We start from the raw sequence: 43,676 nt of genomic DNA, 5'->3' as shown, positions 1-43,676 counted from the left end.
CCATGGTTGAGCGCCGCGTTGTTTGCGAGGTGGATTGCTTCGCTGCGCTCGCAAAGACGGGGTGGTGCTCGCAAAGACGGAGTGGCGTTCGCAAAGACTGGGGAATGGGCGCAAAGGTTGTGAGGCGTCTTGCCTGTGTGCGGCTCCCAGCGCTATGCTGTGGTTGTCACTGGAGGAAAAACATGAAATACACCAAAACTCAACTATTGGCGTTCAAGGTTCGTCAGGCTGTTGGCTCTATGGCCATTGAGGGGATACAGGTGTCGAAGCAATCAGAAGCTACAATGCTGGAAGTGGCTGCTGGTCGTGTGTCAGGGAAATCTGTAAGAGAGCAACTGGTAGCAAAATACAAGCAAGCTTCTTCGGCCTCTTGATGTGATGCAAGGCTATGAGAACTATGATCTTCAGGAAGAAGATCCTTATCTGCTGAGTGGTTCTACATGTCTGATAAATCGTTTGGGCATTACGGATACCCAAGCGCTGAATGAGGCTGAAGCCGCTATCAGCGAAGTGGCTTTTGCGGAGTTGATAGCGAACCCGATAGAGCCGACCTTCAATCTTGAACACCTGTGCCGCATTCACCACTATCTTTTCAGGGATATCTACGAGTGGGCTGGTCAGCTACGACAAACTGAAATCTCTAAAGGTGGTCAGCTTTTTTTGCCTTATCGAAATATCGAGGATGTGGCTGCTGAGGTATTTTATCAGCTGCAGAAAGATAGCTTCCTTCGTGAGTTGGATGAAACAGAATTTGCATATAAAGCCGCATATTACTTGGGTCGGGTGAATATGATTCATCCTTTTCGAGAGGGTAACGGCCGTGTGCAGAGGATATTTTTGGACCAGTTGGCAGAGCTTTCTGGTTATGCTTTCCAGTGGAGCGGGGTGTCTGGAGAACGGATGGCCGCTGCATGTAGGGAAGCGCGTCAACAGAAGCCGGCTTACACGAAGTTAGAGCGGCTTCTGGCGACAAGTATTATCCGGTTGTAGCCGTAGCGTCGGTGTCCCGTCTCTGTGAGTCTTACAGTACCGTCTCTGCGAGGAGCGAAGCGACGCGGCAGTCTATGCCGTGCTGTCTCTGCGAGGCCGAAGGCCGTGGCAGTCTATGCCGTGCTGTCTCTGCGAGGAGCGTAGCGACGTGGCAGCCCATGGTTGAGCACTGTGGGGTCTGTGAGGTGGATTGCTTCACTGCGTTCGCAATGACGGGCTTCTGTCTCTGCGAGGCCGAAGGCCGTGGCAGTCTATGCAGTACCGTCTCTGCGAGGAGCGTAGCGACGTGGCAGTCTATTAGATTGTTGTGAATATGCTGAGTGTGCTACTCAGTCGATGCATTACATGAGAGTGTTTAAGTCGCGTTGCAATATTGGATAGAAGGGTCATGTAACGGCCGCAAGGAAGTGTATTAATGGTAAGATGCGTCAGCATTTAATTGAGAGTCCTTCTCTAGAACTGCAACAATGGATTGCTTGAGGTTCACTTAAAAGTTAATATGACCATTCACTTGCTGGAGATCACCGAAACCACTATAGGGAAGCCGTTTCCTGACATAGTACCTCGTCTCGACCGCTGGAAACTGATGGCACGGTGTGCTTCTCAAGATCCCAATACATGCTATTTTTTAAAGCAAATTGCCGATTTAGGTAAAAGCAATCGAGTTGACGGTAAAGCTGCGTTGTCGGCTTTAGCTAAATTGCTTCAGGTTGCTCAAACTGGCCAGCCGTTAGAGAGTTTTTACGATAAGAAGCAAAGTCATCAGCTGCATGAGTTTGACTATAAAGGTATTACACATGTTGTTTGGCGATTGCGTAAAGGCGATATACGGCTCGTTTTTTATTATGCTGAAGGTAAGGTTGTTTTTCTTGCTGATGCATTGGCGAAGCGCCAGGATAAGTTGTCTGCAGGTGAAAAAATAAAGCTTGAAAACGAAATAAAAACCTATATTGACGCTGAGCAAGCAAATGAGATTTGTGTGATTCAGCCGGAGGTTGGACATGTTAAGTAATCAATTGGCCGAATTGTGGCAAGAATCCCTAGAAGATCAGGATTTTCGCTTTGAACTAAAAGCACAAGAGGTCGCTGTTAGTTTGGCAAGTGCTGTTGTAGATAGTGGAATAACTCAAAAAGCGCTTGCTGATAAGTTAGGCTGGAAAACGAGTCGTGTAAGTAAGGTGTTGCATGGAGGCTCTAATCTGACACTGAAAACTTTGTTTGATGTTTGTGAAGCATTAAATATTGAGTTTGATATTGCTTTTGATCGAGTTGGCGCGCGTCAAAAAGAAGTTGCCGTTACTAAGCTAAAACACCTTGAAGTTGAGGCAATGCTGCAGACTGCCCAAGACCTAAATAGAGCCAATTGGAAACAGTTCAGTCAGCCAGCGGTTAGGTGGCAAACATACAGTTCGTCTGATGAGTTGCAAGGAATACAAGCATGAAGCTCTCAGCGTTACAGTTGAAGCATTACCACTATAGTCATTTGCAACTTGAGTCTGTTGACAGTGAGCAGTTGGTAGGAAAAGAGCCGTCATCGCCTTACTGGGTTCCGTCTGCTAATAAAATTCAAACAACGATCACTGTGGGGGAGCCAGAAACTCAAGAAGTAGCGTCTCAATATGCTTTTGTTATGAGTCTACAGTTGAGTTACCAAGAAAAGGACTTCCCTTATAAGTTCGTTGTTGCTCTGGATGGCGTTTTTGTTTGTAACGAGAAGGAAGAGCTAACAGATAGTTTCCAGCATGAGCTTGTAGTTAATGCAACCTCAATATTGTATTCTACGGTGCGCGAGCAACTTTTAACATTATCGTCTCGACAGAAATTTGGGCCTTTGATGCTGCCTAGCCTCGATTTTAAAAGTCTGCAAAGAGCCGATTCGGATAAAGAATCTTAAAAAGGTTACATAGTTTGAAACGTCTTTTCGATATTGTTGCATCATTTTTCGGCTTACTAATCCTCAGCCCCGTTATCGCCATCGTCGCCTGGCAAATCAGCCGCAAGCTCGGCTCACCGGTCTTGTTCCGCCAGATCCGCCCAGGTAAAGACGGTAAACCCTTTGAAATGATCAAGTTTCGCACTATGCGCGATGCGCTGGATGCCAATGGCAATCCACTACCCGATTCTGAGCGCATGACACCTTTCGGTAGTTTTTTGCGCTCCAGTAGTTTGGATGAGTTACCCGAGCTGTGGAATGTCTTGAAAGGTGAGATGAGTCTAGTCGGCCCGCGTCCATTGTTGATGGAATATTTACCTTTATATTCAGCTGAACAATATCGCCGTCATGAAGCGCGTCCTGGGGTGACAGGTTGGGCGCAGATTAATGGCCGTAATGCCATCAGCTGGGACGATAAGTTTAAGCTGGATGTCTGGTATGTGGATAATCGCTCATTTTGGTTGGATCTTAAGATTGTGCTTTTGACAGTGAAAAAGGTTTTAGTAAAAGATGGAATAACAGCTGAAGGCGAAGCTACAACTTATCCTTTTAGAGGCAGTGAAAATGAAAGCTAAAATTTACGAGCAAGCTAAAATAATTAATAAAGAAAATTTAACAGTTGGTGATTACTCACAGATTGATGACTTTGTTTTTCTTAATGCTGGTGAAAAAACTGTAATAGGAAAATTTGTTCATATAGCCTCTTTCTGCAGCGTTATTGGTGGCGGTGAGTTTGTCATGGAGGATTTTTCTGGATTGAGTGCTGGCTGTCGAATAGTAACCGGTAGTGACGACTTTTTAGGCGGAGGGCTTACCAATCCAACAGTTCCAAGTAAATATACTAATGTTAAAAAGTCAAAGATTCACATTGGTAAACATGTGATTATTGGTACTAATGTAACTATTTTACCAGGAGTTACTATCGGTGAAGGTGCGGCAGTGGGTGCTGGTGTAATCGTAAGAAAAGACTTAGAACCTTGGACAATCTATGCTGGTGTAGATTGTAAAGCTATTAAAAAAAGACCAAGTGATAAGATTTTAAGCTTTGAAAAAGAACTTTTGGCTGAAATTGGACTTTAGTTGTTTTATTTTTATAGGTGATTAGTGTGCTAAATACCCCTTTCTCCCCTTGGCCCTCCTTTTCTGAAGAAGAGGCCAATGCTGTACGTGATGTGGTTTTATCCAACAAAGTCAATTACTGGACGGGCCAAGAAGGCCGCGAGTTTGAGAATGAGTTCGCTGCTTGGTCGGGTACGCAGCATGCTATCGCTTTGATGAATGGCACTGTCGCGCTGGATGTGGCTTTGCAGGCGTTAGGCGTCGGTAAAGGCGATGAGGTGATTGTTACTTCGCGTACCTTTTTAGCCTCGGTGTCCAGTATCGTCAATGCCGGTGCTGTGCCGGTGTTTGCTGAGGTCGATGTTGATTCTCAAAATATTACTGCGGCAACGATTGAAGCGGTATTAACCCCACGTACCCGTGCGATTATCTGTGTGCACTTGGCCGGTTGGCCCTGTGATATGGATCCGATTATGCAGTTGGCTGAACAGCATAATTTGTTTGTCATCGAAGATTGTGCGCAAGCGCATGGCGCGACTTATAAAGGCAAGCCGGTTGGCTCGATTGGCCATGTCGGTGCTTGGTCGTTCTGCCAAGATAAAATCATGACCACCGGTGGCGAAGGCGGTATGGTCACTACTAACGATACTGATCTGTGGAAAACCATGTGGGCGCTGAAGGATCATGGCAAAAGCTATGAGGCCGTCTATGAGCGTGAACATGCACCGGGTTTTCGTTGGTTGCATGAGAGCTTTGGTACCAACTGGCGTATGACTGAGATGCAAGCAGTGTTGGGCCGTATTCAGCTGACGCGTATGCCGCAGTGGCAAGCGCAGCGTTTAAATTATGCTGAAGCGATTTGGGCGGCGGCGCGTGAGTGTTCGGCATTGCGTGTGCCTGCCGTACCCGAAGGGACTGTGCATGCGGCCTATAAGTGTTATGTGTTTGTTAAGCCTGAAGCGCTGAAAGACGGTTGGGATCGTGATCGTATTTTATCCGAGATCGCCGAACGCGGCGTGCCAAGCTTTAGTGGTTCATGTTCAGAAGTGTATTTAGAAAAAGCGTTTGATGGCACCGATTACCGTCCAGCTCAGCCGTTGTTAGTGGCGCGTGAGTTGGGTGAGACGAGCTTGATGTTTTTAGTGCACCCAACCTTGACCGCTGCAGAAATTGAAAAAACCTGTGCAGTGCTGCAAGACGTGATGGGCCTCGCTACAGCGCTCTAACACTTCGATGTTGATGGCGGTTTGCCGTGAATTTTTTAAATCTAATAGGACATAGATGATGTTAAAAGCCTGGCTACTGGCTTTACCCAGCCGTTATAAACGTTTTTTACAGGTCACTACTGATATTGTTTTAGTGTGGCTTGCGCTATGGCTGGCGTATGTTGTGCGTTTAGGCTTTGAGCATCCTGTGCAGCCGTTCGGCGCGCATGGTTGGTTGTTTTTGTTGGCCCCTGTGATTGCGATTCCTGCCTTTTATTACTTTGGTTTGTATCGCACAGTGATGCGCTATGCCGGTAAGGAAGTGTTAGTCGCCATTCTTAAAGCAGTGACCTTGTCGGCGTTGGTCTTTGCCCTAGCGATTTACTGGTTTCAGGCCGACAACCTCTTAGTGCCACGCTCGTTAGTGTTGAGCTACTGGTGGTTGAGTATCTTTATTCTGGGTGGCTTGCGTTTGCTGCTGCGTGAGTATTTCCTCGGCGAGTGGTTGGAGACGGTTGGCCATTTGCCGTTTACCAAACACACCAATAGCTTGCCGCGCGTGGCTATTTATGGGGCTGGCTCAGCGGGGAATCAATTGGCGACGGCGTTGCGCATGGGTAAATCGATGCGCCCGGTGGCCTTTATTGATGATGACGATACCATTGCTACGCGCACCATTGCTGGGCTGAAAGTCTATAAACCCCAGCACATACAGGAAATGATTGCCGCCACCGGTGCCACCGAAGTGCTGTTGGCAATGCCGTCGGCGACACGCGCGCGGCGGCGTGAGGTGTTGGCCTTTTTAGAGCCGTTCTCTTTGCATGTGCGTACCATTCCGGGCTTTATGGATTTGGCCAGTGGCCGAGTGAAGGTGCAGGATCTGCAGGAAGTCGATATTGCTGACTTGTTAGGCCGTGATGCCGTCGAGCCGCACATGGCGTTGTTTGAGCGTTGTATTAAGCAGCAAGTGGTGATGGTGACCGGTGCTGGCGGTTCGATTGGTTCGGAGTTGTGCCGACAGATTTTAGCCAGTGGCGCGACGGTGTTGATTTTATTTGAGCACAGTGAGTTTAATCTCTACAACATCCAAACCGAGTTGGATGAGCGGATCTGCAAAGAAGGTTTAAGTGTGCAATTGATCCCGATTTTGGGTTCGATTCGTAACCTTAAGCGCTTGCGTGAAGTGATGGAGGCGTGGAAGGTCAATACCCTCTACCACGCGGCCGCTTATAAGCATGTGCCGATGGTCGAGCACAATACCGCTGAAGGTATTCTGAATAATGTAATTGGTACTCTCAATACCGCGCAGGCGGCGATTGCCGCGCAGGTTGAACACTTTGTCCTGATCTCGACCGACAAAGCGGTGCGCCCGACTAATATTATGGGCAGCACTAAGCGCTTGGCTGAGATGGTTTTGCAGGCGCTGAGTAAAGAAGCGTCGTCTGGCTTATTCAGAGATGAGCGTAATCAGCAGAGTTTTCCGAATAATACCCGCTTTACCATGGTGCGCTTTGGTAATGTGCTGGGCTCGTCGGGTTCGGTGATTCCATTGTTTCGTGGACAAATTAAGCGTGGCGGCCCAGTGACGGTAACCCATCCAAAGATGACCCGTTACTTTATGACCATTCCGGAAGCGTCACAGCTGGTGATTCAAGCCGGTGCCATGGGCCAGGGCGGTGATGTGTTTGTCTTGGACATGGGCGATCCGGTGAAGATTGTTGAGCTGGCCGAGAAGATGATTAATCTAACCGGTTTAACTGTACGCAGTGAGAGCAATCCTTCCGGCGAAATTGCTATCGAATTTAGCGGCCTGCGTCCGGGTGAAAAACTCTATGAAGAGTTGCTGATTGGCGACAATGTCTCGCCGACCGAGCACAGCATGATTATGCGCGCCGATGAAGCGTTTTTGCCTTGGGATGAGCTGGTAGTTGTTCTGCAGGAGTTGATGAATGCGGCGGCGAGCGGCGATTGTGTGTTGATTCGTCAGCTGTTGCGTCAGACTGTGGATGGCTATGCACCGCAGGGTGAATTGGTGGATTTGGTTTATCATCAGAAGAAGTTGAGTGTGCCGGTGGTGGATGTTTTGTAAGTTGGTTTTTTGTAGGCGTGGTGCTTGCTGATAACCTATGGTTTGGATTAACGCTGTCGCAGGCATGGCCAGCTCCTACAGGAGGGCGCCGTGCTTGCTGGGATTGTATGGGGTTGGGTTAACGCTGTCGCAAGTATGGCCAGTTCCTACAGTGGATGTGTATGTGTAGGGTGGTTGTAGTGTTTTTGGCGCTGGGTCTGTTAAACTAGCGCCTTTTTACTATACCCAAGCGTGGCCACTCTGTGCTATGTCGCTTGGCATAGCCTGACGGAATCCCATGCCTGCTGAATCTTCTCGACTCGATCGTATCCTTCTTGTACTGACTCTAATTATTTTGGTGGGTTTGCCGTTACCGGTGGGCACTAATCGTGACTGGGCAATCGGTCTGTTTAGTCTGTTTATTGGTCTGGCGGCTGTGCTGTGGGCGATCGGTCAATGGCGCGGGGTATTTAAACAAAGTAAAGCCCTCAAGCCTGCTTTGCCGATGTTGGCGATGTTGCTGCTGAGCCAGGTTTGGGTAGCGGTGCAGTGGTTGACGGGTCTCTCGATGGACAGTGGTGCTTCGGCGCAAGCATTGCTTCTTGGCGTGGGTTATACGCTGCTGTTTCTGGTTATTATCAATATTTTCCATACTCGTAAACGCGTGAGTTTATTGCTTGGCACCTTGGTGGTGAGTGGTACGTTACAGGCGTTTTATGGCACCTTTATGTCACTGACTGGCATGGAAAGTTTTCTCGGCTATGTCAATCGCGATGCCACCGGTACGTTTATTAACCGTAATAGCATGGCCGGTTATTTAGAGTTGTGTCTGGCGGCGGGAATTGGCTTGCTGTTGGCGTTGCGCGATACCCGTCCTTTTAGTTGGTCGCAGTTGATTGAATTGCTGATGGGCCCGAAAGCGCGTTTGCGTTTGGCTTTGGTGATCATGGTGATTGCCTTGGTGATGACGCATTCACGCGGTGGTAATGCGTCGTTTTTTGTTGGGCTGGCGATTGTGGGTGGCTTTTTTATTCTGAGAAATAAACAGAACCGTCTGCGTAATAGTTTGATCTTGGCCAGTTTGGTGTTGATTGATGTGATGGTGATCAGTCAGTATTTTGGTTTGGAGCGTTTGAAAGATCGCGTGATGAGTACGCGCTTGACCGATACCGTGGTCAATGGCGAAATTGTGCAGCATGCCAATGAGATTCGTGGTGATGTGTTTTTATATGCGTTGCCGTTGGCGAAGGATAAGCCGATTACGGGGCAGGGTGCGGGTAGTTTTGAAGCGGTGTTCCCGCAATATGCCGGTGAAGATATCCGTTTGCACTTTGATCTAGCCCACAATGATTATATTCAGTTTGCGATTGAGTACGGGGCGTTGGGTTTTGTGCCTTTAATTGTGTTTGTGTTGATGGCCTTGTATTGGGCGTTTAAAGCGCTTTGGCAGCAGAAGTCGTTGTATCGGGGCGGGGTTGGTTTTGGTGCGGCGATGGGGATTATTGCTTTGTTGGCGCATGCAACGGTGGATTTTAATCTGCAAATCCCCGCCAATGCCGCAACCTTTGTGGTGATGTGCGCCCTGGCTGTGCTGGCGAATAACCACAGTAAAGATCGGCGCAAGAAGGTTGAGGTTTAGAAGCGCGCTGTAGGTGGGCTGTGCTCTTGCTGGCATGATGTGTTCTGGCTGACAGGGTGTGTTTTTGCTGGCGGGGGTGTGCTCTTGTAGGAGCTGACCATGCCTGCGACTGCCGCATACCCGCACTGCTGACATCGATAGGCTTTCGCCCAGGAACATTACGATTAGCTCAGCATTGGGTCGCTCTAGCTGCTGATCTGAGTTGTGCTTGGTGTGGTTGTTGTTACGTGTACCAGTTGTCGATATTGCTGTGGGGACATATTCGTCCAATATTTGAATGCTCGAGAAAATGCTGACAGCTCTGAGTAACCTAATGCAAAGGCGACTTCGGTTAATTTTATATCTGTTTCGCCAATGTATTTTAAGGCAAGCTCTTTGCGAGTATTTTTCAAAATATCATTAAAAGAAGAACCTTTGTTTTTCAATTCACGTTGAAAATCAGCAGGAGAAAGACAAAAGTTTTTTGCCGTACTGGCCAGAGTAGGCACCGATTCGCCAATATTTGTTTTGACAAAGTGCTTAATTTCCATAAAAAGGTCATCAGGCGAAGATCGTGCATGCCTGCGCTTGGATAGATCTGGCTCAAGCACTGCGAAAAGAAAAGGGTCGTTATTAGGCATGATGGCATTGAATTCTGAATGCCGAAATAAGATTGAATTTATACTTTGATTGAAAAGAACAGGGCAGCCAAATACTTTTTCATAGATTGCTACGCTGTCATCAATTTTATGGTGTGAAAAGTGAATTTCTATGGGGGTCCATCGATCGCCAAGACAGTGCTTAAATATATTGCAAAACATGCCTATTGATACTTCGGCATCTTGGCGTCGATTTAACACTCTAGGATCGGTAATCTCATAATTAAGTTGATAGATCCCTCGATTTTGAGTGAGCGATACAATGCTGTTGTCTTGATGCGCAGGGAAGTAACTGACCAGGTTGTTCAGTGCTGCTGAAAGAGTCGGAGAGTTAATGATTAAATAACCAATTGCACCAAGCTTGCTAGGTTTGAAGGATGACCCAAATGATAAACCGAAGTAATAGTTGTTAGTGAGCTTTGCTGAGACATCAAATAGATCGCAGTATTTTACAAGGTCTAACTCATGCGCAGGGCTTATAATTGCAGATGTGCTGATTCCTGAGTTACCTAATATAGACTCGACATCGCCACCGTGGTTTTTAATCATGTCGATAATACCACTGGCTGCAGAGGCCATGACTTTTGGTGCTAATTTTTTTTTATCGGAATGTATAGGTTTCACAATGATCTAAGCTCTAATAAATTTACGAAATATAGCTATTTATCTAAACTTACTTAGTTACAAAGTAGCGCTCTCATGTGAATGTAATATTTTAATTAGCATTAATTGTCTAGATCGTTAAAACCTTCCTTGGGTTATTTGCATACTGCAATATCTGGCGCTAACATTCTTTATTGTTTGCTCAAAAAGAGCTGTGTTCGAATATTGAGAGTGCGCAGTTTATCAGTTATTTGTAGAGAATAAAATTGTCCTTTAGCGCAAGCCGCGTGCTCCAGCCGACCATCACCTAGAGTCAGTCTACTCTTTGTTCGAGACCTGCAACGACACCGAAAGCTGTCAATCAGCAGCCTTGTGTCTATTTAGTCGCGAGGCTATCACGCTTTATCTTTCGATTGCGGGCTGCCGCGCTATAACTGACTCGTTTAAGGCTATGACTTAAGTCTATTTATAGCATGGCCTGCGTTTCAATACTCAGCTCTGTGTAACTCATGTCAACTGCTGCATAGCTAGGTTTGGCGCGCAGTTTTGCTGGTCAAACCACGCTAGATGTTGGCGCAGAGTGAGCAGCATTAGTCTAAAAATTAGCTTTGATAAAAGTCATGTCAAGGTATTCGTGTTTGATGTCAAGACAGCTGCGAAGTTTTGACAGACTCTTGGGCCTCGTTATTTATAAAAATAAGAGGCTAACAATAATGATTTACGCCCAGCCAGGAACCGAGGGTTCCCTTGTCTCCTTTAAGACACGCTACGAAAACTACATCGGTGGTACGTTCGTCGCCCCAGTCAATGGTGAGTACTTCACCAATTCGTCACCGGTTAACGGTCTGCCGATTGCTGAGTTTCCGCGCTCTAGCGCTGCAGACATTGAAAAGGCGCTTGATGCCGCCCACGCTGCTGCTGATGCGTGGGGTAAAACCTCAGCGCAAGATCGCTCACTGGTGCTGCTGAAAATTGCTGACCGCATTGAAGAAAACCTTGAAGTTCTGGCCATCACCGAAACCTGGGATAATGGTAAAGCGGTTCGTGAAACCCTGAATGCCGATATTCCTCTGGCCGCTGACCACTTCCGTTACTTTGCCGGTTGCATCCGAGCGCAAGAAGGCAGTGCAGCAGAAATCAACGAAATGACCGCCGCTTATCACTTCTACGAGCCGTTGGGTGTGGTAGGTCAGATCATTCCCTGGAACTTCCCGCTACTGATGGCCGCTTGGAAACTCGCGCCTGCTCTGGCTGCAGGTAACTGCGTAGTGCTCAAGCCGGCTGAGCAAACGCCTCTAGGCATTACTGTGCTAATGGAGCTGATCGGCGATTTGCTACCGCCTGGCGTACTTAACGTGGTGCAAGGTTTTGGCCGCGAAGCCGGTGAAGCGCTGGTGACTAGTAAGCGGATTGCTAAAATTGCCTTTACCGGTTCCACCCCTGTCGGTGCGCACATCATGAAATGCGCTGCGGAAAACATCATTCCAAGTACTGTGGAGTTGGGTGGTAAGTCACCTAACATCTTTTTCGAAGACATCATGCAGGCCGAACCGAGTTTTATCGAAAAAGCTGCTGAAGGTTTGGTTTTAGCTTTCTTCAACCAAGGTGAAGTGTGCACCTGTCCATCACGTGCGCTGGTACAAGAGTCGATTTACCCTGCCTTCATGCAAGAAGTGATGAAGAAAATTGCCCAGATCAAACGTGGTGATCCGCTGGATACTGAGACCATGGTCGGCGCGCAAGCCTCCGAACAACAGTTTGAAAAAATTCTCAGCTATATGGAGGTTGCCAAGGCAGAGGGTGCAGAGCTACTTACAGGCGGCGCGGTAGAGCAGCTCAGCGGTAGCTTAGGTGGCGGCTATTACATCCAGCCGACCCTACTAAAAGGTCACAACAAAATGCGGGTGTTCCAAGAAGAAATTTTTGGTCCAGTGGTCAGCATCACTACCTTTAAAGACGAAGCTGAGGCCTTAGAAATTGCCAATGACACTGAGTTCGGGTTGGGCGCTGGTCTGTGGACCCGCGACATTAATCGCGCTTACCGTGTCGGCCGTGCGATCAAAGCCGGTCGTGTGTGGACCAACTGCTATCACCTATACCCAGCACACGCTGCGTTCGGTGGTTATAAGAAGTCCGGTGTCGGCCGTGAAAACCACAAAATGATGCTCGACTCTTACCAGCAGACCAAAAACCTACTGGTGAGCTATGACGTGAAACCGATGGGTTTCTTTTAATTGCAGCGCTAAAAAGTTCATGAAAGTTGTAGAGATTTCAAAATAAAAATAATGAATTGGAGTTTATATGAGCAACTCAAGCAGTATAAAAGTGCACGTGCATGGCGCTGACTATGATTCTGTGCCGGACAGCTACCTCGAAAAAAGACAGCTCAAATCAGGCGCCGTCGGCTGGGTGCTATTAGCGAGCTTAGGTATTTCCTATGTGATTTCTGGAAGCTTTGCCGGCTGGAACTTTGGCTTAGCCCAAGGTGGTTTTGGTGGGCTTCTGGTCGCAACAGTGCTAATGGCGATCATGTATTTTGCGATGGTTTTCTCTTTAGCAGAGTTATCCTCCTCGCTGCCTACCGCGGGTGGCGGCTATTCTTTTGCCCGTCGAGCTTTCGGTCCTCTAGGGGGCTTTATGACAGGCGCTGCAATTTTGCTGCAATACGCTATTGCGGCAACTGCCATTGCGATTTTCATAGGTGGTTATGTCAGTGAATTAATTGGCATTAATGGCCCCGTCGTATATGCCGCATTTTATGTGGTATTCATTGGTATACATCTATTTGGAGCGGGTGAAGCACTAAAAATTATGATGGGTATTACAGCCATTGCTGTGATTGCGTTATTAGTGTTTTTCCTCGGTATGCTGCCTCACTTCAATATGGAAAATCTCACAGATATTCCAGTGGTTACAGAGGCTGTTGGTAGCAGTGCATTTCTACCTTTCGGCTACATGGGGATTTGGGCTGCTCTGCCTTTTGCGATGTGGCTGTTTTTGGCTGTTGAGGGTGTGCCGTTAGCCGCTGAAGAATCAACAAACCCAGCCAAAGATGTACCAAAAGGCATTATTACTGCGATGTGTATCCTGACAGTATTTGCGTTTTTGGTGTTGTTACTTGCGCCAGGTGGTGCTGGTGCAAAAGTCATGTCAGAACATGCTGCACCTTTAGTCGGCGCATTTCAGGCTGCATATGGTGAAAACTCAAGAATTGCAGCACTTTTGAATGTGGTTGGTCTGTTCGGTTTAATCGCATCGTTTTTCTCTGTTATCTATGCATATTCGCGTCAACTGTTTGCACTCTCGCGAGCGGGTTATCTGCCACGTTTTTTGTCAGTCACCGGACGTAGAAAAGTTCCTGTGTATGCGTTGGTTGTACCTGGTGTGATTGGTTTTCTCTGCTCTCTGACCGGCAAAGGCGACTTGATGATCACTATGGCAGTATTTGGTGCAACGGTGTCTTATGCATTAATGATGGCATCACACATTGTTCTTAGAATTAAAGAGCCAGCTCTAGACCGCCCTTATAAAACACCAGGCGGGATCTTTACGTCATCTGTTGCATTGATTTTGTCTTTGATAGCACTGGCATCCACCTTTCTTGTGAGTCAGGAAGCCGCTCTGTGGAGTGCGGTTGTCTATGGTGTAATGCTCGCTTATTTCATTCTATACAGCCGTCATCATCTTGTAGCTAAAGCACCAGAGGAAGAGTTTGAAGCAATTCAAGCCGCTGAAAGAGAACTTAAGTAAATCTTAGTTTAGTTGTAGCGTTCGATTAAATATAAGCAGGTCAGATTTTATTTGCTGAATATTTTACTGGCTAGAATATGACTTGCTTACTTATATAATAAATATAATTTTTGGTGTTGATATGTATACAGATAAGCTAATTAATGGTTTTCTAATAGGATTGAAAAATATAGTTGATCGTTGGGGGATGACCCATGACGCGCAGATAGCATTGCTCACTGTTTCAGAAAACGCAACTTTCATGGCAACTGACAATAATAAGAAAATTATAATTAGAGTCCATGCCAATGGCTACCATAGTTATGATGAAGTGCAGTCTGAACTGTCTTGGATTATGGCGCTTAAAGAGGGTGAGGTGCTCAATACTCCAGCGCCGATTAAAACAACAAGCGGTGAGATTATAACGACAGTTAATGTGGGCGAGGCAGAGCATTTCGTTGTTGCGTTTGATTTTGTCGCGGGTCAAGAACCTGAGGTAAATACAGATCTGGCGACTTGGTTTGCAGAGCTCGGTAGCATCACAGCAAAACTGCATCAACATTCTAAAACATGGGATCGACCGAGCGGATTTACTAGAAAATATTGGTCAGTTGATAATTCAATTGGTGCCAATGGCTATTGGGGTGATTGGCGCAAGGCTGCTCATCTTGATGCCGGCGGCGCTGAGGTGATTAGTCGGGCCATTGAGATTATAGAGGAAAGACTGGAACGGTATGGCAAAGATTCAAGTCGGTTTGGCTTGGTGCACGCAGATTTAAGGCTCGCTAATCTTTTAATTAATCAAAATTCAATGAATATTATTGATTTTGATGATTGTGGGTTTGCTTGGTTTTCATACGATTTTGCTGCAGCTATCAGCTTTCATGAACTCGACCCAGGAGTCAATGAACTTAAGCTTTCTTGGGTTAAAGGCTATCGTTCAGTGACTGATTTTAGTCAAGCGGATGAAGACGAGATTGATACGTTTATCATGCTTAGAAGAATTATGTTAACGGCTTGGTTAGCATCGCATAGTCATACTACAGAAAATAAAAAACTTGGCGCTGCTTATACGGACGGCACGGTCAGTTTGGCAAAGACATTCGTTAGTGCAAATACATTAGTATGATTTTTAATTATTCAGAGGTATGTTTACGATGAGCAAAGTTAGAGATATTCTTGCGCAGAATGCTTTTAATCTTGATGCAGCCAATACTTTAGATGAAAAAACATCTGCGCTTGTTAAAAGTAGGCTTAATAATGTTGGTCCGACCACCATGTTATTCTATCAAGAGCCACTTCATATTGTACGTGGTGAAGGAACATGGTTGTATGATAGTAATGGTCGGCAGTTTTTAGACGTATATAATAACGTGCCATCATTGGGACATTGCCATCCTAAAGTGATTGAGGCTGTTCATGATCAAATGCGTAACGTCAATATACATACGCGATATTTGCATGAGACTATGCATATCTATGCTGAAAAACTCTTAGGGACTATGCCTGAATCAATTAATCGATTGGTGATGACCTGTACGGGTACTGAAAGTAATGATTTAGCGATGCGCTTAGCGACAACATACACTAAGAAAAAAGGATTTATTGTATCGGAAGCCGCTTATCATGGAAATTCAACAGCGGTAACTGAGGTGTCACCTTCTGCATATAAGATTCAGAAACTACCCGACCATGTTGTCACTATTCCTGTTGCACCGATTAATATCAATAAAGACCAAATAGAAGAATGGTTTGCCCAAAGTGTAATGGATGCAATCGATAAGCTAGAAGACAGAGGTTATGGATGTGCCGCATTATTGATCGATACGATTTTTTCCAGTGACGGGGTTTATAGTGATCCAAAAGGTTTTATTAAAAAGGGAGTAGATATCGTAAAAAGTAGAGGCGGATTATTCATTGCTGATGAAGTTCAGCCAGGCTTTGGGCGTACAGGCGAATCAATGTGGGGGTTTGAGCGTCACGCTGTTATTCCAGATATTATTACCATGGGCAAGCCTATGGGCAATGGTTATCCTGTTGCAGGTCTAGCATCGAGACTCGATTTGCTTGAGAGTTTAAGCATCGAAGCAGGGTATTTCAACACCTTTGGTGGTTCAACCGTTGCTGCCGCTGCCGCCCTCGCTGTTTTAGAAACAATCCAGGAAGAGGGGCTTATTGCGAAGGTTAATGAGGTTGGAGGCTACTTAAAAAATGGGCTTTACCAGCTTCAAGCGCAATACCCATGTATTTCTGATGTGCGCGGGGTGGGTTTGTTTTTAGGTGCGGATGTCAGTAAAGACGGTGATGTCAATGCTCCAGATGCAGAGAGAGCGACCGCTATAATGAATACATTAAGGCAAAATGGTGTTCTTCTCGGTGGTGCTGGGAAGTATGCTAATACACTTAAAATACGCCCACCTTTATGTTTTAATAAATCACATGCAGATTTGTTTATTTGCAAGTTAGAGCAGGCTATAAAGAGTACATAATTGTTCTATTTTCCAATAATATTTTGAATTAATGTTAATATAATAAAAATTTACTGTAGGCCTAGGCTTAATATTAAGTCTAGGCCTCGGTTGTTAAATTTATTACTAGTCGGACTGCTTAAATTACACTTGTAGCTGACGTCAGTGTTTATACTTATCTAAATTATTATCTGTGACAAAGCTTTTTTTCTTGGGTATCGGCGTTGATTAATCGAGAGCTTTTTGCTCGGCATAACGCCCGTGTGGGCGTTTTTTTGTTTGCCCAGCGAAGCTGGCAAACCCGTCAGGTTGCAAGAAACCTGAACCACCCAGACTAAGGGGAAGGTAATCCGAATGGCAAGGGCGCTGCTGGCTAACGGCAGGGTCTGAAGGAAGCCATAGGAAGTAAGATGTACACAGCGAAAGCGAACCTGTTTCGGCATGTTAGGTGGGTCAGCGTGCAAAATAGCGCAAAGCCCAATACTTGGTCAGACCTAATATGTGTTTGAGGGTGGCATATCTTGCAGGGAGCCGGTGCAGTAACTGGGGAAGCCTGGCACATCACCCAAGCAGTTGGGCGCTCGTTAGCAAGGTGAAAGCCAAGCGGTGAGTGTGTGTGAGGTGGCAGATGAATCCGTAGTAGTGATCAAGGTTAGGCCAATGAAGCCCAGTAATGGCGTGGAGGATAAAACCGAGCTGACCACTGGCTCAGTCTAGTGGAGCATGGCCTGTCAAAAGCAGGTCGTGTTGCGAAGGGAGGAAGTTAACTTTAACAGCATGATGAACAGTTGCTGATTATTGGTGGTACACCAATCGAATCGCTATCGAGGTCTTGCGACTGGGTTGCTGCTGGAAAGCAGTGGCTCAGTCGAGAAACCGTGCAGGGGAGTAGACCAGTCCGCTGTAGTAGATTGCCAAGTGCTAGAACGCTACATGACGGGTTCGAAACAGATCCACACCGATAATCAATGACTGACCCCACATGCGACACAGTGCGCGGGAAGAAGTGAATGCGGGTTTACTGCAGCTTATACGGGCAGCTGCTTAACAAGACACTGCTACTAAACAGCTACAAGAACGTCAAACGAGCAAAAGGCGCGGCCGGAATTGATGGGCAGAGCCTAAGCGACTTTGGTGCTAACTTGCAGGTGAACCTCAACCAGCTTTTTCTTGAACTCAAAACCAAACAGTACCGAGCGCAACCCGTCCGACGGGTAGAAATACCCAAAGAGGACGGTGGCGTCAGACAGCTTGGCATCCCAACTGTTAGGGATAGAGTCGTTCAACAAGCAGTAAATGATCTGATGGTGCCGATTTTCGACCCTGATTTTCACCCATCCAGCTTTGCTTACCGCCCTCACAGAAGCTGCCATGATGCGATTAACAAAGCCACTCTGTTCATCCGTAGATACCATTTGCAACATGTGGTGGATATGGATTTATCAAAGTGCTTTGACACGCTCAATCACGAGCTCATCCTTAATAGTGTCAGGCAGCGGATAACCGACAGCAGCTTCCTAGCACTGATAAAACAGTTCTTAGAAAGCGGTGTCCTGGTGGAAGGGCAATGGCAAGCCAGCGACCTAGGCAGTCCACAAGGTGGCGTGATCAGTCCGTCACTAGCGAACATTTATCTTGATGTTTTTGACCAGCAAATGCGCCGTCAAGGGCAGCGAATTGTTCGCTATGCGGATGACATCCTCATCTTTAGCCGCAGTCGTCTGGGTGCTGAGAATGCCTTGCGGCAGGCAAGAAAGATACTCGAGCAAGACCTAAAGCTTACCGTTAATGAACGTAAAACCCACATAGCGCATAGCGATGAGGGCATCAAGTTCTTAGGGGTTGAAATTGGGACGGTATACACTCGTATACAACCCAAGAAAATCACAACCTTTAGAGCGAAGCTTAAAGCCATGACCAAGCGTAATAACGGCCAGTCGTTCGCAGTGACTATCCAAACGCTCAATCCAATGCTTAGAGGGTTTAGCCAGTATTTTCGGATTGCCAATGCAAGCAGGGTGTTTAAAGCACTGGCGGGATGGTTAAGGCGTCGGCTGCGAGTAATCCAGCTTAAACACTGGAAGAAGCCCGCACGACTTCATCGACGCTTGAAACAATTAGGGCACAAAGCACCTTTTAAGTTCATGAGCATGACCAGATGGCGCAATGCCGCCAGCCCGTTAGCGCATCTTGCGATGCCTAATCACTGGTTTTATGAGCTTGGGCTGGTCAATATAGAGCGAGTTGAGACAGGTAAGGTGTTCAGTGTTTACGCTGAATAGAAGTTAACATGAGCCGTATACGAGGCCCGTACGTACGGTTCTGTGAGAGGGATGAGGCGAAAGCCTCACCCTACTCGATATTGTGGCTGGCGGGTTTTCCAGTGTTGGTAGAGGCGTAAGGTGATCCACCAGCAGAGTGCGCCGGCGGCGACGCCAGCAAAGTTCGCGCAGATGTCGAGCCAGCTGAACTGACGTGTGGATTCGATGTTGTGCTGGAGTCCTTCGGAAAGCGGTGCCCAGAGAATAATAAGCGTCCAGACTTTCCAGGCGGACTCGCGGGCAAAGGCGAGACGGGTGGTGAAGGCGAAGCCAGCAAAGCCTAAGAAGTGCAGGGCTTTGTCGGAGGTTATAAATAAGTTGGTGGGGCCGGCAGGGCGGAATAGGCCGTAAATTAATAGCCCTGTATAGAGCACAAATAAGCAGCGGCGGAAAATACGTGTTTTCGGGCCGAGTGGGTCGAAGTCTTGTGCAGTCAATTGCATGGTGTTGCTCATTAGTGATCTGTCCTTAAATGTTTTTTTTGTTGTGGTCGTTATCTGCTGCTGTGTTTGTTTAGGTTTGCAGGGTTGTTAGGCAGCTGTCGCAGGCATGGCCAGCTCCTACAAGAGCGGTTGCGGGCGTGCAGGGGCTGTCTTGGCGCAGGGTGGTTCTTGGCTGTTTAGCGTGTTGCATAAAAAGGTCAGACTGTTGCTTTGCGCGGCAAGTTCAAAGAGTTTCTTGCGCTCTTTGGGGCTGAAGTCGGCTGTGCGTTGCACTGAGGTGAGAACAATGGCGCGTTGTTCCGCGTTCAGTGCTGAGAAGGCGGTCAGACCGATTTCGGCGATGCGGCTGTTGATGCCGATGCGCCAAGGGCCAAAGTGCTGAGCTTGTTGCAAGGCGTGGGTGAACTCGTCATCAAACGCCAACAAGGTGAGTTTGCTATAGGCTAAACCGGCCCAGGCACTCGGCCAAGTCGGGCGTGCTTGGGTCGCTTGGCGCATGGCTTGCGCGGCCGCTTGGCGGTAGGGTTCGGCGCTGGGGTCATTTAAATTGGTACCGTAGGCGCGCCATAATTGGATATAGCCTTGGGTTTCTAGGTATTCGCCATTGGCCCCAGGGTAGACGTTGATCGCTCGATTAATCGCCTGTTCAGCGACCTGCCAAGCTTGCTCACTGGGCGGATTAGTCTGCTGCTCCCAATGCTCAATAAAGGCGCGCGCTTGGAAATGGGCAATGCCGGCGACCAGCAACTGGCCACCGCTATAAAGCGCGGCCAAACCGAGCAGGCCGGCTATCAGCGCGATGCTGCGGCGAGCCTGAGTAGACAGCGGTGGCGTGCGCGAGCGACTGCGCTGGGAAGCGGTTTCTGTGGTCATAGCGTTAATTAAAGTGCTGTTGGGCAATCTGCCAAGGGTTATCAATCACTAGCCGTCGTGCGGCGTCTTCGCCGAGTATTTCACTGGCTGCCGCGAGGCCTGTGGTTAAAATGGGTGGGCGGTGCTCAAGATTGTGCGCATCGCTGGCCAAAATGGTCACCCAGTTTTTTTCCAGCCATTGCACCGCTAACTCTTGCGCCACCTCACCAAAATCACCGGCGACTGAGCCTGCGGTGACTTGTAATAAGCAGCCTTGCTGAATAAAGGGGTTGAGTTTATCGGGGTCACGCATCAAGCCTTTGTTGCGCTCAGGGTGCGCTATCATCGGGATAATGCTCTGCTGTAACAACCACGCGGTAAGCCGTTCTGCGCCAAAGGGCATCTCGCCATGCGGAAACTCAAGCAGCATGACGTTTTGACCTTGCCATTGCCCTAAAAAGGGAATGCTCTTGTTTTTCACCCCAATCATCAACTCCATACCAAAGCGTACTTCCGCCGCCGCAGCGACTTGCAGAGGGATATCGTGTTGGTTGAGGCCTTGCTGAAACAGCGCTAAGGCCTGATTGATCGTGCTGGGGGTGTTGTCATAGCGACCGGGATGAATATGTGGCGTGCAGACCAAATGCGTGGTGCCATGCCGAACGGCCATCTCGGCCAACTGTAGGGCGGTATCTAGATCTGGCGCACCGTCATCGATGCCAGGCAATAAGTGGTTGTGTAAATCAATCATGGCGTCTGGCGTCCGTTGGGCAAGGGCTGTGCTGCGAGCTGATTAAACTTTATCCTACTGAAGAATGCGCTGCAGTTCAGCTGTGATTGCTTGGCCTGGATAAACAACGCCGGCAGTATCACGGGCCGGCGTTGTCTTGGCTTAGGCTTTAGCGTCAGGTTTGACGACTTTCGCGCTGGAACTGTAACCGTAGTAGTCGTAGTAACCACCGTAGTTGTAACCGTGTTTCTGCGCTTTTTTGATATCGACTTGGTTGAGGACGACACCGGTGACGGGCGCATTGTTTTGCAGTAATTGTCCGACACCTTTGATCACTAAAGGCTTAGCGGTGTGGTCGGAGCGAATCACATAAATCAAGGCGTTGGCTAAGGTGCTCAGCACCAAGGCATCACTCACCGCTTGGGTAGGTGGCGAGTCAATGATCACGCGATCATATTTGCTGGTTAACAGCGCCATCACTTCAATAAAGCGCTCGCTGGATAGCAGTTCCAACGGGTTCGGTGGTACCGCACCGGCGCTGAGCATATCCACGCCATCAACATTCTTAATGCATTCTACCAACTGCGCCGTACCGGCAATCAGGTTGGCTAAGCCGGGTGTACCGACTGGGAAGCTAAAGTTTTTCGCTAAGGTTGGACGGCGCATATCCGCATCGATCAGCAGCACCTTTTCCATCTGCCCTAAAGCAAAGGCTAAGTTGGCCGCAACCGTTGATTTACCTTCGCCTGGCACCGATGAGGTGATGACGATGGTTTTATGCGGTGTGTCCATTGACGATAACACCACACTGGTACGGATGGTGCGGATCGACTCGGAGAAGCTTTTATTGGTGTCATCATGGAACAGGTTAGCAACTTGTTTACGGTCTTTTTTATTGACCAAAGGTAACAAGCCCAGTACCGGTAGATTAAGCGTGTTTTCAATCTCTTCGGTACTTTTAAAGGTGTTATTCAGTGCTTCTAGCAGCAGCACTAAACCAACACCGACTAAACCAGCGAGGAAAGTCGCTAATACCACAATCAACGCTTTTTTCGGTTTGATCGGTGTGGTCGGCACAGTGGCTTTATCAACGATACGCGCGTTAGCACTGTCGAGGTCACTGGTCGCTGCGGTTTCTTTTAAGCGCGTTAAGAAGGTGTCATACAGCGCACGGTTGCTGTCCACTTCACGTTGCAATTCGCGCAGTTTGAATTCTTTGCGTGATATATCTTGAATTTGCGCTTTGTTGATATTCACTGACGAGCGCAGAGAACCTTCATTGGCGACTGCCAGTTGATAGTTGCGCTCAATACCGGCGACGACTTGCTCTACTTGTCCACGTAAGCTGGCTTGGGCTGCTGCTAAATCAGTACGTGCGGCTTCCATGGTTGGGTGACGTGCACCGTAACGCTTGGACAGCTCGTCAACCTTGGCTTTAGCTCGGGCTTCGTTGGTTTTAAACTGTTGAATCAGTGGGTCACCCAGTACTGCAGAGACACTGGCGAGTTTTTCCCAGCCTGAGTTGCGCATGGATTGCACTTGGCGGTACATACTTTCCGCTTCAGCACGGTTACGACGCGCATCAATCATACGCTCGCTGGTTGCGGCCAACTCGGCGGCACTGATCGTGGAAACACCGTCGACATCGACTAGATTTTCTTTCTCGCGGTATTCTTGCAGGGTGTCTTCCGCGATTTTTAGTTTGCTGCGCAGCTCGCCCATGCGGCTGTTCATCCAAGTGGTCGCCGTTACCGACATTTCCATGCTGGCTTCCAGTTGGCTTTCAATAAAGCCATTGGAGAGCATGTTGGCTGCCTGCGTGGCTAATACGGGGTCAGCCATATCCACTTGCACTTTAACCAGTTGGCTTTTGCCTTGTGGTTCAACGCTGATGCGCTTCATAAAGGCTTGGGTGACTTGCTCGAAGATTTGCTCTTCCAGCATTTCTTCGGTGACTTCTAAATCACTGGGCATCATGCCGGGGATGAATTGGTCAATACTAAGGTTGCTCAGCAAGTCTTTGATACTGAAGTTGATCAGTGGCTCAGGTTGCTGGCGTGGATCGAATTCTGGGTGGGTGGTGAGGTTGAGTTCACGGACGATGCGCTCGGCTAATGAGCGGGCTTTTAATAGCTCAAACTGAGTTTGCAGGTATTCGTTGCTGTTGCCGTCTAAACCGTAGACTTGTTCAATGGAGACGATTTTGGCTTGTTTCTGCTCAATCAACAGGGTGGTCGCGGCACGGTAAATCGGCGTCAAGCTGAGTACGACCAACACGCTAACCATCATAACGATTAAGCTGAGGGTGATGATGCTCCATTTGCGCCGCCAGATCGCCTGCCACAACTTAAGCAGGTCAATTTCATCATCAGCAGCTTCATCGCGTTGCTGAGTCATCATGTTACGCGAGGCTATTGTAGGGTTACTTTCCATGGGGTTCCAAACTCAAAATAATGGCGGATTAGCATCCAAAAAACGTGTCATGTTTGCTGCGGTGGTTTAGAAGAAACCTTGATCAATATTGATGCTGTCACCGGGCATTACTGGGGTGTCTAAATCGGCACGGGCTGGTTTGCGATCATCGTCATTGTCGCGAATCAGGGTGATGCGATTGGTTGAAGCGCGCTCGGTTAAACCACCGGCCAGTGCGATCGCACGACGCAGGGTCAGACCGGGCTGAAACTTATAGCCGCCTGGCTGTTTGACTTCACCGCTGATAAAGAACTCGCGGTACTCTAATACGCTGATAGAAATACGTGGATCAACTAAAAAGTCACCTTGCAGCTTGTCACCTAGAATTTTTTCAATCTCGGCAGCTGTTTTACCTTTGGCGCGTACTTCACCAATAAAAGGGTAGGAAAACGTACCCGCGTCGGTGAGACGAATTTCTTCAAAGCTAAGATCTGGCTCGCTAAACACATGGATGCGAATCACATCACCAGAGGCTAGTTTGTAAGTTGAGTTCCCTTCTGCAGCGACTGATTGGCCCATGCCCAGCAAGAAGCAGATCAGTAAACTGGTAAAATACCGAATGGCCATTAGGCTAAAATTCTCTTTATGTGCATTAACAAAAAAGAGAGGGGAGAAGACCCCTCTCTTGGGTCGTGCGACTTACAGGCTAGCGTTAAAGGTTAACGCGTAGATGTTACGTTTGAAACTTTCGTTGGCTACGTCAGAATCGTTGTCAGCATAGGTGTAACCTAGACCAACATCTAACCAACGACGCGCTTGATAAGTCACGCTCAGACCGTAGTCATCACGGTTATCTTCACGCTTGATATCTTGATACTTTCTGTCACTACGTGCGTAGCTGGCTTCGGTGTAAACACGATCCATCCAGAAGTGTTTCCAGCCTAGACGGGTGGATTGTGTTTTGATCGCACTGGCGTTGTCTTCACCTTCGTCAAAACCGCGACGGGTGTTTAGGTCGAACGTTGAGTAAGTCAACGGTGCCCATGTTACGCCGGCTTCCCACATACCAGTCGACTTGTCGTCGAAGATGCTCTTGTCAAAATCTTTCTTTTCACGACCGACTTTGAACGTACCAGTAGTTTTTGCGGTTGCTTCCCAAGTCACACCGGCCAATAGCGCTTTGTTTTTGCTATCGCGAGCTGAAAAGGTTTTGTAGTCGTAATCAGTGTGACGACCTTCTAGCAATACTTTGGTTTTTGGTGCTACAGCGTAAAATACAGTGGCACGTAATGCCATCGCATCGCGCTCTTTGTCGCTGTTTAGACGGTTGCCGTTGGTGTAGCGCAATTCGTCATAGTTCGTGCCTAATTCAATTTGTGTACGTGCGCTTTGTGCGCCATAGGTGTACACACCACCAATGTTCTTGGTGTTGAATTTATCGTTTTCGATTTTTTGATCAGCTGATGCGGTTTCTTCAACATCATGGTAACCAGCATTCAAGGCGAGACGGTTACGTGCATCAAAATCAAAGCCTGCATCAGCGTTGAAGTGGTGATCAACGTTGTTGTCTTTATGGCTTGAATGGAAAGTGTCGCTTGAAGCAGTGTATTTCAACTGGTAAGCACTTTTGCGGCCGTCAGCATTAAGCTGGAAGGTTGGTGCAATAGTGGTGATCCAAGAAGAATCTTTACTTTTTTCGACCGCACGGAAGTTATCATCGTACGATTCGGCGACTTTAAGTGAGGGTGTAAAGGTTACGCCTTCGCTTAAACGAATGCTTTGTGGCTCAAGAGCCCATGCGTTTGCGCACAGGCTGCCTGCTATGGCAATGGCCAGAGCGTGTTTAGTGATAGTTTTGCTCATTTTGTCAGCTTCCCTTCCTGCAAGTGGCAGGTATTTGAAGACAACTGCGATAAGACTGAATGCAATCTTATCGCAGTGTGAAGTCGTTGCAGTATGTATCAGCTCAAATTAATTAGGGCTGGCTACACTGCTACCACCGCCGCCGCCACTGCTGCTAGGAGTGCCAGTGGTTTGGATGCTGGTGTTACTACCTGTTGCGTTAAGTCCACCTGTCGATTGTACGGCACTGTTTGCTGCTGCTGTGATCGCTGACTCTTGACCTGGAGCGGCGGCAACAGCTGCGGCAGTGATCGCACCTACTTGTCCTGGAGCGGCTTTAACAGCAGCGCTAACAATGGCTTCAGCCAGTTCTGGGTGTGCGCTAACAGCGGCGCTAACAATTGCAGCGGCTTGTGCTGGGTTAGCAGCAACAAGAGCGTCAATTTCTGCAGCGATTTGCTCGCCTTGGGCAGCTGATACTGCTTCAGTCTGAGCTGCTGTCATAGTAATGCCAGCTGATTGTAGAGCATTTACAGTTGCTTGGTCAGCCATGGCTGAACCTGATACTGCAGCTAAGGCAATAGCCATTGAAATGAGTGTTTTGCGCATATTTAACATCCTCGTTAGGTACCGCTTCTATGTAATATTTTTTATTGCGAACGTAATAGGTTTTACATTGACAAAATTATGTCTGCAAGTCTACTTAGGTTGCTCGCAAGTGTCCAGCCTTGGCCCGCTGGCCATCATACTAAGCTACTATAGTCGTTTCTGCATGAAAACCTTTTTATCACTGAGGTTATTATCAGTTTCGCGAAAGACCTCGTACTTTTAGTGCGAGGATGGATAGCGAGGGCGGCGCAAGCCGCCCCTTAATAGACTGCTAAAGTATTGGCGCTAAGGGTAAGTACTGGTATTGTATACAGCATGATTAAGCACACCAAAACACTCAAAGTTCGTATCAAGGATAAGCACATTTCATTGCTGCGCAAGCAAGCCATGGCCGTGAACTTCGTCTGGAACTTTGTGAATGAATTAAGCCAGCGCTCGATCAAAGAGCGCAGTGTGTTTCTATCAGCTTACGATATGCATCCCTATACGAAAGGTGCAGGCAAGGAACTGGGCTTGCACAGCCAAACCTTGCAGTGCATTGCTGGTGAGTACGTGACTCGCCGCAAACAGTTTAACAAGACCAGGCTGAACTGGCGCAAGTCAGGCGGCGTACGCCGCTCATTAGGCTGGATTCCGGTAAACACCGGTGCAGCACAGTGGAAAAGCGGGCAAGTCTATTTCAACGGCCAATACTTTGGAGTGTGGGACAGCTATGGCCTTGGTCAGCACCGTTTTCGTACTGCCAGTTTCAATGAGGATGCGCGTGGCCGCTGGTACTTCAATGTGGTGGTGGATGTGCAGGCTGAGATACCAGCAGGCCAAGACCGTATCGGTATTGACCTTGGCTTAACCGACACAGCCACCTGCTCAGATGGCACAAAGCTGGAAGCGGGTCGTTTCTACCGTGGCCTTGAAGAGAAATTAGCCATCGCGCAACGGGCTAGAAATAAAACTCAAGTCAAAACCATTCACGCCAAGATTGCTAACCGTAGAAAAGATACGCTGCACAAGTTCAGTCGCGAGCTGGTCAACCGCTGCGGTGAGATCTATGTGGGCAATGTCAGTAGTTTAAAACTCGTTAAAACCAAGATGGCCAAGTCAGTGTTAGATGCTGGCTGGGGCCAATTAAAAACAATGTTGGACTATAAATGCGCTCACGCAGGCATTGTTTTTAAGGAAGTTAACGAGGCATACACCACCCAAACCTGTAGCTGTTGTGGCGCACTGCCCGATAGCAGGCCGAAAGGTATCGCAGGACTTGGAATAAGAGAATGGACGTGTGAGTGCGGTGTCACTCACGACCGCGATGTAAACGCGGCACGTAACATTCTCGTGGTCGGGCATGGCCGTCTAGCAGTAGGAATCCCCGTCCTTTAGGTCGGGGAGGATGTCAATAATACTATTACAATTCCCAGATTAAGTTAACCGCTGCGTGGCGGCCCGGTTGACTGGCACGGGTTAGGCCGCTGTCACTGCTGCTGAGGCCTTGTACATCGCCCCAGTTCCAATACCGTTTATCAGTTAAGTTAAATAAACCGGCATTAATTGCGAAGTGACTATCCACTTGCCACCAAGCATTTAGATCTAAACTGCCGTAGCCGCTAGTGGCATATTGATTGCTTGCTGCTGTTTTATCAAAGCGGTTTTTGGCCGCGACCAGTGTCCAGCTGAGGTCACCGCCGAATTGACCATTGGGCTGACTGTAGGCCAGGCTCAACACTCCTTTCAAAGGATCAACACTATTAATAGCTGCGCCGGTGCCGTGATCTTTACCGCGAGCATAGGCAATACTGCCGAGTGTGCGCCATCCGTCTGCTAGACCTAAAGCATCGAGAAACAACTCGCCTTTGACTTCAGCACCGCGAATGGTGACTCGGTCTTTATTGACATACTGAAACTCGCCAAAGGGGTAGCCCGGTTTGCTGGAGGGGCGACTGCTTTGTTCAATAAAGTCCTGGTAGCGGTTATAGAAGAGTGCCAGTGCAATATTACCGACACTGTATTGACCGCGCAGCCCCAGTTCATAGCTGTCGCTGGTTTCGGCTTTCAGATCGGTATTGGCTAAGGTGCGGTACATGCCGGGGTTTTCAAATTCACCAAAAATCTCCACCGCTTGCGGCGCACGATAACCGGCGGCGTATTGACCGTAGACGCTGTGTTGATCATCTACCTGGAAGGTGATGCCCAGTTTGGGTGAGACAGTGGAATCTCTGTACTTGCGAGGATTGCTGTCGATGGCGTTGCTGTTGAGGTAGCTCTGCTTGACGTTCGGTTCCATGCTGTAGTGGTCGTAGCGCAGCCCAGGCAGGAAGGTCCAGCGACCGATTTGGATTTGATCTTGAATAAACAGCGCATATTCGGTGTTGGTCGGATCGGGGAAGTCGCTGGTGGGTAAGACAGCGGTACTGATGCCGCTGCTGAGCACGGTTTCTTCACCGGCGCGTAAGTCAGAGTTTTTCATCTGCTTCAGGTCAAAGCCATAGGTGAGTTGATGCTGACTGGCGCCGACCACAAATGCTTTATTGAGCACACTGTTAAGCACCCAGAGTTTTTCTTGGTAGTCCGAGTCGCGGCTGCGCAGCCGCTCTTGTCCGCCCAGCACGCGCTGCTCATAGGTGCGCTGTCGCGTTTTGCTGTCTTGATAGGTCAGTTGACTATTTATACGATCAGCGAGGGCACTGTTTAAGTCTAATGTGTGCGCTAAGGAGTAACGCTGGCGGTCGGTGCTGTCTTTGGCATCTTGAGTACGAATTGTTGCGGTGTTGCTGTAGTTGCTTAATACCTGAGTATTGATGTCATCGGCAAAGTTTTCATAGGTGAGTTGGACGCGTTGCTCGGGGCTCAGATCCCAACCGAATTTAGTCAGTAGGTTGTCACGTGTGTAGTCTTGTGGATTGGCTTTTGTGCGTTGCGCGCCAATGCCGCCGCGGTTGCCATGACTGTCACTGGCTTGACCGGTACGGCGACCGAGGTGCACTAATGTGTCCAGCGCAGCATAACGACCGGCGACAGTCGCGCTGCGTAACCAGCTGTCATCGGCACCGTCGTAGCCGGTTTTCAGGCGGGCATAGATGTCGTCACCTTCATCTAAATAATCACCGGCATCTTTAGTGATAAAACTCACCGCACCACCAATCGCATCACTGCCATACAGCGAGCTGGCTGGCCCACGGATAATTTCCACTTGTTTGATCGTATCCAGATCAACGTAATCACGCCGTGCATTTAAGAAACCACCAAAAGCAAAGCTGTCGGCCACGCTGATGCCATCCACCTGCGTCAGTACCCGATTGCCGCCAATCCCGCGAATGGTAAAGCCCGACAAGCCAAAGCGACTGCTGCCGCCCGAGACTGAGACGCCCGGTTCGTAGCGAATCAAGTCTTGAATGTTTTTGATGTTTTGCTGATCAATTTGCCGTTCATTCTGCACCGATACCGTGCTGGGTACTTCGCTGAGTTTTTGCTCGTTGCGGGTGGTGGTGACGGTAATGGCATCAAATTGGGTGGCTGGTTTTTCTGCGGCAATCACTGCGGTATTGGCCAATAACAAAGCGATTAACAGCGGCTGGTGATGGAAAGGTGGGCGCATTGGCATAACAACTCCTAGTCGTATGTTGAGTCAGCAGACGTATTTTCTGAAGTATTAGGGGTGTCACAAAGATGAGTGATGGACTCTAAATGATGTTGACTATTAAATGCAAATGATTCTTAATAGCGAATCAGTGAGTTGAGTTAATTGATTTATGTCAAGGTTGTTGGTCTTTTTAACGCTGTCATTAGCGTTACATCTTTTTGCTGTATTTCCTTTACTGGCCGAGCAGTTTGCTGGGGGTGTGCAGCTGGCGGACGGGGTGCCGGAGCCTACACTGCTGGCGGTGCCGAATCTGGTGATGCGGCCTGCTGCTGTGCTGCCTGCCGCGCAAGCGTCGGTTGCGCCTGTGGCTGAGCCGGTGCTGGTTAAACCCGCGGCGGCGGCTGTGCGCTTGCATAAGACTCGCGCCGCGCTGAAAGCTAAAGCTGTGCTTAAGCCCGAGTCAGTGCCGCGGGTGCGGGAGAAACCAGTGCTAGAGACACAGGCGGCGGCTGCTTCGCAGAAGGTGGCAGTTGATGAGGACGCGCTGCAACCGTCTGAACCGATTCAGAGCGCTCAATCTTTGACTGAGGCAGCGGCGGTGCTTGAAGCAGTGCCTGAACCTGAGGTGTCGGCATCGGGTGATGGGCCGGCTGTTGCTGAGGGCGTTGCGCCGGCAGCGGCTCAGTCTACGAGGTCAACGCCGTCGACACAGGAAGTGATCAGTAGTAAGCCGCGCTTTGCCCGCGCACCGTCAGCGCCTGTTTATTCGGCATTAGCGCGACGACGTCAGCAGCAAGGTACGGTTTGGTTGGAGGTGCGTTTGGATGCACGTGGCAAGCAAGTGGAATTACAGGTGCTGCGTTCATCGACGGTGCCAAGTTTGGATCAAGCCGCCTTGGCTGCGGTAAGAAAGTGGCAGTTTTTGCCAGAGACGTATAACGGCGTGGGCGTGCCCAGTCGTGTGCAGATTCCCATTGAGTTTGCCATTGCGGCAAAACCTTAATCAGTAAACAGAGGTGATGTTATGAGTACGCTATCTTTAGATTCGACGCAGAGTGTTAATCCTATGATTGCTCACGGAAATGATTTGTATTTGGCGTGGCAGGTGTTGCGCAGTGAGCAACCGCGTTTGCGCGCACGCGATGCGGCGGCGCAGTTGTCGGTGTCTGAGGCGGAGTTGTTAGCCAGTCGCGTCGGTGAAGATGCGCTGTTGTTGCGGGCCGATTGGTCGGCGTTATTGCCTGCTTTAGTCACGCTGGGTGAGGTGATGGTGCTGACGCGTAATGAGCATTGTGTGCATGAGCGTCATGGTGTGTATCGCGACACCACGGTGATGGCCAATGGCAAGATGGGCTTAGTGGTGTCGGCGGATATTGATTTGCGTTTGTTTTTGAGTGGTTGGCACAGCGCTTTTGCTCTGACTGACGAAACCAAGCGCGGGACTCAGCGCAGTCTGCAGTTTTTTGATGAGCAAGGCACGGCGGTGCATAAGGTGTTTTTAACTGAAAGCAGTGATCTGGCGGCTTGGGAGGCTTTATTAAAGGATTTTATCGCGACTGAGCAACGCTCGACTCTAAACACTGTGGCTGCGCTGGAAAAACCAGCGGAGTTAGCGGACAGCGACATTGATGTGCAGTCGATGCGTGCGCGTTGGGCGAGACTAAAAGATACCCATCACTTTTTTGCTTTATTGAAAAAAGCACACACCACGCGCACCCAAGCATTGCGTTTGGCCGGCGCTGAATGGGCGCAACTTTTACCCAGCGCTGCTTTGCCGCAGTTGTTTGCCCAAGCGTCTGAGCAGCAGTTGCCGATTATGGTGTTTGTCGGTAATCAGCATTGTGTGCAAATTCATAGCGGTACAGTGACCCATCTACGTTGGGCGGGCGACTGGTTTAATGTGCTTGATCCTGAGTTCAACCTGCATTTAAAAGCCAATGCCATTACCCAGCTCTGGCGCGTCCGTAAGCCCACCACGGATGGCGTGATTACCAGTTGGGAAGCCTACGATGCGATGGGTGAGTTGATCGTGCAGCTGTATGGCGTGCGTAAACCGGGTATTCCTGAGTGCGAGCAATGGCGGGCATTGGCTGAGAGCTTTGCGCCTTTGATGGCGGTGGAGGCTTAAGATGCCGGCTTGGTTTGTCAGTATGGGGCCATTGGGTTGGCCGCTCGCGCTGTGTTCGCTGCTGGCTTTGGCTTTAGTGCTGGAACGCTTAAGTGTCTTTTTGCAGCTGCAGCCGATCAGCCAGAAAACCTTAAACAGTAGCAGTGCGGTGTGCCGCGACTGCAGCGCACAAGCGTGCCGTAAACGTCCGAGTGGCTGGCGTTATGGTCTGGCGCTGCTGGAACGTCACGGTGCTTTACCGGCCGAGCAGCGTGAAGAAGTCTTGGGCTGTTGGTTGCAAGAAGAGCGCTGCCGTCTCAATCGTCATTTGCGCGTGTTGCAGATGGTCGGAGTCTTGGCGCCGATGTTGGGTTTACTGGGTACGGTGTTGGGCATGGTGACTATGTTTGCCGGCATTGCCGAGCAAAATAGCCCCGTCACTCCAGCGCTATTGGCCGATGGACTGTGGCAGGCCTTGTACACCACGGTTTGGGGTTTAGTCATCGCCATCCCCGCGTTAGCTGCGGGGCAAGGTTTTAGCTTTTGGGCTGAACGTTATTTAGAGCGAGTGCAAATGCTGCTCAACCGTTGTCACTTGGCCTTTAACGGTTTGGATCTGAGTTTGTCTGAGCTGCCACAGAGTCATAATGCTGCTATGCAATGGAGTGCAACATGATTCGTCTACCACAAGGGGCTATGCCAGCCGCCAGCTTATTGCCGGATCTGACGCCTTTGTTGGATGTGATCTTTATTGTCTTAGTGTTTTTTTTGCTGACCGCGCAGCAGCCATTATTAGAGTTGCCGCTGGATTTGCCAAGCAGTGATGCGGCGCTAAGTGCTGCAAAATCCGCACCTAGCGAGCGCATGGTGATTATGCTGGACGAGCAGGGCGCGTGGCGTTTTGCTGGTCAGCCGCAAGCGGGTTTCAATGATTTGCGTGAGTCGCTGCAGAGTCATCCACCAGCGGCTGTGGATTTGGTTTTGCATCAGCAGGCACCGTTGCAGACGTTTTTGCAATTATTGGCGTTGTTAAAAACGCTGGGTATTGATGACGCACAGATAATAATGGAGGCGCGCAGTGAGCAAGCAGAGTAGAGAGGGGACGCTGATGTTGTGGATAGGGAGGTTTGCGGTGGTTAAGCAGATTAAGATTTTTGCTGTGGTGCTGGCGGTGCAGTGTTGTGCTGGGTTGGCGTGGGCTGCGCAGGGTGTGGCAGAGACGGAGGTGTCGGTGGCTGCTGCACAGCGGGTGATCAGTGCGGGCGGTTCGATTTCAGAATGGCTGGTGGCGATGGGCGCACAGGCACAATTGGTCGGCGTCGATACCACCAGTTTGCATCCGAGCAGTTTGCAAGCCTTGCCCAGTATTGGTTATCAACGGCAACTGGCAGCGGAGGGTGTCTTAACCCTGCAGCCGCAGATTCTCTTTGGCAGCGCAGAAATGGGTCCGCCGCCGGTGCTGGCGCAATTGCGCGCGGCCGGTGTGCAGATTGAAACCTTGCCGGTGGATGCTGATCTGCTTGCCGTCAGTCACAGTGTGCGACGTATGGGGCAACTGCTCGGGCGTAGTGCCGAGGCCGAGCGTGTTTTACAGGCGTTTAGTCAGGCAATGGCGCAGCACAACAAGCAGCTAGATAAAGTCGAAGGCGAGACGCCGCGCGTGCTCTTGGTGTTTAGTGCTGGGCAGGGTAACCCTTTGTCTGCCGGTAAAAATACCGTCGGTGATTGGCTGATCGAGCAGTCGGGTGGCGAGAACTTGGCGCGGCATCAGGGCTTTAAAGCGTTGTCGAGCGAGTCAATGCTGGCGCTGAATCCACAGGTGATTATCGTTGCTGATCGACATAACCAAGGTTTAGCTGCACTGGAAACGATGCTGTCGAGCTCTCCCGCTTTACGGCATACTGACGCGGTGCAAAAGGGCCGGGTGATTGCGATTGATCCCACTCTGTTAGTTGGTGGTTTAGGCCCGCGCGTGCCCCAGCAAGTGGCGGAGTTAATTGATGCATTTTATCCAGCGACAACAGTGCAGGTTGCGCAGAAAAGCCAGTGAGTCATGCGGCTGTGCTGTGCTGTGTTTTGTGCTGTTTTTATGGCTATCTCCAGAGCAAAAGTTGATAAATATTAATGTTGAATACGAGCTATAGATTATTTGTGCTGCTAGGGACGGTGTTGGCTGTGGCGATTGTTTTATCGCTGGCGCTGGGACCAGTGAGTATCAGTCTGCAGAATTTGGTCATGGTACTGCTACGCGCTGTGGGTTTTGATGTGGCCAGTACGCCCGCCTTAGAACAGGCGCAACTGATTGTCAGTCAGATACGTTTGCCACGGGCGCTTTTAGGTTTGGCGGTGGGTGCAGTGCTAGCGTTATCTGGTGTGGCGATGCAGGGATTGTTTCGTAATCCGCTGGCTGATCCTGGTTTGATTGGCGTATCCAGCGGCGCGGCACTGGGTGCGGCGGTGGCGATTGTCGGTGGCGCCATGCTCGGCGGTATTTCGGAGGCGTGGAGTCCGTATATTTTATCGATCTGTGCGTTTGCCGGTGGTTTGGGCGTCACTGCGCTGGTCTACCGTTTAGGTCGGCGTGATGGCCAGACTCATGTGGCCACCATGTTATTGGCAGGGATTGCCTTGGCGGCATTGGCTGGCGCCGCGATTGGCCTGTTCACCTATTTAGCCGATGACGCGACGTTACGTACTCTGACGTTTTGGAATCTCGGTAGCTTAAACGGTGCCAGTTATGCACGGTTATGGCCGTTATTATTGATTACCTTTGCTGTGGCTTTATGGTTGCCACGTCGCGCCAAGGCGTTGAATGCACTGTTATTGGGCGAGTCAGAAGCACGGCATTTAGGCTTTGCTGTGGAAAAGCTCAAGCGTGAATTGGTGTTTTGCACTGCATTGGGTGTGGGTGCCGCCGTTGCTGCCGCGGGGATGATTGGTTTTATTGGTCTTGTGGTGCCGCATGTGCTGCGTTTAGCGGTGGGGCCGGATCATCGTGTCTTGCTGCCCGCTTCGGCGTTGGCTGGCGCGAGTTTGTTGTTGTTTGCTGACCTCGCCGCGCGCTTATTGTTAGCGCCGGCGGAGCTGCCGATTGGTATTGTCACTGCGTTAATTGGCGCACCGTTCTTCTTGTATTTATTGCTTAAGAGCCGGTTTTGATGGGGCCGATGTCGGTGTTTTTGTTCGCGCTGGTCCGGCCTGCGACTGCGCTCTAGCATGTCGATGTTACTGGCTAAAGATGATTTTTCCATGCTGCTTGGGAGTGAGTTTTGATGTTGCAGGCTCGTCAATTAGAAGTGCGACGTGGTCCTTGTGCGGTATTGCGTGGCGTCGATTTAGATCTGCGCGCGGGACGGGTGACCGGCGTGTTGGGTGCCAATGGTGCGGGCAAAAGCACCCTGTTGTCGGCTTTATGTGGAGAGTTACCGCTGGCTGCCGGCGAGGTGTTGCTCAATGGCCGTGTTTTGGCCGATTGGCCGGATCAATTACGCGCGCAACATTTGGCGGTCTTGCCGCAGCATTCGACGTTGAATTTTGCTTTCCGTGTCGAAGAAGTGGTGGGCATGGGGCGTTTACCCTATGCCACCGGTCGTCAGGTTGATGTGGAAATTGTGGCTGCGGCTTTGACGGCGGTGGATAGCGGGCATTTGCTCGGCCGTAGTTATTTGCAGTTGTCTGGCGGCGAGCGGCAGCGCGTGCATTTGGCGCGGGTGTTGGCGCAGCTGTGGCCGGGTGGTGAGGGGCAGGTGTTATTGCTGGATGAACCCACCTCGATGCTCGATCCGTTACATCAGCACAGTATTTTGCAAGCCGTGCGTGCTTTTGCTGATCAGGGCGGAGCAGTGTTGGTGATCGTGCATGATCTGAATTTAGCTGCGCGTTATTGTGATGATTTGTTGTTGTTACATAAGGGCACGGTGTTTTCGTCCGGCTCGCCCGATCAGGTGCTACGCGCGGAGCCCTTGCATGAGGTGTTTGGCTTGGACGTGCTGGTGCAGAAACACCCAGAACGAGATCATCCGTTGATTATTGCGCGCTGACGGTTTGCTTGCAAAAAAGATTTGTTTGGTTGGATTTTGGCGCATTATTGAATAGTCGCTAAACATACTATATAAATCATTCAACGCAATATTTTATAAATTGAGTTGAATAATGTCTAGGATAAAAAAACCTTTACAAAACAAGGATATAGCGTCAATTTCTTTTGAGCGTGTTCTTCCTTTGATGCGCGATTATGGCGTTGTTGACGCAAAGGGTCGATATTTACATTGGCATGAGTTGCAAAGGCGTATTCCAACAACGGTTGATCGTGAGGCTGTGTGGGCTGCTATTAAGTTAAGTCGGGCTGCGGTGCTGAAGTCGATTGGTTTAGTCAGTGAGTCAGATGAGCATTTTAGATTATTTATTCCTGATTCCTGTCAGCAAGTTATTCATCGTGTTGAGCAGCTGACTGCTGAGATAGGGCTGAATAGAAATACCCTGACGCATACTGAAAATAGTAGGTATTTAGTCGACTCTTTAATGATGGAGGAGGCGATTTCTAGTGCGCAATTAGAGGGCGCGGCAACGACACGTAAGATCGCCAAAGAGATGTTAGAAACTGAGCGTGAGCCGATCAATGATGATGAGCGAATGGTGCTTAATAATTATCTGCTGATGCGACAGGCTAAATACACCAAGGATGAGCCGCTGACTGTTGATTTGATCTGCCAATTTCATGAAACAGCGACCAATGGTGTTAACGCTGCGCAAGTTAATCCTGGTTTTATTCGTGAAAGCGATGATGTTGTGGTCGATGATGGGCAGGGAGATGTCGCGCATGTTCCGCCAAGTTTTGTCTTGTTGCCTAAGCGGCTTGAGATGCTATGTGAGTTTGCCAATGCTCTGCACGACGGACAAGAGGGCAGGATTTTTATTCATCCCATGGTTAAAGCTATTATTTTGCATTTTATGATCGGTTATGAACACCCTTTTCGTGACGGTAACGGCAGGACTGCGCGGTGTTTATTTTATTGGTACATGCTAAAAAATGGCTATTGGGCGTTTGAGTATATTTCTATTTCCAGTTTACTGAAAAAAGCGCCGGTTCAGTATGGCGAGTCGTATTTGTATACAGAAACTGATGAGTTTGATTTGACTTATTTTGTTGTCTATCAGATGAAAATTATTGGTCGAGCAGTGCATGATTTTTTAGGTTATATCGAAGAGAAAAGGCGTGATTATTTTGAGTTGATGTTGTGGTTGGAAAAAACAGGCGTGAATAAACAACTCAATTATCGTCAGGGACAGTTACTGCGTAAGACACTGAAGAATCCGGGGCGGGTATTTACTGCGAAGGAGGTTAAGAATGATTTTGATGTCTCTGAGGGAACGGCACGAAGTGATTTAGATGGGTTGGTTCGATTGCGGGTGTTGGCTAAGGTTAAGGAAGGGAAAACCTATCTTTATATTGCGAGGCGCGATGCGGAGCAGGGGCTTAAGGGTCGTTAATAGCTTCGGGGTTGTTTGCTAGGCTGATGGTTTTGTGCTGAACGCGTGTACTCGCAAAGATTGCCGGATATTGTGCTGAGTCGGTTGCTGGTGTTTGTGGAGTGAGTTGGTGGGTTTTTTATGGTTTTTGGGGGTGTTATGCGTTGGTTGTTATTGGCGATATTTAGCGTGTTGGCGGCGTGTCAGTCCTCTGGAATTGAGACGTTGGAGGTCGCTGCTGAGCAGGACTTGCCAGAGTGGCAGAGTCCGCGTGAGCGTGATCATCCGCGGCTGGGTGAGATCGTTGATTTGCGCACAGGGGCGTCTGTGACGGCTGGGCAGTTGCTGGATGAGTTAGCCGGTGCGTCGTTGCTGTTGTTGGGCGAGAAGCACGATAACCCGGATCATCACGCGTTGCAGTTGTGGCTGTTACAGGCGCTGGAGAAACGTCGTGTGCAAGGCGCGCTGGTGATGGAAATGTTGACGGTTGATCAGCAAGAGACTGTCACTCAAGTGCAGGTAAAGGTGGCTAAAGGTGCGCGTCCAGCCGATCTGCCGTTGGCTTTGAACTGGCACAAAGGCTGGGACTGGTCGCAGTATTCGGGGTTGGTTACGCATGTTTTAGCACAGCCGTATCCGCTCTTGGCGGGTAATCTCAACCGCGATGCCTTGATGGCTATTTATCGTCAGCCGCCTGAGTTGTTGGGGCGTGAGTCGACGCGTGCGGATGTGACTGAGCGATTATCTGCGCATATTCGTGAAGCGCATTGCAATAAATTACCTGAAACGCAATTGCCGGCGATGTTGGCGGTGCAGCAGCAGCGCGATCGCAGTATGGCTAAGGTTCTGCTCGATGCGCCGAAGCCTGCGGTGTTGATTGCTGGCGCGTATCATGTGCGTTATGACCTCGGTGTGCCGTTGCATGTGCGCGATTTGCAGGGTATTGATGATGTGGCCACAGGTAATGTTGAGCAGCGTGTGCTGATCTTTGCCGAGGCAGATCAGGATGTGTTGGCGGGCAGTGCCGATTTTGTTTGGTATACACCTGCGGTGGCCGAGCAGGATTATTGTGCTGATTTGTAGCGGGAGAGGTGCTTACTGAGTTGATGCTTGATATTTGTATTTTTCGCTCATTTTTAAGATAAAAAAGGATGCCAATTGACATCCTTTTTTTATCTATAGCGCCGCGCCCAAGAGTGCGCGGCGCGGTTGTCAGCTTTAGATAATCTCGCGCTCGCGCAGCAGTTGTAACACTTGCTGGACGCCTTCTTCGACCGAGCTGCTTTGCGTGTTGATGATTAGATCAGCATCCTGCGGCACATCGTAGGGGAAGGATTCACCGGGGATATTGTCTTCACCGGCTGCGTAGAGACCTTGTGGGTCGCGTTCTTGGCAGACTTGCGGTGAGGCTTGCACATACACGGTGATCAGACGCTCTTTGCCAATCGACGCTTTGGCTTGTTCACGGCCTTCGGCATCTGGGGCTACGAACGCGGCCAGGGTGATTAAACCGGCTTCGTTAAATTGACGCGCCACTTGCGCCGCGCGCCGCCAGTTTTCGCTGCGTCCAGCACGATCCAAAGGTAGACCTTTGTTGATGTCATGACGCAGGTTCTGACCATCCAACACATACACCGCACGACCGGTATCGAACAATTTGCGCTCGACCGCATAGGCCAGCGTACTTTTGCCCGCGCCGGATAAGCCACTAAACAGTACCGTCGCTGCTTGTTGGCCCAGACGCAGAGTGCGTTCATCACGGCTAACACGGCTTTTGCTAATGGTACGGCTGGCGCTCGAGCTGTTATTCGGCGCAATAATCATCCCTGCGCCAACAGTGATATTGGTCAGGCGGTCAATCACAATAAAGGCACCGGTGGTGCGGTTGGCTTTGTAATGATCCAGTGCTAACGGCGCATCGAGGCTGATTTGTACGCGGCCAACTTCATTGAGTTGCAAGCTGCTGACGGTGTTTTGCGCCAGAGTATTGACATCGACACGGTGTTCAATGGTCGAAATATTACCGGGGATGTAGCTGGTGGCGCGTTTGAAGTCGTAGCGTTTGCCAGGCAGTAAAGGCTCTTCACCCATCCATACCAACATGGCGTCAAAATGATCGCTGCTGCGCACATTATCTTGTGCATGCACGATTAAATCGCCGCGCGAAATATCGATTTCATCTTCTAAGGTTAGGGTAATTGCTTGCCCAGCAATCGCCTGTTCCAGTTCGCCATCAAAGGTGACAATGGATTTAATCTGACTGCTTTTGCCGGATGGTAATACCGTGATCGCATCACCTTTGCGCAGTGAGCCAGAGGCTAAGGTGCCAGCAAAACCACGGAAGTTCAGGTTGGGACGGTTGACGTATTGCACCGGAAAACGCATGTCACGGTGATTCAGATCACCACTGACATCGACGCTTTCCAGAATCTCCATCAACGTTTGCCCAGCGTACCAAGGCGTATGCTCGCTACGGTTGACGACGTTGTCGCCTTTTAGCGCAGACATTGGTACAAAATGCAGTGATGAAGCATCGAGGTTGATTTGTTTGGCAAAGGCTAAATAGTCAGCCTTGATGTCGTTGTAAACCTGTTCGTCGTAGCCATTTAGATCCATCTTATTGATGGCCACCACCAAATGACGAATGCCCAGCAAGGAGGCAATATAACTGTGACGACGGGTTTGGTTTTCAACGCCATGACGGGCATCGACCAAAATAATCGCCAGATCACAGGTTGACGCACCGGTAGCCATGTTGCGGGTGTATTGCTCGTGGCCTGGGGTGTCGGCAATGATAAATTTGCGTTTGGTGGTGCTGAAGTAGCGGTAGGCAACATCGATGGTGATGCCTTGTTCACGCTCGGCTTGCAGGCCGTCGACCAGCAGTGCCAAATCAATATCATCACCGGTGGTGCCGACTTTTTTCGAGTCACGGGTGATGGCTTCGAGATGGTCTTCGTAGATCATTTTTGAGTCGTGCAGCAGGCGACCAATTAAGGTGCTTTTGCCGTCGTCGACATTACCGCAGGTTAAAAAATGCAGTAATTCTTTGCGTTCGTGCTGGGCCAGATAGGCAAGGATATCCTGGCTGATTAGTTCAGATTGATGGCTCATAGTGCGGATTCCTTAAAAGTAGCCTTGACGTTTCTTTTCTTCCATTGAGCCTGCACCATCGTGATCGATGACGCGGCCTTGGCGTTCTGAGGTGCGGGTCAGTAGCATTTCTTGAATGATTTCTGGCAATGTGGTCGCCGTCGATTCTACTGCGCCGGTCAGTGGGTAGCAGCCGAGCGTACGAAAACGCACCATTTTCTTCTGGATGCGTGATTTTTCTTCGTCGCTGAGGTGCTCAAGAATGCGTTCATCGTCGATCATAATCAGGGTGCCATCACGCTCGATGACTTCGCGTTCAGCAGCGAAGTACAACGGTACAATCGGAATGCCTTCGAGGTAGATGTACTGCCAAATATCCAATTCGGTCCAGTTCGACAATGGAAAGACGCGGATGGATTCGCCTTTGTTCACTTTGCCGTTGTAGATGTTCCACAGTTCTGGACGTTGGTTTTTTGGGTCCCAGCGGTGTTTGCTGTCACGAAACGAGTAGACACGTTCTTTAGCGCGAGATTTTTCTTCATCGCGGCGTGCCCCACCGAACGCTGCATCAAAACCGTATTGGTCGAGTGCCTGTTTGAGGCCTTCGGTTTTCATAATATCGGTGTGTTTAGCACTGCCGTGGGTGAAGGGGTTGATGTCTTGGGCGATGCCGTCTGGATTGGTATGGGTAATCAGATTCAGCTCAAGATCAGCGACCATTTTGTCACGAAAGCTGTACATCTCTTGGAATTTCCAGCGCGTGTCGACGTGCATTACTGGAAAAGGCAGCTTGCCTGGATAGAAGGCTTTGCGCGCGAGGTGCAGCATAACAGCGGAGTCTTTACCGATGGAGTAGAGCATGACGGGGTTGTCGAACTCGGCGGCGACTTCGCGAATGATGTGGATGCTTTCGGCTTCGAGTTGTTTCAGGTGGGTCAGGGTGTCGGCCATGCTGTGCTCACTTTGTTAGGTATTGCGCCTGATTTGGCTGTGATTTTGCTATTGGGTACGGATCAGATGAAGGGCACTTTAGCATGGCTTGTTGGTTCTAATGAAATGGTTATTAAGAACTAAAAAGCATAGATATATATGAGGAGTGATGACGCAGGTGTTTAGCTCGCTGCAGTGATGCGATGTTTGTTGACTCGCGATAATGTTGGTGGCGAGCGCACTTTTGTAGGAGCCGGCCATGCCTGCGACCGCTGCTGTGCAGCACCCTCTAAGCCCATAAGCACCCCGTAAGGGCTTTGGTTTTGCTGGGTGTTTGTTGGTGTTGTGTTGTTTGAATTAGCGCTGTCGCAGGCATGGCCAGCTCCTACAGTAGGGCGCTGTGCTTTAATGCGCTCAAGATTAAACCGGATTTGGACACTCGATATAGTGGTGTTCGATGTTAAAACGCTTGGCCAGCCATTCACCAAGGGCTTGCACGCCGTAACGCTCGGTGGCGTGATGGCCGGCGGCGAAGAAGCTGATGCCGTTTTCTTGCGCTTCATGAAAAGTGCGCTCTGATACTTCGCCGGTAATATAGGCATCCGCGCCCGCCGCAATCGCCTGTTCGATATAGCCTTGCGCGCCACCGGTACACCAAGCCACACGCTTGATCGGCTGCTGATGGTCGATCACTAACGGCGCGCGATTCAGCGCTTTTTCTATCCGCGCGGCAAATTCATTAGCGGACAAGGGTGTTGCCAGCTCGCCAATTAAGCCAACATTACGCGGGTTGACCGGCTCTAAAGGCCCGCTGATGGTTAAACCTAAACGCTGCGCCAACTGCACGTTATTGCCCACTTCAGGGTGCACATCCAACGGCAAATGGTAGGCCAATAGGTTGATATCGTGAGTGAGTAGCGCTTTGAGGCGGCGCTGCTTCATGCCAATCACGCGCTGATCTTCGCCTTTCCAAAAATAGCCGTGATGCACCAATAGCGCATCGGCTTGTAATTCAATGGCTGCATCAATTAAGGCTTGGCTGGCTGTCACACCGCTGACGATACGCTGAATCTGTGGGGTGCCTTCCACCTGTAAGCCATTTGGACAGTAGTCGCTGATGGCGTTGACGTTGAGAAACTGCTCGATATCGTGCAAAAGAAGCTTGCGTTCAACAGACATAATTGTTCCTTGATGTGAATGGGCGATGCTTTAATTGGTGTAGGCATTCTATAATGCCGCTTATTGTTGTTTATGGCGATTTATCGTGGTTTTTAGTCAGTTTGTCGCATTTTTTTTACATATTATGCGGTTTTCACCGATTTACTAGGCTGCGTCATTGTTTATTTGGGAAGTTAGGTATGACACGGTTTTTTAAAAGTTATGGATGGCCATTAGTTGTCGGCTTGTTGTTGGCACTGCTATTGATGGAGAGTTTTCCGCATTGGGTTGGCTTGCCTAGGGCTGATCTGACTTTGCAGCAAGCGCCTATTTATAAGAGTGCAACGAATGGTCCAGCCTCCTATTCAACGGCGGTTAACCAAGCCTCACCTGCGGTGGCGAACTTGTATACGACGAAGGTGGTGAGCAACCCTCTACCGCCGTTGTACAGCGATCCTGCGTTTAAAAAGTTTTTTGGTGAAAATTTACCCCAGCAAAAGCGGATGGAATCGAGTTTGGGTTCTGCTGTGCTGATGAGCAAAGAAGGTTATTTACTGACCAATAACCATGTGACTGCCGGTGCCGATCAAATTATTGTGGCGCTGAAAGACGGACGAGAGACCTTGGCGCGGGTGATTGGCAGCGATCCGGAAACAGATTTGGCCGTGTTGAAAATTGATTTGCCTGACTTGCCGGCGATTACCTTAGGCCGCTCTGACAATATCAGCATCGGTGATGTGGTGTTGGCGATTGGTAATCCTTTTGGTGTCGGGCAGACGGTGACGATGGGGATTATTAGTGCCACTGGACGCCATCAGTTGGGGCTCAATACCTATGAGGATTTTATTCAAACTGATGCGGCGATCAATCCCGGTAACTCGGGCGGTGCGTTAGTCGATGCGCAGGGTAATTTACTGGGTATCAATACCGCGATTTTTTCACGTTCCGGTGGCTCGCAAGGGATTGGTTTTGCCATTCCAGTCAAGCTGGCGTTGGATGTGATGCGTTCGATTGTTGAGCATGGTCAGGTGGTACGGGGCTGGTTGGGCTTGGAGGTACAAGCGTTAACCCCTGAGTTGGCCGAGTCGTTAGGGTTGCTGGAAAGTCCGGGGATTTTGGTGGCGGGTGTATACCGTAATGGTCCTACCGCTAAAGCAGGTTTGCAGCCGGGTGATGTGATTCTGAAGATTGCCGGTGAAAGTGCGCAAGATGGCCGCACCTCGATGAATCAAGTCGCGCGGATGTTACCCGGTGAGAAAATTAAGCTCGAAATTTTACGCAATGGCGAACCGCATACCTTAACCGCCACCATCGGCATGCGTCCGCCGACGGATTAAGTGATGTTGATCTACGCTTGTTGAAATCTTATCGGATTGTGATTAAGAAGGATCTTGATCGAGAGTTGATTAGGCGGTTGATTGTTTTTCTGGAGTGGATGGTTTATTTGCCTGCAGAAATCACGACCTATTATAATGGATTGGTCGAGCAAGTTGAGGAGGACTCAAACATGCCATATATCTCACTGATTGAGCGGAAAGGGATTGAAAAAGGGATTGAGCAAGGTATAGAGCAAGGCCGTACTGTGACGCTTGCTAAGCTGCTGCAATTGAAGTTCGGTGCTTTAGCGGAGCAGTATGAGGTGCGCTTAAAAAATGCGAATGAAGCGGAGCTGGACCTCTGGACCGAGCGAGTATTGTTTGCTGAGTCTGTTGACGCTGTGTTTGCCTGACCCTGTAAATGATTCTGTGTAACTGCCAAGGTTAAATATAATCCGTTAAGCGGTCTTCAAATTCAATCATAAATC

Annotated in this window: 39 protein-coding genes; 27 read left to right on the top strand and 12 right to left on the bottom strand. The window is 49.4% G+C overall.

Going from position 1 to position 43,676, the window contains the following annotated elements:
* The first annotated feature begins 182 nt into the window (after positions 1-182).
* From JYJ62_RS03800 to JYJ62_RS03755, 10 genes are all read left to right on the top strand, one after another.
* A complete protein-coding gene (locus tag JYJ62_RS03800) occupies positions 183-374 on the top strand; it encodes an antitoxin VbhA family protein (RefSeq protein WP_205340890.1) in 192 nt (63 codons plus the stop codon).
* A 4-nt stretch (positions 375-378) separates the two neighbouring features.
* Complete coding sequence (locus tag JYJ62_RS03795) at positions 379-990, top strand: Fic/DOC family protein (RefSeq protein WP_232365725.1); 612 nt, start codon at positions 379-381, stop codon at positions 988-990.
* A gap of 499 nt (positions 991-1,489) precedes the next feature.
* Positions 1,490-2,002, top strand: coding sequence for a hypothetical protein (locus tag JYJ62_RS03790; protein WP_205340888.1), 513 nt, complete (start codon positions 1,490-1,492; stop codon positions 2,000-2,002).
* Positions 1,992-2,432 carry a helix-turn-helix domain-containing protein gene (locus JYJ62_RS03785; RefSeq protein ID WP_205340887.1) on the top strand — a complete coding sequence of 147 codons (441 nt, stop codon included), beginning with the start codon at positions 1,992-1,994 and terminating at the stop codon, positions 2,430-2,432. The genes JYJ62_RS03790 and JYJ62_RS03785 overlap by 11 nt, the downstream gene beginning before the upstream one ends.
* On the top strand, positions 2,429-2,884 hold the full coding sequence (locus tag JYJ62_RS03780; RefSeq protein WP_205340886.1) for a protein-export chaperone SecB: 456 nt from the start codon (positions 2,429-2,431) through the stop codon (positions 2,882-2,884). Before JYJ62_RS03785 ends, JYJ62_RS03780 begins: the two co-directional genes overlap by 4 nt.
* 14 nt (positions 2,885-2,898) lie before the next feature.
* A complete protein-coding gene (locus JYJ62_RS03775) occupies positions 2,899-3,498 on the top strand; it encodes a sugar transferase (RefSeq protein ID WP_269751391.1) in 600 nt (199 codons plus the stop codon).
* The gene (locus JYJ62_RS03770) at positions 3,488-4,003 is read left to right on the top strand and encodes an acyltransferase (RefSeq protein WP_205340885.1); all 516 of its coding nucleotides are present in this window, start codon (positions 3,488-3,490) and stop codon (positions 4,001-4,003) included. The genes JYJ62_RS03775 and JYJ62_RS03770 overlap by 11 nt, the downstream gene beginning before the upstream one ends.
* 26 nt (positions 4,004-4,029) lie before the next feature.
* Positions 4,030-5,208, top strand: coding sequence for a DegT/DnrJ/EryC1/StrS family aminotransferase (locus JYJ62_RS03765; protein WP_205340884.1), 1,179 nt, complete (start codon positions 4,030-4,032; stop codon positions 5,206-5,208).
* A 58-nt stretch (positions 5,209-5,266) separates the two neighbouring features.
* Complete coding sequence (locus JYJ62_RS03760) at positions 5,267-7,276, top strand: polysaccharide biosynthesis protein (protein ID WP_420042818.1); 2,010 nt, start codon at positions 5,267-5,269, stop codon at positions 7,274-7,276.
* A 277-nt stretch (positions 7,277-7,553) separates the two neighbouring features.
* Positions 7,554-8,894, top strand: a complete 1,341-nt coding sequence (locus JYJ62_RS03755) for an O-antigen ligase family protein (protein WP_205340882.1) — start codon at positions 7,554-7,556, stop codon at positions 8,892-8,894.
* Between the two features lie 185 nt (positions 8,895-9,079).
* On the opposite strand, the gene JYJ62_RS03750 is transcribed toward JYJ62_RS03755, so the two are convergent.
* Entirely contained in the window at positions 9,080-10,156 is a 1,077-nt protein-coding gene (locus JYJ62_RS03750) for an AraC family transcriptional regulator (RefSeq protein WP_205340881.1), read from the bottom strand.
* 692 nt (positions 10,157-10,848) lie between these two features.
* Between JYJ62_RS03750 and JYJ62_RS03745 the strand changes: the two genes are divergently transcribed.
* The 5 genes from JYJ62_RS03745 (at position 10,849) to ltrA (ending at position 18,614) form a co-directional block, all read left to right on the top strand.
* Positions 10,849-12,369 carry an aldehyde dehydrogenase family protein gene (locus tag JYJ62_RS03745; RefSeq protein ID WP_205340880.1) on the top strand — a complete coding sequence of 507 codons (1,521 nt, stop codon included), beginning with the start codon at positions 10,849-10,851 and terminating at the stop codon, positions 12,367-12,369.
* A 67-nt stretch (positions 12,370-12,436) separates the two neighbouring features.
* Complete coding sequence (gene eat / locus JYJ62_RS03740; RefSeq protein WP_205340879.1) at positions 12,437-13,885, top strand: ethanolamine permease; 1,449 nt, start codon at positions 12,437-12,439, stop codon at positions 13,883-13,885.
* A gap of 121 nt (positions 13,886-14,006) precedes the next feature.
* Entirely contained in the window at positions 14,007-14,993 is a 987-nt protein-coding gene (locus tag JYJ62_RS03735; RefSeq protein ID WP_205340878.1) for a phosphotransferase enzyme family protein, read from the top strand.
* Positions 14,994-15,021: 28 nt separating this feature from the next.
* Positions 15,022-16,353: an aspartate aminotransferase family protein gene (locus tag JYJ62_RS03730; RefSeq protein WP_205340877.1), complete on the top strand. Its 1,332-nt coding sequence runs from the start codon at positions 15,022-15,024 to the stop codon at positions 16,351-16,353.
* A 989-nt stretch (positions 16,354-17,342) separates the two neighbouring features.
* A complete protein-coding gene (ltrA, locus tag JYJ62_RS03725) occupies positions 17,343-18,614 on the top strand; it encodes a group II intron reverse transcriptase/maturase (RefSeq protein WP_205340876.1) in 1,272 nt (423 codons plus the stop codon).
* 65 nt (positions 18,615-18,679) lie between these two features.
* Here ltrA and JYJ62_RS03720 read toward each other — a convergent pair whose 3' ends face one another.
* The 7 genes from JYJ62_RS03720 to JYJ62_RS03690 all read right to left on the bottom strand — a co-directional run bounded on the left by JYJ62_RS03720 (position 18,680) and on the right by JYJ62_RS03690 (position 25,541).
* Positions 18,680-19,108 (bottom strand): VanZ family protein, encoded by a 429-nt coding sequence (locus tag JYJ62_RS03720; RefSeq protein WP_205340875.1) that lies wholly within the window; start codon positions 19,106-19,108, stop codon positions 18,680-18,682.
* 105 nt (positions 19,109-19,213) lie between these two features.
* A complete protein-coding gene (locus JYJ62_RS03715) occupies positions 19,214-19,969 on the bottom strand; it encodes a VpsP family polysaccharide biosynthesis protein (protein ID WP_205340874.1) in 756 nt (251 codons plus the stop codon).
* 4 nt (positions 19,970-19,973) lie between these two features.
* Entirely contained in the window at positions 19,974-20,699 is a 726-nt protein-coding gene (locus tag JYJ62_RS03710) for a tyrosine-protein phosphatase (protein ID WP_205340873.1), read from the bottom strand.
* A gap of 141 nt (positions 20,700-20,840) precedes the next feature.
* On the bottom strand, positions 20,841-23,111 hold the full coding sequence (locus JYJ62_RS03705; protein WP_205340872.1) for a GumC family protein: 2,271 nt from the start codon (positions 23,109-23,111) through the stop codon (positions 20,841-20,843).
* Between the two features lie 66 nt (positions 23,112-23,177).
* Positions 23,178-23,717, bottom strand: a complete 540-nt coding sequence (locus JYJ62_RS03700) for a polysaccharide biosynthesis/export family protein (protein ID WP_205340871.1) — start codon at positions 23,715-23,717, stop codon at positions 23,178-23,180.
* A 72-nt stretch (positions 23,718-23,789) separates the two neighbouring features.
* Positions 23,790-24,953: an outer membrane beta-barrel protein gene (locus tag JYJ62_RS03695; RefSeq protein ID WP_205340870.1), complete on the bottom strand. Its 1,164-nt coding sequence runs from the start codon at positions 24,951-24,953 to the stop codon at positions 23,790-23,792.
* A 108-nt stretch (positions 24,954-25,061) separates the two neighbouring features.
* Positions 25,062-25,541, bottom strand: a complete 480-nt coding sequence (locus JYJ62_RS03690) for a hypothetical protein (protein ID WP_205340869.1) — start codon at positions 25,539-25,541, stop codon at positions 25,062-25,064.
* Positions 25,542-25,856: 315 nt separating this feature from the next.
* Here JYJ62_RS03690 and JYJ62_RS03685 point away from each other — a divergent pair, with 315 nt between their 5' ends.
* Positions 25,857-26,918, top strand: coding sequence for an RNA-guided endonuclease InsQ/TnpB family protein (locus JYJ62_RS03685; RefSeq protein WP_205340868.1), 1,062 nt, complete (start codon positions 25,857-25,859; stop codon positions 26,916-26,918).
* Between the two features lie 25 nt (positions 26,919-26,943).
* Here JYJ62_RS03685 and JYJ62_RS03680 read toward each other — a convergent pair whose 3' ends face one another.
* Entirely contained in the window at positions 26,944-29,136 is a 2,193-nt protein-coding gene (locus JYJ62_RS03680; RefSeq protein ID WP_205340867.1) for a TonB-dependent hemoglobin/transferrin/lactoferrin family receptor, read from the bottom strand.
* Positions 29,137-29,284: 148 nt separating this feature from the next.
* Between JYJ62_RS03680 and JYJ62_RS03675 the strand changes: the two genes are divergently transcribed.
* The 9 genes from JYJ62_RS03675 (at position 29,285) to JYJ62_RS03635 (ending at position 37,774) form a co-directional block, all read left to right on the top strand.
* Complete coding sequence (locus JYJ62_RS03675) at positions 29,285-30,118, top strand: energy transducer TonB (RefSeq protein WP_205340866.1); 834 nt, start codon at positions 29,285-29,287, stop codon at positions 30,116-30,118.
* A gap of 21 nt (positions 30,119-30,139) precedes the next feature.
* Positions 30,140-31,243 (top strand): hemin-degrading factor, encoded by a 1,104-nt coding sequence (locus JYJ62_RS03670; RefSeq protein ID WP_205340865.1) that lies wholly within the window; start codon positions 30,140-30,142, stop codon positions 31,241-31,243.
* A gap of 1 nt (position 31,244) precedes the next feature.
* Positions 31,245-31,898 (top strand): MotA/TolQ/ExbB proton channel family protein, encoded by a 654-nt coding sequence (locus tag JYJ62_RS03665; protein WP_205340864.1) that lies wholly within the window; start codon positions 31,245-31,247, stop codon positions 31,896-31,898.
* Positions 31,895-32,317 (top strand): biopolymer transporter ExbD, encoded by a 423-nt coding sequence (locus tag JYJ62_RS03660; RefSeq protein WP_205340863.1) that lies wholly within the window; start codon positions 31,895-31,897, stop codon positions 32,315-32,317. The genes JYJ62_RS03665 and JYJ62_RS03660 overlap by 4 nt, the downstream gene beginning before the upstream one ends.
* The gene (locus JYJ62_RS03655; RefSeq protein ID WP_232365711.1) at positions 32,301-33,272 is read left to right on the top strand and encodes a heme/hemin ABC transporter substrate-binding protein; all 972 of its coding nucleotides are present in this window, start codon (positions 32,301-32,303) and stop codon (positions 33,270-33,272) included. Before JYJ62_RS03660 ends, JYJ62_RS03655 begins: the two co-directional genes overlap by 17 nt.
* 74 nt (positions 33,273-33,346) lie before the next feature.
* Positions 33,347-34,381, top strand: coding sequence for a FecCD family ABC transporter permease (locus tag JYJ62_RS03650; RefSeq protein ID WP_205340862.1), 1,035 nt, complete (start codon positions 33,347-33,349; stop codon positions 34,379-34,381).
* Positions 34,382-34,494: 113 nt separating this feature from the next.
* Positions 34,495-35,262 carry a heme ABC transporter ATP-binding protein gene (locus JYJ62_RS03645; protein WP_205340861.1) on the top strand — a complete coding sequence of 256 codons (768 nt, stop codon included), beginning with the start codon at positions 34,495-34,497 and terminating at the stop codon, positions 35,260-35,262.
* 112 nt (positions 35,263-35,374) lie between these two features.
* Positions 35,375-36,712: a Fic family protein gene (locus JYJ62_RS03640; RefSeq protein ID WP_205340860.1), complete on the top strand. Its 1,338-nt coding sequence runs from the start codon at positions 35,375-35,377 to the stop codon at positions 36,710-36,712.
* A gap of 138 nt (positions 36,713-36,850) precedes the next feature.
* The gene (locus JYJ62_RS03635) at positions 36,851-37,774 is read left to right on the top strand and encodes a ChaN family lipoprotein (protein ID WP_205340859.1); all 924 of its coding nucleotides are present in this window, start codon (positions 36,851-36,853) and stop codon (positions 37,772-37,774) included.
* A gap of 135 nt (positions 37,775-37,909) precedes the next feature.
* Here the strand turns inward: JYJ62_RS03635 and cysN are convergent, their stop codons facing one another.
* From cysN to JYJ62_RS03620, 3 genes are all read right to left on the bottom strand, one after another.
* Positions 37,910-39,805 carry a sulfate adenylyltransferase subunit CysN gene (gene cysN / locus JYJ62_RS03630; RefSeq protein ID WP_205340858.1) on the bottom strand — a complete coding sequence of 632 codons (1,896 nt, stop codon included), beginning with the start codon at positions 39,803-39,805 and terminating at the stop codon, positions 37,910-37,912.
* A 12-nt stretch (positions 39,806-39,817) separates the two neighbouring features.
* Positions 39,818-40,735: a sulfate adenylyltransferase subunit CysD gene (cysD, locus tag JYJ62_RS03625; protein ID WP_205340857.1), complete on the bottom strand. Its 918-nt coding sequence runs from the start codon at positions 40,733-40,735 to the stop codon at positions 39,818-39,820.
* Positions 40,736-41,134: 399 nt separating this feature from the next.
* Positions 41,135-41,893, bottom strand: a complete 759-nt coding sequence (locus tag JYJ62_RS03620) for a Nif3-like dinuclear metal center hexameric protein (protein ID WP_205340856.1) — start codon at positions 41,891-41,893, stop codon at positions 41,135-41,137.
* Between the two features lie 179 nt (positions 41,894-42,072).
* Between JYJ62_RS03620 and algW the strand changes: the two genes are divergently transcribed.
* Positions 42,073-43,209: a Do family serine endopeptidase AlgW gene (algW, locus tag JYJ62_RS03615; RefSeq protein WP_205340855.1), complete on the top strand. Its 1,137-nt coding sequence runs from the start codon at positions 42,073-42,075 to the stop codon at positions 43,207-43,209.
* Between the two features lie 170 nt (positions 43,210-43,379).
* Entirely contained in the window at positions 43,380-43,601 is a 222-nt protein-coding gene (locus tag JYJ62_RS03610; RefSeq protein WP_205340854.1) for a hypothetical protein, read from the top strand.
* Positions 43,602-43,676: the final 75 nt, after the last annotated feature.

The organism is Denitrificimonas caeni (assembly GCF_905120345.1).
Taxonomy (GTDB): domain Bacteria; phylum Pseudomonadota; class Gammaproteobacteria; order Pseudomonadales; family Pseudomonadaceae; genus Denitrificimonas; species Denitrificimonas caeni_A.
Note: the sequence above shows the minus strand (reverse complement) of the source record. Positions and strands in the feature narration are given on the sequence as shown.

Bases quoted from the DNA above. Each gene is read 5' to 3' on its own strand.
- JYJ62_RS03800 (WP_205340890.1), top strand. From the start codon at position 183: ATGAAATACACCAAAACTCAACTATTGGCGTTCAAGGTTCGTCAGGCT.
- JYJ62_RS03795 (WP_232365725.1), top strand. From the start codon at position 379: ATGCAAGGCTATGAGAACTATGATCTTCAGGAAGAAGATCCTTATCTG.
- JYJ62_RS03790 (WP_205340888.1), top strand. From the start codon at position 1,490: ATGACCATTCACTTGCTGGAGATCACCGAAACCACTATAGGGAAGCCG.
- JYJ62_RS03785 (WP_205340887.1), top strand. From the start codon at position 1,992: ATGTTAAGTAATCAATTGGCCGAATTGTGGCAAGAATCCCTAGAAGAT.
- JYJ62_RS03780 (WP_205340886.1), top strand. From the start codon at position 2,429: ATGAAGCTCTCAGCGTTACAGTTGAAGCATTACCACTATAGTCATTTG.
- JYJ62_RS03770 (WP_205340885.1), top strand. From the start codon at position 3,488: ATGAAAGCTAAAATTTACGAGCAAGCTAAAATAATTAATAAAGAAAAT.
- JYJ62_RS03760 (WP_420042818.1), top strand. From the start codon at position 5,267: ATGTTAAAAGCCTGGCTACTGGCTTTACCCAGCCGTTATAAACGTTTT.
- JYJ62_RS03755 (WP_205340882.1), top strand. From the start codon at position 7,554: ATGCCTGCTGAATCTTCTCGACTCGATCGTATCCTTCTTGTACTGACT.
- JYJ62_RS03745 (WP_205340880.1), top strand. From the start codon at position 10,849: ATGATTTACGCCCAGCCAGGAACCGAGGGTTCCCTTGTCTCCTTTAAG.
- eat (WP_205340879.1), top strand. From the start codon at position 12,437: ATGAGCAACTCAAGCAGTATAAAAGTGCACGTGCATGGCGCTGACTAT.
- JYJ62_RS03735 (WP_205340878.1), top strand. From the start codon at position 14,007: ATGTATACAGATAAGCTAATTAATGGTTTTCTAATAGGATTGAAAAAT.
- JYJ62_RS03730 (WP_205340877.1), top strand. From the start codon at position 15,022: ATGAGCAAAGTTAGAGATATTCTTGCGCAGAATGCTTTTAATCTTGAT.
- ltrA (WP_205340876.1), top strand. From the start codon at position 17,343: ATGCGGGTTTACTGCAGCTTATACGGGCAGCTGCTTAACAAGACACTG.
- JYJ62_RS03720 (WP_205340875.1), bottom strand. From the start codon at position 19,108: ATGAGCAACACCATGCAATTGACTGCACAAGACTTCGACCCACTCGGC.
- JYJ62_RS03715 (WP_205340874.1), bottom strand. From the start codon at position 19,969: ATGACCACAGAAACCGCTTCCCAGCGCAGTCGCTCGCGCACGCCACCG.
- JYJ62_RS03710 (WP_205340873.1), bottom strand. From the start codon at position 20,699: ATGATTGATTTACACAACCACTTATTGCCTGGCATCGATGACGGTGCG.
- JYJ62_RS03705 (WP_205340872.1), bottom strand. From the start codon at position 23,111: ATGGAAAGTAACCCTACAATAGCCTCGCGTAACATGATGACTCAGCAA.
- JYJ62_RS03700 (WP_205340871.1), bottom strand. From the start codon at position 23,717: ATGGCCATTCGGTATTTTACCAGTTTACTGATCTGCTTCTTGCTGGGC.
- JYJ62_RS03695 (WP_205340870.1), bottom strand. From the start codon at position 24,953: ATGAGCAAAACTATCACTAAACACGCTCTGGCCATTGCCATAGCAGGC.
- JYJ62_RS03690 (WP_205340869.1), bottom strand. From the start codon at position 25,541: ATGCGCAAAACACTCATTTCAATGGCTATTGCCTTAGCTGCAGTATCA.
- JYJ62_RS03685 (WP_205340868.1), top strand. From the start codon at position 25,857: ATGATTAAGCACACCAAAACACTCAAAGTTCGTATCAAGGATAAGCAC.
- JYJ62_RS03680 (WP_205340867.1), bottom strand. From the start codon at position 29,136: ATGCCAATGCGCCCACCTTTCCATCACCAGCCGCTGTTAATCGCTTTG.
- JYJ62_RS03675 (WP_205340866.1), top strand. From the start codon at position 29,285: ATGTCAAGGTTGTTGGTCTTTTTAACGCTGTCATTAGCGTTACATCTT.
- JYJ62_RS03670 (WP_205340865.1), top strand. From the start codon at position 30,140: ATGAGTACGCTATCTTTAGATTCGACGCAGAGTGTTAATCCTATGATT.
- JYJ62_RS03665 (WP_205340864.1), top strand. From the start codon at position 31,245: ATGCCGGCTTGGTTTGTCAGTATGGGGCCATTGGGTTGGCCGCTCGCG.
- JYJ62_RS03660 (WP_205340863.1), top strand. From the start codon at position 31,895: ATGATTCGTCTACCACAAGGGGCTATGCCAGCCGCCAGCTTATTGCCG.
- JYJ62_RS03650 (WP_205340862.1), top strand. From the start codon at position 33,347: ATGTTGAATACGAGCTATAGATTATTTGTGCTGCTAGGGACGGTGTTG.
- JYJ62_RS03645 (WP_205340861.1), top strand. From the start codon at position 34,495: ATGTTGCAGGCTCGTCAATTAGAAGTGCGACGTGGTCCTTGTGCGGTA.
- JYJ62_RS03640 (WP_205340860.1), top strand. From the start codon at position 35,375: ATGTCTAGGATAAAAAAACCTTTACAAAACAAGGATATAGCGTCAATT.
- JYJ62_RS03635 (WP_205340859.1), top strand. From the start codon at position 36,851: ATGCGTTGGTTGTTATTGGCGATATTTAGCGTGTTGGCGGCGTGTCAG.
- cysN (WP_205340858.1), bottom strand. From the start codon at position 39,805: ATGAGCCATCAATCTGAACTAATCAGCCAGGATATCCTTGCCTATCTG.
- cysD (WP_205340857.1), bottom strand. From the start codon at position 40,735: ATGGCCGACACCCTGACCCACCTGAAACAACTCGAAGCCGAAAGCATC.
- JYJ62_RS03620 (WP_205340856.1), bottom strand. From the start codon at position 41,893: ATGTCTGTTGAACGCAAGCTTCTTTTGCACGATATCGAGCAGTTTCTC.
- algW (WP_205340855.1), top strand. From the start codon at position 42,073: ATGACACGGTTTTTTAAAAGTTATGGATGGCCATTAGTTGTCGGCTTG.
- JYJ62_RS03610 (WP_205340854.1), top strand. From the start codon at position 43,380: ATGCCATATATCTCACTGATTGAGCGGAAAGGGATTGAAAAAGGGATT.